Raw genomic sequence first — 57311 nt, forward strand, 5'->3', positions numbered from 1 at the left:
TATAAGAGACAGGGGCTACAGCGCCGCAACCCACTCGTCCGTCCCGTCGGTGAACCGCTGGTGCTTCCAGATCGGCACCTCGTCCTTGACCCGGTCGACGAGCGCGGAGCACGCCGCGAAGGCCTCGGCCCGATGCGGTGACGCCACGACGGCCGCGAGCGCGACGTCCCCGACGACGAGGTCCCCGACCCGGTGCAGGACCCCGATCCGGACACCGGGGTGCTCCCCTGCGATCGCCCCGGCAACCCCCGCGATGACGGCCGCGGCCGTGGGGTGCGCCTCGTACCCGAGCGCGTGCACGCCCTTGCCGCCGTCGTGGTCGCGCACGACCCCGGCGAAGGTCACGACCGCACCGTCGGCGTCGGTGGGGACCACGGCCTCCAGCTCGGCGACGCTGATCGCGCGGTCGACGACGTCGGCGCGCACGACGGCGTCGGCGCGCACGACGGCGTCGGGGAGGCCCGGCTCGCCCCCGCCACCGGACCCGGCTCGGTCAGCACCATCGACGGGGAGGCCCGGGGCCGCGTGCGCCCCGCCGCGCTCGTCGCTCACGACGCACCTCCGGCACCGCGGGGCGCGTGTCCCTCGCCGGCGACCTGGTCGAGCAGGTGGTCGAGCACGCCGTCGATGACGTCGAAGCCGTCGCGGACACCCCCGCGCGACCCGGGCAGCGTGACGACGAAGGTCCCGCCCGCGGCGAGGCCGGCCACACCGCGGGTGAGCAGGGCGCGGGTCGATGCCTGGGCCCCGCGCCGACGGAGCTCCTCGATGATCCCGGGGATCTCGAGGTCGATGAACGGCGCGACGGCCTCGGGCGTGCGGTCGGTCGGGGTGACACCGGTGCCACCCGTGAGCACGACGATCCTGGCGCCGCCGGCGAGTTCGGCCGCGACGATGTCGGCGATCGGGCCGCCGTCGGCCACGATGACAGCGCTCTCGACACTGAACCCGCGCTGCCGCATCCAGTCGCAGATCACGGGGCCGGTGGTGTCGAGGGACTCGTCCGCGGCGGCCTGGGTGGACACGACGACGACGGCACCGCGGCCGCGACCGGCGGACGATGCCCCGGCCCCGGACCCGGCTCCGGCCGCAGCCCCGGTCCCGAACTCGGCCCCGGCGGCGTTCGCCGGCGTCGGTGCCCCGGTCGCCGACACGTCCCCGCTCACGACGCGCTCCAGTCGCCCGAGCGGCCGCCGTGCTTCTCGAGCACCCGGACGTCCGTGACGACGGCGCTGCGGTCGACGGCCTTGACCATGTCGTAGACGGTCAGGGCCCCGACGCTCGCGCCGGTGAGGGCCTCCATCTCGACGCCGGTGCGGGCGGTGGTCCGGACGGCGACGGTGACGACGACCCGGTCGTCCTGCCCCGTGACCTCGACCTCGACGCCGCTGATCGGCAGCGGGTGGCAGAGCGGGATGAGGTCGCTCGTGCGCTTGACGGCCATGATCGCCGCGATGCGGGCGGTGCCGACGACCTCGCCCTTCGGGAGCGTGCCGTCGAGGATGCGGGCGACGACGTCCGGTCGGGTGACGAGCGTCGCCGTGGCCGTGGCGGACCGGGTCGTGACGTCCTTCCCCGAGACATCGACCATGTGCGCCGAGCCGTCGGGGCGGACGTGGGAGAGCGCGTCGGTCATCGGATCCTCCAGGTGGTCAGGACGTCGCCCGGCGACACGGTGTCCGTGTCGACGGGGACGTGCACGAGGTGCGTCGCCTCGGCGAGGTGCGCGAGCAGGTGGGAGCTCGGTCCGCCGACGAAGCGGATCGTGCCGTCCTCCACCCTGCCCCGTCGGATCTGGTGTTTCCCGGACGGTGACGCGGCGGCCTCCCCGGCGGGGAACGACTCGGCCGGACGGTCGGGCAGGCCGGCGTGGCGGGCGAACACGGGGCGCAGGAACACCTCGAACGACACGAGGGCCGACACGGGGTTGCCGGGGAACGCGACGACGGGGACCGCCCGGTCGCCGAAGGGCACGGTGCCGAACGCCTGCGGCCCGCCGGGCTGCATGGCGACCCCGGTCACGGTGAGACCGGCGGGCTCCAGGGCCTCGCGCACGACCTCGAACGCACCCATGCTGATCCCGCCCGTGGTGACGACGAGGTCGGCCCAGTCGCCGACGGCCGCGGTCACCGCGACCCGGAACCGGTCGACGTCGTCGGGCACCCGGACCGCGCGGGTCTCCGCGCCCACCTCGGCGAGCGCGGCGCGGAGCGCGGCACCGTTCGCGTCGCCGATGGTCGCGCCCGCCACGCCGCCGCGGTCGGCACCGGCACCGCCGGCACCATCGGGCGGTGCGACCTCCGAGCCCGTCGACACGACGAGGACGCGTGGTCGCCGGACGAGCGTCACCCGCTCGACCCCTGCGGCGCCGAGCAGACCGAGCAGGGCGGGCGAGCACGCCGCCCCGGCGGTCGCGAGCACCCCGCCGACCGGGAGGTCCGACCCCCGTCGCCGCACGAACGTCCCGACCGCGGGTGGCTCGGCGATGGTCACGGTCGGCAGGTCGAGCGCGGCGGGGAACCGGCCGGGCGGGACCGCCTCGACCGGCACGACGACGTCGGCACCCGCGGGGACGGCCGCCCCGGTCATGATCGGCGCGGCCGTGCCGGGCGCGAGCGGCGGCGGGGCGGCGCCGGCGGCGATCGGGGCCACCACGCGGAGGGGGACGCCGGCGTCGGTGGCGCGGAGCGCGAACCCGTCCATCTGACTGTTGTCGAACGGCGGCAGGTCGATCGGCGCGGTGATGCCGACGGCGAGGACGCGGGCGGCGTGCCCGGCGAGGGGCTCCGCGGCGAGGTCGTCGACGAGCCGGTCCTCCCGGCCGCCCGGCGCCACGGCGAGTGCCGCGAGCACGGGGGCGACGAGGTCCGCGATCGCGAGCCGGTGGTCCTCGATGGTGCGCATCGTGCTCCTCGTCGTCCGGATCGTCCGGGCTGCTGGAGACATGCCTAACGTCAGCCGAACGTCTGCCGATAGCGTAACCGGGACCTCGCTCTGCCCCCGGAAGGACGCCACCACGTGGACAGCTCCACCCCGCTCGACGATCCCCACGCCGACTCTGCAAGCACACCGACCGACGCCGTGCCCATCGGCGTGATCGGCGGGTCCGGCCTGTACTCGCTGTTCGCCGAGGGCACGGCGACCGAGATCGAGGTCGACACCCCCTACGGGCGCCCCTCGAGTCCGATCACCGTCGGCACCATGGCGGGGCGCCGGGTCGCGTTCCTCACCCGGCACGGGCGGGAGCACTCGGTGCCGCCGCACCGGATCGAGTACCGGGCGAACGTCTGGGCGCTGCGGTCCCTCGGCGTGCGCGCGATCGTGTCGAGCTCGGCCGTGGGCGGTCTGCACCCCGAGTACCCGCCGGGGACCTTCGTCGTGACGGACCAGGTCATCGACCGGACGTGGGGGCGGCAGGACACGTTCTTCGACGAGGGCGGTGTCCAGCACCTGTCGTTCGCCGACCCGTTCGACCCCGTGCTGCGGCGCATCGCGGTGCGGGCGCTGACCGATCTCGGCGTGCCGCTGCAGCCGACCGGCACCTGTGTCGTCATCCAGGGCCCGCGGTTCTCGACCCGCGCCGAGTCCGTCTGGATGCGCGAGGCGGGCGGTCACACCATCAACATGACGATGTCACCCGAGGTGCAGCTCGCCGCCGAGCTCGGCATCGGGACCGTGAACCTGTCGTTCGTGACGGACGCCGACGCCGGGCTCGCGCCGGCCGAGGACGCACCGGCCGCCGACGCACCGGCCGCCGACGCAGGGGCCGACGCGGCGCCGGCCGACGACACCGGCGCCGTGACGCACCACCTCGTCATGGAGCGCCTCGCCGCGGCGAACGCGGTCATCGTCCACGCGATCGAGGCGATCGTCGGCGCGGTGCCCGACGACCACACCCCGCGCGAACTCGTGCCGGCCGAGGCGTCCGCGTCGGTCATGGCGCGGGCGGTCCGGGCATGACGGACGGCACCACGGCCTCCCGGCCGCACGGCGAGCACCTGCTCGTGACCGGCGGCGCGGGCTTCATCGGCTCGGAGATCGTGCGGCGCGCCGTCGCCGCGGGGTACACGGTGCGCGTGCTCGACTCGTTCCGCCCGGACGTCCACGGCGATCCGACGGGCCTGGTCGAGGAACTCGACGCGCTCGGGGTCGAGGTCGTCCGCGGGGACGTGCGCGACGCCGACGCGGTGGACGCCGCACTCGTGGGCATCGACGTCGTGTGCCACCAGGCCGCCAAGGTGGGGCTCGGCGTGGACTTCCAGGACGCCCCGGACTACGTGTCGAGCAACGACGTCGGGACGGCGTCCGTCCTCGCCGCGATGGACCGCGCGGGCGTCGACCGGTTCGTCGTCGCGAGCTCGATGGTCGTCTACGGCGAGGGCGCCTACCGGACCTCCTCGGGGGACCCGGCGCGCCCGCCCGCACGCCGCCGCGAGGACCTCGACGCCGGCCGCTTCGAGCCCATCGGGCCGGACGGACACCCGCTCGTGCCGGAGCTCATCGACGAGTCGGCCGCCCTCGACCCCCGGAACGTGTACGCGCAGACGAAGGCGGCGCAGGAGCACCTGGCGTCGTCGTGGGCACGGGCCACCGGTGGCCGGGCGATCGCCCTGCGGTACCACAACGTCTACGGTCCGGGCATGCCCGCGAACACGCCGTACGCCGGCGTCGCATCGCTCTTCCGGTCCGCGATCGCCCGGGGCGAGGCACCCCGTGTGTTCGAGGACGGCGGCCAGCGCCGCGACTTCGTGCACGTCGCCGACGTCGCGGACGCGAACATCGCCGCCATCGCCGCCACGCGCACCGCGTCGCCGGACAGCTTCGCGGCCTACAACGTCGGCTCCGGCCACGTCCACACGATCGGTGACATGGCCGCCGCGATCGCCGGTCCGGACGGGCCCCAGCCGGTCGTCACCGGGGAGTACCGGCTCGGCGACGTCCGGCACGTCACGGCGTCGTCGGCCCGCATCGCGCGGGAACTCGGCTGGTCGGCGCAGGTCGAGTTCGTCGCCGGGATGCGCGAGTTCGCCTCGGCGCCACTCCGGGCCGCGGTTCCGAGGGACACCACCCCGAGCACGACGGACGCCGCCACGGTGTCGACGGAGGCCTCCGCGGTTCCGACGGACGCCACCGCGGGCACGAGCGAGGACGATCAGGGCGGCTCGGAGGAGCCTCCCATCGATCTCCCGGCCCGCACCGAATGACCGGCATGACCGTCGACGTCGTCCTCCCCTGCCTCGACGAGGCCGAGGCGCTGCCCAGCGTCCTCACCCGCCTGCCCGATGGATACCGCGCGATCGTGGTGGACAACGGCTCGACCGACGGGTCCGCCGAGGTCGCCCGCGCGCACGGGGCGCTCGTCGTCACGGAGCCCCGACGCGGGTTCGGGTCGGCCTGCGCCGCCGGGGTCGCCGCCGCCACCGCCGACGTCATCGCGTTCTGCGACGCCGACGCCTCGATGGACCCGATGGACCTCGTCCCGCTCGTCGCACGGGTCACCGAGGGCCGCACGGACCTGGCTCTCGGCCGGCGACGTCCGACCGGGTCCGGCGCCTGGGCCCCGCACGCCCGGTTCGCGAACGTCGTCCTCGCCCGGCTCATGCGCGGTGCCACCGGGTACCGCCTGCACGACCTCGGCCCGATGCGGGCGATGTACCGCGAGGGTCTCGTCGCCCTCGACCTCCAGGACCGGCGGAGCGGCTACCCGCTCGAGATGGTCCTCGCCGCGCACCGCGCCGGATGGCGCGTCGACGAGTCGGACATCGGGTACGCGCAGCGCATCGGCGACAGCAAGGTCACGGGCACCCTGCGCGGCACCGTCAACGCCATCCGCGACATGTCACGGCTCCTCCGCCGGTACCGACGGGAGGACCGGCTCGACCCCGCCCGACCGACCCACCTCGACGACGGGACCGCTGCGCGGACCGCTGCCGCGCCTCCCGACCGGTCAACGGGCGTCCAGTCGGCGGGAGCGGACGCGACGGAGGTGCGCGCGTGACGACCGTGGTGCTCATCTGCAAGGAGTGCGTGCCCGGCCGTGTGAAGACGCGGCTCTCGCCTGCGCTCTCGCCGGTCGAGGCGGCCCGGGTCGCCGCGGCGAGCCTCGACGACACGATCGCCGCCGTGCTCGCCATGCCCGCCGAGCGACGGGTGCTCCTGTTCGACGGCGAGCACGTCCCCGCCGCCACGGCGTCCTTCGACGTCCTGCACCAGGTGCGGGGCGACCTCGACGAGCGACTCGCGGCCATGTTCGACACCGTGGAGGGTCCCACCCTGCTCGTCGGCATGGACACGCCGCAGCTCACTCCGACGCACGTCGCCCCCGTGTTCGTCCGCGGCACCGACGGCCAGGAGGGCGCTGACCACGACGCGTGGTTCGGACCGGCCGCGGACGGCGGGTTCTGGGGCCTGTGGCTCCGCGAGCCGCGCGGCGACCTGGTCCGCGGCGTCCCGATGTCCCGCGACGACACCGGCGCGGTGCAGCTCGACCGGCTCCGCGCCGCCGGGCTGCGCGTCGGTCTGCTCGACGAGCTCCTCGACGTCGACACGATCGCCGACGCCGAGACCGTTGCCACGCTCGCGCCCGAGTCCCGGTTCGCGGCGGCGCTCGCCGCGGTGCGCGAGGACGACCCGGACGCCGGACGCGACCTCGAGGAGGCACGGCGATGACCACCGACACGATGCTCACCACCGGCGGCAGCCACGGAGGCGACGACCGCGACGCCGCGTTCGGCGCCGGCGGCGACGAGCCGTACGCGCAGGCCCTCGCGACCGACGGCCACATCCGGCTCCGCGACCCCGACCGCCCGGGACACGACGTGACGTTCGACGTCGGCCGCTGGAACGCTCCCGCCGACGAGGTGGACCTGTCCCTGCTCGAGGTCGTCGACGGTCCGCTCATCGACATCGGTTGCGGCCCCGGGCGGATGCTCGTCGCGGCGGGCCGGTTCGGGATCCCCGCACTCGGGGTCGACGTCTCCCCGGCTGCGGTCTCGATCGCCCAGCACGCCGGCGGCCGCGCGATCCAGGGTTCCGTGTTCGACCCCGTGCCCGGCGAGGGCCACTGGGACACCGCGCTCGTGATCGACGGCAACATCGGGATCGGCGGGGACCCCGCGGCGTTGCTCGAGCGGTGCCGGGCGATCGTGCGCCCCGGCGGTCGGATCATCGTCGAGACGAACGCCGACCCGGACGCCGACCGCACCTACGACGCCCGCGTGGTGGACGCCGACGGCCGGACGAGCGCGGAGTTCCCCTGGGCCGAGGTCGGGCAGCGTGCGCTCCGCCGCGACGCCCGCGTCGCCGGGCTCACGGAGTCGCAGCGCTGGACGGTCGCCGGTCGGTCGTTCTGCGAACTCCGCCGCCCCTGATCGACTGCACCGCCCCCTTCCGTCCCCTTCCGTCCCCTTCCGCGAGATCGCAGTCGTTGCCGTTCTGGAGGTGCCCAGAGCAGCAACGACTGCGATCTCGCGGTCAGGGGAGGCCGGGGCCGGCCGGGCCCGAAGGGCCGGAGGCACCGGCAGGGCCGACGCGGCGGCGCCGGGCGCCGCGGAGGCCCACCGCGACCGCGCCGACCGCCACGACCCCGAGCACGACCTCGGCGAGCACGAGCCGGAGGGTGTAGTCGAACGGCACCACGGTCGGGTTCTTCTCGTGGTGCGTCGCCTGGATCTCGGGCAGCACCACGAGGGCGAGCACCGCACCGATGACGACCGCGACCTGCACGACGACGAGCGTCCACCCGGGCAGACGTCGCCCTGCCTTCCGCAGCAGCACCCCGACCAGCACGACGAACGGCGAGAGCACCCCGTCATGGAGCACCACGGCGCCGATGAGCCACCACAGGAGCCCGACCGCCTTGTGCGGCCGCTCGACGGACCCGAGGGTCCAGGCGCCGAACGCGAGGACCGCCACCCCGACGAGCACGAGCACGAGCCGGGCGATCCAGACGCCCCGAGCGGTGGTGGGTGCGGTGCTCACGAGGTCACCTCGATGCTCGAGAGCCACTTCGTCTGGAGCACCCCGGGCCGACCGGGCGCGATGATCCGTGCCGGGTAGCCGTGGTCGAGCGGGAGGTCCGCGCCGTTGACCTCGAGCGCGACGAGCGTCGTCGGATCGGCCGTGTACTCCGCGCCCATCTCCATCACGCGGTACCCGCCGTGTCGCTCGAGGCTCGTGACCCGCAACGTGCTCGCCGCGGGGGCACCGACGGCGTGGACGAGGTCCCGGATGCGGACGCCGCGCCAGGTCGCCATCTGGCTCCATCCCTCGACGCAGGCGATCGGCAGCTCGACCGTGACGAGGTCCATGGCCCGCAGGTCCGCCCGCGAGAAGCGCTTGCGGACGCCGTTCGCGGACACCGTGAGCCCCCAGTCCCCCGCGCGGGCGGTCTCGGTCACCCCGGCGGCGTGGGCGGTGCGGTTCACGGGCAGGTCGGCCGGGCCGAGCCCACGCTGCCGCGGCGCGAAGAGGGTGAACGGCTCGCCCAGGCGGGAGGACTGCCCGACCGTGAGGACGACGACCGCGGCCACCGCGCCACCGACGGCGGTGAAGAACCCGCGGCGCGCCAGGCGCTGCCGGCGTCCGTCCTGCGATGCGGCCGGAGGCTGGTCGCCGTCACCCGCGCGGCCTCGCGGACCTCCGGGGTCCGCGTCGATCCACCGGAGGAGTCGGCCCGTGACCCCGCGGGTCGGCGCGGCGGACGACTGCCGGGCCTCCCGGCCTGAGCCCGCGCGAGCCGGGGCGACACCGTCGCCCGCGCGAGCCGGCGCGGCACCGTCGCCCGCGGGCACCGGGTCCGGCACGAGCTCGCTGCGCACGGCGGGGTCGACGACGAACCGGCCCTCGGCGTCGTAGGAGTCCCGCGCACGCCAGTACCGGACGATGAGCGGGAGCTTCGCGCCGATGTGGATCGCGAGCGAGCCGATGAGCACGTACGACAGCGCGTAGTGCGTCTGCCGGAACGAGAACGGCCACGGGTACCACTGGTACGTGTTGACGAGTCCGGTGAGCACCTGGACGACCGCCGCCGACACGAAGACCGTGATGGAGGCCCGTTCCAGCAGGTGCAGCGGCCCACGGAGCGGGGGGTCCTGGACGAGCGCTGGCATGACCGTGTTCAGCTTGGCGAACAGGAGCGGGATGATCGCGATGCCGGTCGTGATGTGGAGGCCCTGCGTGAACTGGTAGAGCCGGGCCGGCTCCGTGGGGAACGTCATCCAGGGCAGCGGGTCCTGCAGGAAGTGGCTCCACAGTCCGGTCGCGAAGCACACGAGGAACGCGATGCCGAGCAGGCGCCCGAGCACGACCGCGGACCGGGCGTTGCGGTTCGGCGACGCCAGGCCACGGCGGAGGTCACGGAGCAGCCGACGCACGGCGTTCATCCTGGCAGCCCGACGACGCCGCTCGCCGTGGAACCGCCGGATGTGCGGCGTTCGGGTCCCACTACGCTCGACGGACCATGCCCCGAGCCCCGCGCCGCACGAGCAGTCAGCGTCCCACCCGCCTCGGCGCCGCGCTCGCCACCCTCCCGGCCGCGGTCACCGTGCTGGTGCTCGCGGGCGTCATCGCCTGGGGCATCACGCATCTGGGGTTCCTCGTTCCCGGTCATCGCACTCCATTCGTCACGTGGACCTGCATCGCTTGGGCGGTCTTCGTGCTCGGTGTCCTGCTGCTCCGCGCGGTGCCGCGGCGCGCGGTGGCCGCGGTCGTCCTGGGCGGCGCCGTGGTCGTCGGGGTCGCGGCGTTGGCCGGGCCGCCGGACACGAGCTCGGACAGCGCGCGGTACGCGTGGGACGGCATCGTGCAGCTGCACGGTCTGTCGCCCTACGCGCACACGCCGTCGTCCCACGTGCTCGCGGGCATCCGGCCGGACTGGCTCTTCGGGCACCCGACCCCGCACGTGGTGCAGAGCCCGACCGGCCCCACGTACTGCCCGGGGGACCGCATCCAGACCGCCCACGACACCGCCACGGACGCGCGCCTCTGCACGCCGATCAACCGGCCCTCGGTACCGACGATCTACCCGCCCATGGCCGAGCTCTGGTTCGCCCTGGTCCGCAGCCTGGTGCCCGTGACGGCGACGTACTGGCCGATGCAGGTCGCGGGCCTCGCCGTGTCGCTCGGGGTCACGGTCGGCCTGCTCCTCGTGCTGCGGCGCGCCCGCGCCGACCTCCGCTGGGCGGCCCTGTGGGCGTGGTGCCCGCTGGTCGCGTCCGAGGCGGTGACGAACTCGCACGTCGACGTCCTCGGCGCCGCGCTCGTCACGGTCGGCGCGGTGCTCGTCGCGTTCGGCCGTCCGGTGTGGGGCGGGATCGCGCTCGGTGCGGCGACGAGCACGAAGCTCATCCCCGCGATCGCGTACCCGGCCCTCCTCGGACGCCGCCGCTCGTGGTGGGCGCTGCTCGTCGGGGTCGCGGTGTTCGCGGTGCTGTACGTGCCGTACGTGGCGACCACGGGCCTCCGCGTGCTCGGCTACCTGCCCGGGTACCTGTCCGAGGAGGGCTACGACGACGGCTCCCGGTTCGCCCTCGTGTCGCTGGTCGCCCACGGGAACGCGGCGATCGTCGTCGTCGGCGTGGTCGTGCTCCTGACAGCGGTCGTCGCCTGGCGCGTCGCCGATCCCGCCCGGCCGTGGAGCGGCGAGGTGCTCGTGATCGGGGTGACCCTGCTCGCCGTGAGCCCCCGCTACCCCTGGTACGCGCTGCTCCTCGTGCCGTTCGTCGTGCTGTCCGGGCGGTGGGAGTGGCTCGCGGTCGGACTCGCGATCACGGTCCGGCAACTGCACCCGTCGGTCGACACGTTCCGGTGGACCCTCGCGGCGGCGGCGGCGCTCGTGCTCGTCGGAACGCTGGTGCGGACACCGCGTTCGGACTGGGTACGCTGGCGCGCCCGTTTGTCCCCCGAACGCCACGCCCCCGTTCCGGGGGGTTCGGATCCGGACCGGCTCGTTTAGGCTCATCCGGACCGTTGGGGCGGCAGAGGGAACCGCCCATGATCAGGGAGTTCCGACTTGCGACCCAGCAAATTCTCAGGGGTGGTCGCTGCCGCGGCAGCCTGCACGGCCGTCGTCCTCGGCGGCCCGCTGCTGACCGTCACCAGTGCAGCGGCAGCCACCAGCACGGCCACCACGAGCACCAGCGCCACCACCACGACCAACACCGCGGGCACGGCGGCGACGGCGTCCGCCTCGGCGACGGCCGCCGTGCCGGCGACGCCGTCCGCGAGCGCGTCGGCGTCGCCGAGCGCCGCCGCGACCGCCGGCGCCACCGCCTCCGCCAGCGCCACGGCGCCCGCGAGCGCCGACGGGTCGGCCACGGGTGAGGGTGACCCGTCGCTCGCCGAGATGAACGCCGCGGGCAACCACACGATGGGCTCGACGATCGCGGCGAACACCGGCGCGAACGTGTCCGGCGGCCTCATGCACGCGAACGCGGCGAACTCGTCAGCGGTCCCGGGCACCGACGGGTTCGACATCAGCGCGTGGCAGACGAACAGCAGCATCAACTGGTCGTCCGCCTACAACAAGGGTGCGCGGTTCGTGTACATCAAGGCGTCCGAGTCGACCTCGTACACGAGCAGCCAGTTCGCGTCGCAGTGGACCAGCGCCACGAACGCCGGACTCATCCGCGGGGCGTACCACTTCGCGGTTCCGAACAAGTCGAGCGGCGCGACGCAGGCCACCTACTTCGCGGCGCACGGCGGCGGCTGGAGCGCGGACGGCCGGACGCTGCCCCCGCTGCTCGACATCGAGTACGACCCGTACACCGGCACCGACGGCACGAACACCTGCTACGGCCTGAGCGCCTCGGCGATGGTGTCGTGGATCCGGGACTTCTCGAACACGATCAAGGCGAAGACCGGCGTCCTGCCGGCGATCTACTCGACCACCGACTGGTGGAAGACGTGCACGGGCAACAGCGCGGCGTTCAGCGGCAGCCCGCTGTTCATCGCCCGCTACCCGAGCAGCCTGTCGTCCGGGGCGGGGACGCTCCCCGCGAGCTGGACGAAGTACGCCATGTGGCAGTACGCCGACGCCGGGGTGTTCGCCGGCGACCAGGACGTCTACAACGGCACGCTCGCCCAGCTGCGGCAGTTCGCGACCGGTGGCGGCGGTTCCGCGCCGGCGATCCCGGCCGTGACCACGGTCGGCAGCTCCCTCAGCGCGGGCGCGCAGTTGAACAGTGGGCAGGGCATCACGTCGGCGAACAAGCAGTACACGCTGAACATGCAGGCCGACGGCAACCTGGTCGTCTACGGCATGAACCGCGCGCTGTGGTCGAGCGGCACGAGCGGCAAGCCCGGGGCCTACCTGAAGATGCAGGCGGACGGCAACCTCGTCGTGTACCTGGGCAGCAAGGCGATCTGGGAGAGCCACACCTCGAACAAGCCGGCGAACAAGCTCACCATGGAGGACAACGGGGACCTGCGGCTCGAGAACGGCAGCACGCTGTACTGGCACACGGGCCGCAACGGCCGCGACACGATGACGCCGACCTCGACGCTCACCGCCGGCCAGTACCTGCTGTCCCAGAACGGCAAGAAGCAGTTCATCGTGCAGGCGGACGGTAACGTCGTGGTCTACAGCAGCGGCAAGGCGACCTGGGCGTCCCAGACGTCGAAGAAGGGCGGCACCACGCTGACCCTGCAGGCCGACCAGAACACGGTGCTCTACAACAGCGCCGGGTCCGCGCTGTGGTCGACGAAGTCGAGCAAGTCCGGCGCGACGCGACTGGTGATGCAGGACGACGGCAACCTCGTGCTCTACAAGGGCACGAAGGCGGTCTGGGAGTCCCACACGTCCGGACGCTGACACGCTGACCCGCTCCGGCCCACCTGGTCGGGCGGTCGCCCAGGAGGCCCGGCCCCGCGCACGCAGCGCAGGGCCGGGCCTCCTGGCCGTCGCGGCTGGGACAGCGCCGCCGGGACCGCGACGTAGGCTGACGTCATGGTCATGCTGGGGATGCCGCACACCGGTCTCGTCGACCGCTTCGGTCGGCGTGCGATCGACCTCCGGGTGTCGCTGACCGAGCGGTGCAACCTGCGGTGCACGTACTGCATGCCGGCCGCGGGCCTCCCGGTCTCGCCGAGCGACGCGATCATGACGGCGGCGGAGATCGCCCGGCTCGTCGGCCTCGGGGCCACACGACTCGGCGTGCGCAAGGTGCGGTTCACGGGCGGCGAGCCCCTGCTCCGGGCGGACCTCGTCGACGTGGTCGCTCGATGCGCGGCGCTGCCCGATCGTCCCGAGCTGTCGCTGACGACGAACGCGATCGGCTTGGCCTCGCGCGCCCAGGCCCTCGCCGACGCCGGCCTCGACCGCATCAACGTCTCGCTCGACACGATCGACTCCGAGACCTTCACGACGGTGACCCGGCGGCCGTTCCTCGCGCGGGTGCTCGAGGGCATCGCCGCCGCGGACGCCGCCGGGCTGCGGATGAAGGTGAACGCGGTGCTCCTCCGCGGGGTGAACGACACCCACGCCGCCGACCTGCTCGCCTGGTGTCTGGAGCGCGGGTACGAACTCCGGTTCATCGAGCAGATGCCCCTCGACGCTGGGCACACGTGGGACCGCACCGAGATGGTCACGGCCGCCGAGGTCCGGACGCTCATCGCCGACCACGTCGTCCTGACGCCGCACGCCGCACCGCGTGACGGTGCCCCGGCCGAGCGCTACGACGTCGCGGAGCGGACCGCGTCGGGCAGCACCGGACGCCACCTCGGCACGGTGGGGATCATCGCCAGCGTGACGGAGTCGTTCTGCGCCGACTGCACCCGGACGCGGTTGACGGCCGACGGCAAGGTCCGGAGCTGCCTGTTCTCGGACGAGGAGACCGACGTCCTCACCGCGATGCGTGCGGGCGCCGACGACGACGAGGTCGTCGCCATCTGGCAGCGGGCGATGTGGGCCAAGCCGCGGGACCACGGCGTCGACCGCGCGGACTTCGTGCAGCCGGCCCGCTCGATGAGCGCGATCGGCGGATGAGCGTGACGCGCATCCGGTTCTTCGCGGCGGCACGCGCGGCGGTCGGGCGCGACGCGTTCGACGTCGACGCCCGCACCCTCGGTGCCGCGCTCGACGCAGTCCCGGTCGAGGACGCCGAGCGCTGGGCCGCCCTGCGGGGTCGCTGCTCCTACCTCGTCGACGGCATCTCGACGAAGCACGCCGCGACGCCCCTGGTCGGCGTCGAGCTCGTCGACGTCATGCCGCCGTTCGCCGGGGGCTGACGCTCTCGGACTCCTCGGACTCCTCGGACCGCTCACGGAGCGCGGGGCAGTGCTCGGGCGTCGGGTGGTACGCGATGTCGATCATCCGATCGAGCGCGTCGCGCGCCGCGCCGAGGGACGCCATGGCCTCGGTGATCCGGTTGCGCTCCGACTCGAGCAGGGCGAACGCCTCGGGCGACGACGCCCCGCTGTCGACGCACGGCAGCAGCTGCAGCACCGTCCGGCTCGACAGCCCCGCGGCGAAGAACTGCTGGATCAGCTGCACCCGCTCGACGGCGGACTCCGCGTAGACGCGCTGGCCGCTCGCCGTGCGGATCGACGCGAGCAGCCCCTGCTCCTCGTAGTAGCGGAGCGCCCTCGGGCTGACCCCTGCTCGCCGTGCGACCTCGCCGATGCGCATCGGACGCCCCTTCCTCGGACACCGCTGGTGGGCGGGTGGCGGTCGCCACTTGCCCTTGACGTCGACGTCAACTCCTAGCGTAGCTCCGGCGGTGCCGATCGAGCCCGCCACCAGATGGAGGAACCAGCATGGACATCACCGGACAGACCGCCCTCGTGACCGGAGCGAACCGCGGCATCGGCCGCCAGTTCGTCCTCGAACTGCTCGACCGCGGCGTGAGCACGGTCTACGCGACCGCACGACGCATCGAGGCGCTCGAGGTCGACGACCCGCGGGTCGTCCCCCTGCACCTCGACCTCACCGACCACGCCTCGGTCATCGCCGCCGCGGCCGCCGCCCGGGACGTGACGCTGCTCGTCAACAACGCGGGCATCTCGACCGGCGCGAGCCTGGTGACCGGCGACCTCGCCGAGATCCACCGCGAGATGGACACGCACTTCTGGGGCACCCTCGACGTCGTCCGTGCGTTCGCCCCGGTCCTGGCCGCGAACGGGGGCGGTGCGATCGTGAACGTCCTGTCCGCGCTGTCCTGGTTCGCGTTCGGCCCTGCCTCCGGTGCCTACGGCGCCGCGAAGGCCGCCGAGTGGAACATGACGAACGGCATCCGCCTCGAACTCGCCGACCAGGGCACGCTGGTGCAGGGCGTCCACCTCGGCGCCGCCGACACCGACATCATGTCCGGGTACGACGGTCCCATGATCGATCCGCGGGACGTGCCGCGGGCCTCCCTCGACGCACTCGCCGCCGGCTCGATCGAGGTCGTCGTCGACGACTGGAGCGCGATGGTGAAGGCGTCGCTCGCGGGCGACCCGGCGGCCTTCTACGCCCAGCTCGCGTCGATGGCCGGCTGACGTCAGGCGCGTGGCGGTGCCCGTGGTCGCCGGACGGGGCGACCCGTCCGACCGTCACCTCCCCGGCGACGACGGGAACACCGTGACCTCGTCGGCCGGGAGGCCCACGCTCACCTCCGCCCCGACCCGCACCGCGGACGCAGCGACGGCCGCCACGGTCGCGTCCACGACGAACTCCCCCGCGACCACGCGGACGAGCCCGTCGCGCGGCTCGATCCGATCGACGCGCCGGACGATGCCGGACGGCGGACCGGTCCGGACGCCCCCGGGCCTCCCGAGCCGCGCGGCGGTGGGATGGTAGACGGCGAGCGCCGCCGCTCCGGGTCCGGCATCGACCGCGTCGGCGTGCAGGACCTCGCCTCCCGCGAGCCGGATCCCGCCGACCACGGCATGTCCGTGGACCGGGGTCAGGCCTGAGAACGCGGCGCCGAACGCGGAGGTCGGGCGTCGGAGCACCCGCTCGACGGGACCGCCCTCGACGACGCGACCCCGCTCGAGGACGACGACGCGGTCGGCGAGCGCCATCGCCTCGAGCGGGTCGTGCGTGACGAGCAGCACGGCCGTCCCGCCCGCCGCGCTCGCGTCTCCGCTCCGGACGGCGGCGGCGAGCGCCTGGCGGACCTCGCGTTGCGCCTCCACGTCGAGCGCGGACGTCGGCTCGTCGAGCAGGAGCAGGCGGGGTGTGGTGGCGAGCGCGCGGGCCACCGCGACCCGCTGGGCCTGGCCGCCGGAGAGGGACGACGGCCAGCGGGTGGCGAGGTGCTCGGCCCCGACCGTCGTCAGTGCGGCGAGCGCGCGTCCGTGTGCGGCGCGTCGGCCGAGGCGCGTGGCTCGGGGCCCGTACGCGACGTTCTCGAGCACGGAGCGGTGCGGGAACAGCACGGGGTCCTGCCCGACGAGCCCGACGCCGCGGCGGTGCACGGGGACCAGGGAGCGACGTCCGCGGACGACGGGCTGCCCGGCGATCAGGACCTCACCGGCGTCAGGGCGGACGAGTCCCGCGGCGACCCCGACGACCGTCGACTTGCCGGCGCCGTTCGGGCCGACGAGCGCGACGACCTCGCCGGGGGCGATCGTCAGGTCGACCACGACGTCCCGTGCCGTCACGCCGAACCGGAGGACCGTGGCGGTCACGCGATCGCCCGACGACCGAGCAGGGACGACGCTCCGATGACGACGATCGCCACGGCGACGAGCACGAGCGCCAGGGCGACCGCCGTGTCGGGGTCGATCTCGCGCTGCAGGTAGATCTCGAGCGGCAACGTGCGCGTCACACCCTGCAGGCTGCCCGCGAACGTGAGCGTGGCGCCGAACTCCCCGAGTGCCCGCGCGAAGCACAGGACGAGGCCGGACAGGATGCCCGGCACCGCCCGTGGCGCGGTGATCGTGACGAGCACCCGCGCGGGTCCGGCACCGAGCGTCGCGGCGACCGCCTCGGCCCGGCCGTCACCGGCCCGGAGCGCACCCTCGATCGCGGTGACGAGGAACGGCATCGCGACGAACGTCTGCGCGATGACGACCGCGACCGTGGTGAACGCGATCCGGACGCCGTGTGCGGCGAGGAACCCGCCGACGGGGCCGATCCGGCCGTACGCCGCGAGGAGCGCGAGCCCACCGACGACGGGTGGGAGCACGAGCGGCAGCAGCACGACCGCGCGGAGGACCCCGACCCATCGCGCGTCGGACCGGGCGAACAGCACGGCGAGCGGGAACCCGAACAGGAACGCGGCGCCGGTCGCGGCGAGCGCGGTGCCGAGGCTCAGCCCGAGCGCGGTCAGCGACGCGGGCGTCGTGACGAGGTGGCCGAACGTCGACCAGTCGACCGATCCCGTCATCGCGACGACGGGGACGATCACGAACAGGCCGCCCACCACGGCGGGGACCGGGAGCCACCAGGGGACGGCGGCGCGCGGGGTCCCGGCACGCCGCGGCAGCCCGTCGGTCACGGCTTGCCGAACCCCGCGTCCCGCAGCACCCGCTCGCCCGCGGTCGAGCGGACGTAGCTGACGAACGACGCGGCGAGGGCCTTGTGCGCGGTGCCCTGGACGACGCCGATCGGGTAGGTGTTCACGGCCTTCGCGCTCGCGCTGAACGGGACGCCGTGCACCTTCGACCCCGCCGCCCGGACGTCGGTCGTGTAGACGACGCCGGCGTCGGCCTGCCCGGCCTCCACCTTGCCGAGCACGTCGGTCACGGACTGCTCCTCGCTGACGGGGTGCAGGGTGACGCCGGTCGCGGACTCGACCTTCGCCGTCGCTGCGCCGCACGGCACGGGCGTCGCACAGACGACGACCTGGAGGGACGAGCTCGCCAGGTCGGAGAACGAGGACACCTGCTTCGGGTTGCCCGGGGCGGTCGCGATCTCGAGCACGTTCGTCGCGAAGTCGTGGCTCGCCCCGGCGATCATGCCGCCGCTCTTCAAGGTCCCCATGGTCGTCTCGTCGGCGGATGCGAACACGTCAGCGGGCGCGCCCGCCTGGATCTGGCTGACGAGGTCGCTCGACCCACCGAACGAGAACGTGACGTGGGCGCCGGGGTGGGCGGCCTCGTACCGCTTGCCGAGCGTCGTGAAGGTCTGCTGCAGCGACGCGGCCGCGTACACGGTGAGCGTGCCGGTGGGGCCGGCGCTGGACGAGGCGCTGGCGGCGGGGGTGGCCGATCCGGATCCTCCGCCGGAGGAACAGGCGGCGAGGGCGAGCGTGCCGACGAGGGCGAGCGCGGCGGCCGCCACGGGACGGAGGCGGGACGACGGACGGGTCATGCGGGTTCCTCCCGGGCGGGCCCGTCCGCGTCGGACACCGGCGCGATCGGGGCTTCGACGACGACCATGGTCGCCTTGACGGACGCGACGGCGACGGACCCGACCTCGAGGCCGAGGTCGCGCACCGCCTCGGCGCTCATGAGCGAGACGACGCGGTGCGGGCCGCACTGGAGCTCGACCTGCGCCATCACGCGGTCGGCGACGACGTCGGTGACGATCCCGACGAACCGGTTGCGGGCGGAGCTCTGCACCCCCGACGCGGGGTCGGCGAGGGCCGTGCTGCGCTCCTTGGCGTACCGGGCGAGTTCGCGGCCGTCGACGACAGCACGGCCCGCGTCGTCCGTGGCGCGGGTGAACGTCCCGCCGTCGACGAGTCGTCGGACGGTGTCGTCACTCACGCCGAGGTACGTGGCAGCGTCGCGGATCCGCAGTTGCGTCATGATGCTGCGATCCTAGGCGCAGGTACCGCCCCGATGCTCAGCGCGTGTCGCCGGTAGGGAACTCGAGGCTGACCACGAGCCCGCCTCCGGGCCGCCCCTCGAACCGCAGCGTCGCGTGGTGCAGGTCGGCGACCCACCGGACGATGGAGAGCCCGGTACCGGTGCCGACGCCAGGTCCGCTGGCGACACCGGAGTCGGCGCCGTCGGCACGACCGGCGAGGCGTTCCGGAACGCCGCTGCCCGAGTCGGCGACCGCGAAGCACCGGTCGCGCACCGTCACGCGGACCGGGCCGTCCGTGTGCCGGACGGCGTTCTCGACGAGGTTCCGGACCGCGTGTTCCACGAGGTCCGCGTTCCCCCGCACCACCGTCGGCACGGCGTCCACGGACACGAGGTCACCACGGCCGAGTTCGTCGATCGTGACCTCGACGAGCTGGTCGAGTCGGAGCGGCCGCTGGTCGATCTCGCCACCGGACTCCGACCGCGCTCGAGCGAGCAGGCTCGTCACCACGCCGGTCATCCGCTCCAGCCGACCCTGGAGGTCCCGGAGCGCCTGGTCCGCGGTGTCAGGATGCCGGACGCCGGACTCCGCGATGAGGCCGAGCGTCGCGAGCGGCGTCCGCAGTTCGTGCGCGGCCTCGCGGAGGAACTGCTCCTGCCGTTCCACCTGCTGCACGGCGGGACGCATCGCGCGACCCGAGAGCACGTGCCCGGTGACGGTCGCCAGGAGGACCAGCACGGCGACCGCGAGGACCAGCCCGAGCACGAGCGACCGACGGCTGAACGGCGCCGCGGCCGGCGCGCCCACCATCGTCATGGCGACGTCCGACGGGTCGAGCGGCCGCGCCACCCATCGCATCGCGACGCCGTTGCGCCCGGACACCGTCCGGAAGACCGACGCGTGAGCGTGCCGCATGCCCGCGTACATCGCGCTGATCACCGCCGAGGACGGCAGGGACGACTGCCGCGGCGAGGCGTACTCGATGCCCCGCGCGTCCACGAACCCCGCCGGCATCGTCCCGATCGCGGCGAAGCCGGCGCCCGACGCGGGCGTCGTCCCCGTCGCGAAGCTGAAGTACCGGCCGTCGTGCGTGACACCCTCGGACACCAGGCGGGCCTGGGTGCGGAGGCCGTCGTCGACCCGATGGCGCGCGGCGGCGTCCGTCGCGGCGAAGAACACCGCGAGCGCCACCATGCAGGCCGCGGTCGTCAGCGCGAAGAACAGGGTCATGCTCCAGCGGATCCGCTCGAGCCGCCGCCGGGCCGCCGGGCTCGGTCCGGACCCGATCGCGACCTCGCGCGTCCTCATGATCGGATCCGGTAGCCGACGCCGCGGACGGTCTCGATCAGGTCCGGCTCGCCGAGCCGCCGCCGGAGTTGCGCGATCACGACGTCCACGACGTTCGACAGGGGATCGCTGCGCTCGTCCCAGCACCCCTCGAACAGCGCGCTCCGGGACAGCACGGCGCCGTCGGCGGTGAGGAGCATCTCGAGGACCCCGAACTCCTTGGGCGTCAGACTCAGGAGGACGCCGTCGTGCGTGACCTCGTGCCGGGGCACGTCCATGACGACCGGACCGGCACGGAGGACGGGGACGCGGAGCGCCGCCCCGCGCCGGGTCAGGGCCCGCAGACGGACCTCGAGCTCGGCGAAGGCGAAGGGCTTGACGAGGTAGTCGTCCGCGCCCTCGTGGAACCCGTCGACGCGGTCCTCCACGGTGTCGCGGGCCGTCAGCACGAGCACGGGGACGGTGTCGCCCGCGCGCCGCAACGCGCGGAGGAACGTGAGCGAGTCACCGTCGGGGACCGTGCGGTCGAGCACGAGGCCGTCGTACGCCGTCACCGCGACGGCTTCGTCGGCGGCGGCGAGGTCGGTCACGTGGTCGGTCGCGAACCCGGCCCGCCGGAGTCCGTCGAGGATCCGGGCGGCCAGGTCGAGATCGTCCTCCAGCAGCAGCAACCGCACGTCCACGTCCCTCCGACTCCGAGCGACACCTTCGCAGGACCGAGATGAGGAAGTCGTGAGACCGGCCGGGGACCGTCTCATCTCGGCCTCACGGTCGGCGCGGCACAGTGGAGGCATGAACCGCTCCGATCCACGGCACCGCCTCCTGGTCGTCTCGACGACGGCCGCGCTCGTCGGGCTCACCCTGACGGGCTGCGCCGCCCCGCACTCCGACGCCGCGCCGCACCCCGCCGTCACCCGCACCGCCCCGGCGACGCAGTCGACGGCGACACGGACGCCGAGCCGTCCGCCGGCCACCCCGAGCGCTGCGCCGTCCGCCGCGGGCGCCCCGTCCGCGCCCGCCGCGAACGCGGCATCGACCCCCGCACCGGGGGCGGGGGCCGCCGCGGGACCGGGAACGCGCTCCGGGATGTGCACAACAGCACAGTTGTCCGCACGACTCGGCGAACAGGGCGGGAACCCCCCGGGGAGCGGCGGCGGGATGTCCAAGGAGCAGCTCGCCATCATCCTGACGAACACGAGCCCCACGACCTGCACGCTGCAGGGCTGGCCCGGCGTGTCCTACGTGGGTGACGGCAACGGCACGCAGATCGGTCCCGCCGCGACCCTGGACCGGGACGTGCAACACCCCACGGTCACGCTCCAACACGGCCGCGCCGCTCAGGCCTACATCATCATCGAGGTCGCTGCAGCCTTCGATCCGGCGACGTGCAAGCCCGTGCACATCGACGGTATCCGCGTCTACCCGCCGGGCAGCAGGACGGCGCTCTTCATCCGCGGCGGCAGTGGCGCCGGCGACGGCACGGCGTGCTCGGCGGGCGAGCTCAGGCAGACCATCGTCGAGGCGGTCATCCCCTACCCCTGAGCAGCACGCCCGCCACTACCCTCTGCCGGGACGCTCGGCGGTCGGCCGCGCCTCGGCCAACCATGCGGTCATGCCGCCGTCGAGCACGGTCACGGTCCGACCGTCGCCGTTCGCCGTGGCCCACGCGTCCGCGCGCGGGCCACGGGCGCAGTACACGACGACCTCGGCGCCGGCGGGCACGGCGTCCGGCCGCACCGCGCCGGGGACGACGCCCGTGGCGTCGAGCTCGGCGTCCGTGCGGACGTCCACGAGCACGAAGGCGTCGCGACCCTGCGTCCGCAGGGCGAGCCGGGCCTCCAGGGCGGCGGGCGCGATCCGACGGACCGGCTCCGACGGCAGGGTCGGGAGGGCCGGCGGACGTCGCGACGCCGGGCCACGACGCAGCGGACTCTCCACGGTGCGCCACGTGCGCGCGTCGACCGTCACGACGCGGCCGAGCAGGGGGTCGCCGACGCCGGTGACGAGCGTGAACACCTGGCCCGCCATGACCGACCCGACCACGCCGCAGAGCGCGGGGACGACCCCGTCGAGCGCACACGAACCGTCGTCGTCGAACGGGTCGGGGTGCAGGTCGTGGAAGTCGACTGCGGCACCGTCGGGAGCGGCGTCCCAGAACACGGACACCTGGCCGTCCGAACCGAGGGCACTGCCCCACACGAGCGGGACGCCGGCCGCGGCGCAGGCGTCGGACGCCGCCCGTGTCACGAGGACGCTGTCGGCCGCGTCCACCACGACGTCGTGTCCCGGGACGATCTCGGGGGCGAACCCGGCGACGACGGCGACCGCCTCGGCCTCGGGGTCGACGGCGCTCGCCCGCTCCGCCGCGACACGTGCCTTCGGTCGGCCGACGTCGGCGGCCGTGAACAGCGTCTGCCGCGCGAGGTTCGACGGGTCGACGACGTCCGGGTCCACGATCGTCAGGCGCGCGAGGCCGGCCCCCGCGAGCAGGGCGACGACGGGCGACCCCAGCCCTCCGGCACCGATGACGAGCACGCGTGCGGCGGCGAGGCGACGGATGCCCTCGTTCCCGACCCCGGGCAGCGGCGAGGTCCGCGAGCCGAGACGCCGACGGGCGGCGGAGGCGGTCGGAGCCGGTTCGACGATCGGACGCATCCCGTCATTATGTGTGTCGCACCGAAGACACGAGTGTGAACTCTCAGCGGCGACCGCGCGAACACCCGGGCGCGCTGCCAGTGGGGCTGGGTAGCGTCCGGGCGGTGCGTTCTCCGCAGACCGGTGCCATCAGCATCCAGCGGCCGACCCGGGTCCCGTCCCTCCGGCGGTCCGTCCGGGGGCTGTCCGGCACGCTGTCGATCGCCTCGGCCCGCTCGCCGGAGCTCACGATCGCGGCGCTCGGCGTGCTGCTCGCCGCGGCCTTCGCCTGGGTGCCGTCCCTCTGGTACGACGAGGGCGCCACCGTCACGAGCGCGACCCGGACCTGGGGGCAGCTCTGGAGCGAACTGCACCACGTCGACGCCGTGCACGGGCTCTACTACGCCTGCATGCACGTCTGGTTCCGCCTCGTCGGCTCCACCCCGTTCACGCTGCGGTTCCCGAGCGCGCTCGCCGTCGGGCTCGCCGCCGGGCTCGTCGTCGCGCTCGGCCGTCGGATCGCCGGTCGCCGGGTCGGCGTCGTCGCGGGCGTCGTGTTCCTGCTCCTCCCCCGCGTCGCCTGGGCGGGCGTCGAGGGCCGCCCCTACGCGACCATCACCGCGCTGTCGGTGGGCCTGACACTCGTCGGCCTCACCGCGGTGCGACGCACGCGGCACGGCACCGGGCGGCGGTGGTGGGTCGCGTACGGGGTCCTCGCCGCGGTCGCGGTGGTGTTCAACGTCTACCTGTCGCTCGTCGTCGTCGCCCACGCCGTGGCGCTCGCGTGGACGCGCCTCGCCGACCTCCGAGCCGCCCGCGCCGCACCCATGACGCATCGCGGTTCCGCCCCGGTGCCGATCGTGCCGCGGCACGTCCTCGGCGCGTGGGCGATCGCCGCGGGCTGCGCAGCCGTCACCGTCGTGCCGTTCGTGGCCGTCGCCACGGGCCAGTCGGAGCAGGTGAGCTGGATCGCCGGGATCGGGCCGGGCACCGTGCGCCAGGTGTCGACGACGGCGTGGTTCCCCGGGTCGGTCCCGTTCGCGACCGCCGCCTGGGTCGCGATGGCGGCCGGCGTCGTCCTCGGCCTGCGTGGCGCGCGACGTCGCGCCACCGTCCGGACCGCCCGGGAGGCCCTGCGCGCCCAGGCGGTCCGGGTCACCCTGCCCGTCGTCGTCGTCCCGACGGCACTCCTCGTCGGCGCGACGGCCCTCGGGGAGCACCTGTACTCGCCGAAGTACGCCACGCTGAGCCTGCCGTTCGTCGCGGTGCTCATCGCCCTCGGCCTGACGTCGATCCGCCCGCGGGTCCCCGCCCTCGTCGCGGTCGGTCTGCTCGTCGCGCTGGCCGTGCCCGCCGCGGTGGCCGTGAAGACCCCGTACGCCAAGCAGGACTCGCACTGGGCGCAGGCCGCCGCGATCGTGAGCCGGCAGCGCTCGTTCGCTCCCGATGCGGACGAGGGTGTCGTCTACGGCAGCGTGTGGCACCACCCGACGACGACGACGCAGATCATCCGCGACGCCTACCCGCGGGCCTTCGCCGGGATGACCGACCTGGCCGCGGTCACGAGCGGCCCCGCCACCGGTCGGCTCTGGGACACGAACGGGGACGTCGCCACGACGGTGCCCCGCCGTCTCGGCGACATCGACACGGTGTGGTTCCTCGGGGCGCCGTCCCGCGACGTCCGCCCGGCGCTCACCGCGACACTCGAACGTCGTGGGTTCCACGTCGCCGGCACGTGGCGCACCGGCACCGTCATCGTGTCCGAGTACAAGCGCACCGGGCACTGATCCGGTGGCAAACCGCCTGGTCGGTATCGTTCGGGGTACAACCGCGTCCCCCGCATTGGGGGCCTCAGAGTTCTCGAGAACCGCTCAGACTGATGGGGCCGCACGGTGTCGTCGTCCGGGCGTCGTTCCGCAGCCCGATCCTGCGTCCGACGATCCATCCTGACGGGGTACACCGCGCGCGACCCGATCCGACCCGAGGAGCCCGCCGTTGTCCCACGTCCTGCCCACCAGCCCGAAACGCGTCCGGTTCACGTGGTTCGCGATCGGCACCGGGGTGCTCGCCGCCGTGCTGCTCGCGTTCTCGATGTCCGGGACCCTGTCGGGGTTCGTCGCGTCGATCACGAACAGCGGTGACACGGCCGTCACCGGCACCCTCGTGATGCAGGAGTCCACGACCGGCGCGAACGCGGCGACGTGCACCTCGACCGACGGCGGCTCCGTCTCGACGAACACCGCGACCTGCACGTCGATCGACCAGTTCGGCGGGGCCGCCATGGTGCCCGGCGACACCGTCACCACGGCGATGACGATCACGAACACCGGATCGGCCGCCGCCCGGACGTTCACCCTCACCCCGGGCTCCTGCGGGCAGCTCGCGAACGGCTCCGTCAACGGCACGGCGAACGACCTGTGCTCGCAGATGACGGTGGTCGTCAAGAACACGACCGCGAACACCACGGTGTTCTCGGGCACCCTCGCCGCCCTCGGCAGCACGACCACGCCGTTCTCGCTCCCCGCCGTCCCGGGCGGTTCGTCCACGGCCTTCAGCTTCGCCGTCTCGCTGCCGAGCACCCTCGGGAACAGCTACCAGGGCCTCCAGGCCACGGTCCCGCTGACCTGGTCGTACGCCAGCTAGTCCCCACCCCGTCCGACGCGGCGGGTCACGCTGCCGGACCCGCCCCTCCCGATCCGTGGAGGCGACCGCCATGACCGCGACGCACGTCCGCGCCGTCCGGCCGGCCGACGGCGTCCGGGCGGTGCGCGGCAGCAGGGCCGTCCACGGCCTCCGGGCCGTCACTCGCCGTCGTCGTCGGACCGGACGGCGAGCGCTCACCGGCGTCCTGCTCGCGATCATCGCTGTCGTGGTCGTCGCCGCGACGGCGTTCCACGCCACCGGCGGTCGGTGGTTCGTCGTCGAGACGCCGTCCATGGGCACGGCCGCGCCCGTCGGCACGCTCGTCCTCACCGTCCCCGCCGCCGCGACCGACCTGCGCGTCGGCGACGTCGTCACGTTCCACCCGCCGACCGCCGCCGCCGAGACGTACACGCACCGGATCGCCGCGATCGACGACGGACGGATCACGACCCGCGGTGACGCGAACGGCGCCGTCGACCCCTGGCGTCTCCGCGCCGCCGACGTGGTCGGGGTGGTCCGGACGATCCTGCCCGGAGTCGGATGGCTCGTCCGTGCACTGCCCCTGCTGATCGTCGGTCTCGTGGCGCTCTGGCTCGTGACGAGCCGCGTCCGTCGGCCGACGTACCGATCGGCTGCCCGCGTCCTCGGGGTGTCCGTCCTGCTCTCCGGCGTCGCGTTCGCCCTCCGCCCCTTCGTCGGGACCACGGTGCTCCAGACCGCGACCGTGTCGGGCGGCACGGAGGCGACCGTCGTGTCCACCGGGATGCTGCCCGTCCGGGTCGCCGCCCCCACCGGCGCGCACGTCGACCTCGTCGCCGGGCAGGTCGGGCACCTCACCCTGCCGACGCACGTCCTCGCCACTCGGCACGCGGTCTACCACCTGACGACCGCGCTGCACCTGCCGCCCTGGGGATGGGCGGTCGCGGTGGGCCTGTGTGCGGTGCCGCTGCTCTGGACACTCGCGGTGGGCCTCCCGGGCGACGAAGCGGGCCCGCGCCGCCACCGCCGGACCCGAGGACTCCACGCATGACCCCCCGGCACCGCGAGCGACCCCGACGGCGGTGGCCCCTCGTCGCGGCGGCGCTCGCCGCCGCGGCCGCCGTCGGTGTCGCGGCGCCCGGGACGACCTCGGGGTGGACCGCGGCGATCACGGACCCCGCGGACACCGCGAGGACGGCGCCGTACTTCCACTGTCCGGACGCGCTCACCGTCGACGCCGGCTCGGCGCTGTTCCAGTACCCGCTGACCGAGGACGCCGGCTCGACCACCGCCCGGGACGTGTCCGGACACGGGAACGACGGTACGTACCAGGGCAGCATGACCACGAGCACCGAGACACCCATCGCCTGCCCGAGGGACGGTGGCAGCGCGTACGTGCTCGACGGGTCCACGAGCTACGTGTCGATGCCGACGAAGACGGCGCCACCGGCCACCTACAGCGAGGAGGTGTGGTTCCGCACGGACACGGCAGCCGGCCGGTTGATCGGGTTCGGCACCGCCCGGACCGGCACGTCCGGGCTGGAGGACCGGGCCGTCTACGTGAACACCGACGGCGGGGTCACCTTCGCCACCTACAGCAGCAGGAACCAGATCGTGACCAGTGCAGCGGGGGTCGACTACGCGGACGGGGCCTGGCACCAGGTGGTCGCGACGCAGAGTCCGAGCACCGGCATGGCGCTCTACCTCGACGGGACGCTCGTCGCCAGCAACAGTGCGTACACCGGAGCCGAGGACGACGGAGGCGGGTACTGGCGGATCGGGTACGACAGCCTGTCCGGGAGCTGGGTGAGTTCCGGCTCCGCCTGGTACGTGAACGGTGCCATGCGGTACGCGGCGGTGTACACCACGGTGCTCACCGCGCAGCAGGTCGCGACCCACTACGCCGCGGGCAAGTTGGTGACCGGGAACTGAGGCGCGGCGGGCTCGCGCTCGCGCTCGTGCTCGTGCGCGGGCTCGGGCTCGGGCTCGGGCTCGGGCTCGGGCTCGGGCTCGGGCTCGGGCTCGGGCTACCGCGGTACGACGCGCGCGCCGTGCACCGGACCCGTGGCCCGCACCACGGTCAGCCCGGCGGCACTCAACTCGACCTGCAGGTCGAGCGCGGCGTCGGAGTCCGCGGCCAGGAACGCGACGGTCGGGCCGCTCCCGGACACGATGCCCGCGAGAGCGCCGGCGCGCTCACCGAGTTCGAGCGTGCGCGCGAGCGTGGGTTGCAGCCGCATCGCCGGAGCCTGCAGGTCGTTGTGGAGGCAGTCGGCCAGCAGCTCGGCGTCGCCCGCCCGGAGCGCCTGCAGCACGTTCGCCTCGACGACGGGGGCGTCCCGGACGGGCGTGATGTCCGCGCGGTAGCGGTCGCGATGCTCGTCGAGGGCGGTGTACACCGCGGGCGTCGAGAGTCCCTCGTCCGAGAGCACGAGCACCCAGTGGAACTGCCCCGACGCCAGGGCCGGGCTGAGCTCGTCGCCCCGCCCCGTGCCGATCGCGGTGCCGCCGGAGAACGCGAACGGCACGTCCGCGCCGAGCCCGGCCGCGAGCCGCAGGAGTTCGTCGCGACCGAGCGACGTGCCCCACAGGGTGTCGACCGCCAGGAGCGTCGCCGCCGCGTCCGCGGAACCGCCGCCCATGCCCCCGGCGACGGGCACCTGCTTCTCGATCGTCAGGTGCACCCCGCCGCGGTAGCCCGCGCGCTCCGCCACGAGCCGGGCGGCCCGCAGTGCCAGGTTCGACTCGTCCACCGGGACCGCCGACGTGTCGATGGGACCGGTGAACCGCACGGTGAAGTCGTCGGCCGCCTCGGCGACGACGTCCTCGTACAACGACACGGCCTGGTACGCCGTCGCGACGTCGTGGTACCCGTCCGGCAGCAGCGTGCCGACAGCCAGGTAGACGTTGATCTTGCCCGGCGCGCGCGTCCGCACCCGGGTCGGTGCGGCGAGCGACGTCATGGACCCAACCTATATCGGTCGCGATGGCCACCGCGCGACCCCGAGGGGCACCGCGGTGGCACGGCGCGGCCGTGCCCCTCAGCCCGCGGTGGTGCCGGCCACGAGCGGGATGACCTGCTCGCCGAACCGCTCCATCTCCTCGAGCTGTGGCGAGAACTGCAGCAGGAGCGTGTCGACGCCGGCGTCCTGGAACGCCCGGATCCGCTCCGCGACCTGCTCGGGCGTCCCGACGAACCCCGGCCGCAGGCCGCGGTTCGACACGGAGTAGTCCTCCAGGCTCGGCACACGCTCGAGCTGCGACTTCGAGATGAAGTCCTGGTACGACTCGTACGCGGCCCCGTGCTGCACGTCGGTGATGCGGGCGAGCTCGGCCTGCGCCTCCGCCTCGGTGTCACGGACGATCGCGTAGGCGGCCATGCCGAACGCCTCGAACGGCGGCAGTCCGGCGTCGACGCGACGCTGCTTCATCTCGTCGATCTTCGTGCGCAGCTCGTCGACCGTGCCGCCGTGCGTGACGTACGCGTCGGCGTAGCGTGTGATGCTCGCCTTCCCGGCCTCGGACTCACCGCCGGCGTAGATGCGCGGCTGCACGCGGGGCTTCGGCTCGAGGTGCGCGTTCTCGATGTCGTAGTACTCCCCGTGGAACGAGTACGGCGTCTCGGTCCACAGGCCCTTCATGATCTCGACGAACTCCGCGGTGCGGCGGTACCGGTCGTCGTGCTCCGAGAAGATCCCGCCGTACTGCTTGGCCTCCTCGGCCCACCAGGCGCTCACGACGTTGAACGTGAACCGACCGTTCGAGATGTCGTCGATCGTCGCGGCCTGCTTCGCCGTGACGGCGGGCAGGTGGTAGCCGGGGCGCATGGCCGCCATGATCTCGAGGCGGTCGGTCGTCGCCGCGATCGCCGCCGCGAGCGCCCACGCCTCGAGGCTCGGCGCGGCCGTGCCCTTGATGTCGTTGAGGTTGAGCTCGGGGACGAGCGTCAGGTCGAAGCCGATCTGCTCAGCCCGCTGGGCGAGGCGCTTGACGTAGTCGAACGTGACGGGCATCTGCTCGTCCTCGACGTTGCGGAGCCAGCCGCCGAACAGCGGGGTCCAGTATCCGAATCGCACGTGGTTCTTCCGGTTCGTTGGGGTGGGACGGTCGGGAGGCGCGGTGCCGGTCGGGCCGGCGCCGTGCCTCCCGGGGTGGTCGCGGTGGTCGCGGTGGTCGCGGGTCGGAGCGGCCGAACCGGTGCCTTCCGTTCGAACACCGCGATGCGGCGGTGCGAACGGAAGGAGCCGGTGCGATGCTCAGACGGCGAGCAGGGCCTGCTCGCTCGCGAGGAGCGCGCCGAGGTAGCGCGCGATGCTGCGGGGCCCCGACACGGGGCTCGTCTCCTCGACCGCGGGGTTGTAGTTCGTGTTCGTGTTGATGTCGTAGACGACGGTCCGACCGTCGACGGTCTCCATGAACTCGATGCCGGCGACGCCGATGCGCTGGTCGGCCAGGAACGCCTCGAGCCGCTGGACGATCTCGGACCCGGCCGTGATCTCGGAGCGGATCGAGAACGCGCTCGGCTGGCCGGCCGTCGGCACGTCGCACGCCGCTCCCGCGAACGTCTGCTCGGTGCCGGTCTGCGCCGTGTCCGTCTGCGCCGTGCCCGTCTGGGCGGGGCCGCTCTGCGGCTGCGCCGCCTGGCCGGGCAGCGGGACCTCGCACGCATCGGCCGGGCAGAGCTCGAACGACCCGGCGCTCGTGTCGACGCGGACGGCGTAGACGAACCGACCGCCGACGAACTCGACGCGGGTGATGAACGGCGCACGCGCGACCAGGTACTCCTGGATGAGGGTGATGCCGTCGACCGGCTCCTCGAACTCCGGACTCTCGACGTACGACGCGAACTCCGCCACCGTGTCGAACCGCCGGACGCCCAGGCCCTTGCCGCCCTGGTTGTGCTTCGTGATGAACGGCGCACCGGGAGTCGACGCCTCGGCGACGAAGCGCTCGGCGGCGGCGACGAGGTCGCGGTGACCGAACACCGCCGTCGTGCGCGGCACGTCGAACCCGGCGTTCCGGAGCAGGCCGTGCTGCGCGACCTTGCTGACCTCGAGCTCGAGCACGTGGCTGCCGTTGACGACCGAGCGGCCAGCACGCTCGAGCCAGCCGAGGACGGCGCGCGTGTACTCCTTGCTGTGCTCGTGCCCGCGGGTGTGGCTCGACGCGGACATGCGCGACCAGTAGACGCCCGGCGCAGGATCAGCGGCGAGGTCGATGGAGCCGTCCGTCAGCAGGAGCTCCTCGACCGGGACACCCTCGGCCTCGAACGCAGCGGCGAGCGGTGGGAACCACTCGGGGTTCTCGTGGATGACGTACACACGGGGAGTGCTCACCGCAACAGCCTAGGCACGGTCCCCTGCGCGCGCCACGCCGGTCGTCACAGAAGGCAACCGCGGAGGGGCTGACTGCCCCGTTGCCGTCCGGGCAGGGGTCTCGGTTCCCTCGGACGGGGTCGGGCCGAACCGCTGCTCGCCGAGCACGCCGAGCAGCGCCAGCCGGTCTGCCGCCTCGGTACCGGGCTCCGAGGTGAACACCAGGAGCGCCTGCGCCCGGTTCTCGGTGAGCAGCACCTGACAGTCGACCTCGAGTCGCCCGAGTTCCGGGTGCAGGAAGGTCTTGTGGTCCGTGAACCGCTCGGCGACCTCGTGTCGCTCCCACACCGCCACGAACTCCGGGCTCCGGGCGGTCAGCCCCGCGACGAGTTCTCGCGCACGGCGGTCACCCGGGCCGGCCGCACCCACCGCGGCCCGGAGCGAGGCGACCTGGATGCGTGCCTGCCGCTCGTGCTCCTCCGGGGCGTAGCGCTCGCGCTCCCGACCGAGGAACCACCGCCACACCTGGTACCGCTCGGGCCCCGGCAGCCCCACCGTCGCCCCGAGCAGCGCGACGGCCCGGCGGTTCTCGGCGAGCGTCTCCCCGAGGTCGCTCACGACGATCGCCGGATCCGCGTCGAGGCGGTCGAGCACCCGGAGCAACGGCGGCGCCACGTGATCGGCACGCCGCACGCGCACCGGGGCGTTGTGCCCGGCGAGGTGGAACAGGTGGTCCCGCTCCGCCACCGTCAGCCGCAAGGCCCGGGCGAGCGCCTGGAGCATCTGCTCGGACGGCTGCGGACCGCGCTGCTGCTCGAGCCGGGTGTAGTAGTCCGTCGACATCCCGGCGAGCGCGGCAACGTCGTCACGCCGGAGGCCGGGCGTCCGGCGGCGCGGACCGGCACCGAGGCCGACGTCCTCGGGCTGGATGCGCTCCCGCCGGCGCCGGAGGAAGTCCGCGAGCCCGTCCCTGTCCACGCCGTCCCGTTCCACCCCGTGATCCTCGCACCCGCACGCGCCCGCGACCAGGGATCGCCGATCCCCCGATCGACGCGCTCTGCCCCGCCGGCCCGGACTCCGCGATCGTCAGGGCATGGACATCACCACCAGCACCGTCTTCATCCCCGGCGCGACCTCGGGCATCGGCCTCGGGCTCGCACGACGCCTCGCCGACGCGGGCAGCACCGTGGTCGTCGGCGGTCGTCGCCGGGCCCTCCTCGAGGAGATCGCGGCGGACGATCCGCGCCTGGACACCGTCGTGCTCGACGTCGACGACCCCGCCTCCATCATCGCGGCCGTGCGGACCGTCGTCGAGCGGCACCCCTCGCTCGACGCCGTCGTCACGATGTCGGGGATCATGCGCCCCGAGGACCTCCGTGATCCTGCGCACATCGCCGCTGCCGAGGCGACGATCACCACCAACCTGCTCGGCACGATCCGCCTGGTCGACGCCGTCCTGCCGCACCTGCTCACGCGGCCGGCCGCGACGCTCATGACCGTGTCGTCCGGGCTCGCGTTCACCCCGCTCGCCGCGACACCGACCTACAGCGCGACCAAGGCGGCCGTGCACTCGTACACGCTGTCGCTCCGGGCACAGCTCGCCGACTCCGGCGTCGAGGTGCTCGAGCTCGTGCCGCCGGCCGTCGCCACGGACCTGCTCGGCGGCGCCGACTTCGGCGGCATGCCCCTCGACGCGTTCCTCGACGAGGTCGTCGCCCTCCTCGCGGCCGGGGCCGGGGCGGAGGTCCTGGTCGAGAACGTCCTGCCCTTGCGCTGGGCGGAGCGGAACGGGAACCAGGCGGACCTCATCCGGGCCCTGGTCGCGGGCCACTGACCCCTGCCGGCGCCTCTGCCCAGCGGAACCGCCTCGTTTCGACGATCCCGCTGTCGTTCCCCGACGGGTTCGTCGCCACATGCACGCACATCAGATGCGGGTGCATGCGGCGACGATCCCGATGTCGTTCGACACGCGCTCCGTCGTCACATGCGCGCATCGACAGCGGTCGGGTCAGCGGCGCTTCTTCGCCGCCTTCGCCTTCTTGGCCGGCGTGACCTTGGTGTTCGGCGGGTACACCGCACCGCTCGACGAGCTCCAGTCGGTGAGGTTGTAGACGACCACCAGCGCGATGCCGCTGAGGAACCAGAAGCGACGCGCTCGACGGTCCTTGAGCACGCCGGTGATCAGCGGCAGCAGGACGTAGAGCAGCCCACTGTTCTTCTCGATCGCACCGTGCACCGCGAACGGGACGGCGGGGATCGCGGCGGACGGCTGATCGGTCACCGCGTTGAGGCCGCCCTGCACCAGCCCGAACAACCGGAACAGGCGACGAGCGCCCGGACGGAGGCCCAGCGCGCCCGGCAGGAACAGGTTCGCGGCCGCGAACCCGTAGTCGATGCGGCCGTGGAGTTCAGGGCTGATGGGCTTGGCGGACACCTGCTGCTTCGTCTTCGGCATGGTTCCAGAGAACTCCTCGGCGGCTGGTGGTGCACCACATCGCCGTCGAGATCGGACCCGGTTCGTGGGTGGTGCCACGGAGGGATCGGCTGAGCCCTACGCGGCGGCGAGCACCGTGCGACCGAGGCGCGTGAAGTCGTCGACCGTGAGCTGCTCGCCGCGCAGCGTCGGCTCGATGTCCGCAGCGGTGAGGGCGTCGGATGCTCCGGCACTCCCACCGAGGAGTGCGGACAAGCTCTGTCGGAGCATCTTCCGCCGCTGCTGGAACGCTGCGTCGACGAGGGCGAAGACCTGGGCCCGGAGCGTCTCGTCGCCCGGTTCCTCATGGCGCTCGAAGCCGACGAGCACACTGTCGACGTTCGGTACCGGCCAGAACACCTGCCGACTGACCTGCCCGGCGATGCGCCACGAGCCGTACCACGCCGCCTTGACGCTCGGCGACCCGTAGACCTTCGACCCCGGGTCCGCGGCGAGCCGGTACCCGACCTCGGCCTGCACCATGACGAGCGCCCGACCGATGGTCGGGAACGTCGGCAGCAGGTGCAGGAGCACGGGAACGGAGACGTTGTACGGGAGGTTCGCCACGAGGTGCGTGGGCCGCGCGCCGTCCGGCAGGTCCCCGGCCCGGAGCGTCAGGGCGTCCTGGTGCACCACGCGGAGCCGGGCCTCGGGTTGGAGCATCCGGACCGTGTCGGGCAGCTGCGTCGCCAGGCGCCGATCGATCTCGACCGCGAGGACGTCGGCTCCGGTCTCGGTGAGGCCGAGCGTCAGCGACCCGAGCCCGGGACCGACCTCGAGGACGATCGCGTCGGCGTGCACACCACCGGCGGCCACGATCCGGCGGACGGTGTTGGCGTCGTGGACGAAGTTCTGGCCCAGCTTCTTGGTCGGTGTGACGTCGAGGCGGCCCGCGAGGTCGCGGATCTCGGCGGGGCCGAGCAACGCACCGGGACGGGACGGGCCGGGAGCCTCGCTCACTCGTTCACCGTGACGGGCTCGTGGTCCCACCGCCCGTACACGATCTCGGTGTTCGACGAGATCTGCGCCGCGAGCATCGAGGGGTCGGTCCCGATGGTCTCGGCCATCGAGCGGAGCGTCAGCGGCACGAGGTACGGCGCGTTCGGGCGACCGCGGTAGGGCACCGGGGTCAGGAACGGCGCGTCGGTCTCGATCAGGATCCGGTCGCGCGGGGCGACGCGGAGCGCCTCGCGCAGGGCCTCGGCGTTCTTGAACGTCACGGTGCCCGCGAAGGACATGTACCAACCCCGCTCGGCACAGAGCCGCGCGAGGTCCGGGCCACCGGAGAAGCAGTGGAAGACGGTGCGCTCGGGCGAACCGACGCGGTCGAGCGTGGCGACGACGTCGTCGTGAGCGTCACGGTCGTGGATCTGGAGGGCCAGCCCGTGCCGCTTGGCGATCGCGATGTGTTCCTCGAACGAGCGCACCTGGGCGTCGCGCCCCTCGGGACCCGTGCGGAAGAAGTCGAGCCCGGTCTCGCCGACGGCACGGACGCGGGGCAGGGCAGCGAGCGCGTCGATGCCCGCGAGGTGTTCGTCGAGGAGGCCCCGCTGCTCGAGTTCGGGCGCTTCGTTCGGGTGGAGCGCCACCGCCGCGAGGACCCGCGGTTCTCGGGCGGCGATCTCGGCGGACCAGCGGGAGGTCTCGAGGTCCGTGCCGACCTGCACGACCCCCCGGATCCCGACGCTCGAGGCGCGGTCGAGGTGCTCGCGGTACTCGATCGGCCCGTCCCCGCCGTCACCGACCCCGTCCGCGATCTCCATGTGCGTGTGGTTGTCGTACACGGGCACGACGAGCGCCGGGGGCAGCGGCGGATAACTGAGGTCACGCTTCTGCCCGGCACCGTCGCTCCCCCGCGCGCGGACGTGGGCGTCGGACGAGCTCACGCTGCGCCCTGCTCCGAGGTCTCGATGCGCGGGAACAGCCCGGCCTCGAGCGGGACGACGCGTTCGGCGCCCGCCCACTCCCACGCGCGGTCGATGCGCTGATCGCTGATCGAACCGCCCGCTCCGATCGCAGCCCAGAGTCGATCGGCCGCCTTCGGAACCACGGGCGCGAGGAGGACTCCGACCGTCCCGAGGCCGCGCAGTGCCGTCGTGAGGACCGTGCCCAGACGCTCACGCTGGTCGGGCTGCTTCGCCAACGCCCAGGGCTCCTGCTCGGTGATGTAGCCGTTCAGCGCGTCGACGAGCTCCCAGACGGTGGCGATCGCCTCGTGCGGGGCGAACCCGGCGATCGCGGCGTCGGCTCGCTCGGTCACCGAGACCGCGAGCTCGTCGATCGCACGGTCGGCGTCCGTGAGCGCTGCCCGCTCGGGCACGACGCCGTCGTGGTACCGGCCCAGCATCGCGACGATGCGCGACGCCAGGTTCCCGAAGCCGTTCGCGAGCTCGGCCTGGTAGCGCGCCGCGATGTCCTCCCAGCTGAAGTTGCCGTCCTGCCCGAAGGTGATCGCGCGCAGGAAGTAGTACCGGAAGGCGTCCGACCCGAACGTGTCCGTGATCTCGGACGGGGCGATGCCGGTCAACTTGCTCTTCGACATCTTCTCGCCGCCGACGAGCAGCCACCCGTGGCCGAACACGCGCTTCGGGACCTCGAGCCCGGCGGCCATGAGCATCGCGGGCCAGATCACGGCGTGGAACCGGGCGATGTCCTTGCCCACCAGGTGCACGCTCGGCCACAGGCGACGGAAGGCCTCGTCGTCGTCGCTGCCGTAGCCGAGCGCGGTGATGTAGTTGAGCAGGGCGTCGAACCAGACGTAGAGCACGTGGTCCGAGTCCCATGGGATCGTGATGCCCCAGTCGAAGCTCGACCGCGAGATCGAGAGGTCACGAAGGCCCTGCTTGACGAACTGCACGATCTCGTTGCGGACGCTCTCGGGCTGGATGAACTCGGGGTTCGACGCGTAGAGGTCGAGCAGCGGCTGCTCGAAGTCCGACATGCGGAAGAAGTAGTTCCGCTCCGCGAGCACCTCGACCGGGATCGAGTGGATCGCGCAGACCTGCTGGCCCTCGTAGGCTCCGGTGCCGGGGACGAGGTCGCTCGGCTGCTTGTACTCCTCGCACCCCACGCAGTAGAAGCCCTCGAACTCGCCGGCGTAGATGTAGCCGTCGTCGTACAACTTCTGCAGGAACGTGGTGACCCCGCGCACGTGCCGGTCGTCCGTGGTGCGGATGAAGTCGTCGTTCCGGATGTCGACGGTGTCGAGCAGGGGCTTCCAGGCCTCGGCCACGAGACGGTCCGCCCACGCCTGCGGGGTGACGTCGTGCGAGGACGCCGTCCGCAGGATCTTCTGTCCGTGCTCGTCCGTGCCGGTCAGCAGCCAGGTGTCGTCGCCACGCTGCCGGTGCCACCGCGCCAGCACGTCCGCCGCGACCTCGGTGTACGCGTGCCCGATGTGCGGCACGTCGTTGACGTAGAAGATGGGCGTCGTGATGGAGAACGCGGTGCCGTCGGACATGCGGACCATCCTATGGGCGCGTCCCATCAGGTGACGGTGGCCCGGGACCCCTGTGGAGACCGGCGTGACCGGGCGCGGACGTGGAGGACGGGCCTCCCGTCAGCGGGCCGCGAGCGCGCCCTCGTAGAGGTCGCGGCGCGACAGTCCGGTGGCCTGCGCGACCGCCACCGATGCCTCTTTCATGCGGACGCCGGCGGCGACGCGCTCGAGGACCAACCGCACCCCCGCCTCCAGGTCGACCGGACCCTCCGCGGACGGAGCGCCGGCCACGACGACGCAGATCTCGCCACGGACACCGTCCGCCGCCCAGGCGGCGAGCTCGCCGAGCGGCCCGCGCCGGACCTCCTCGTGCAGCTTGGTGAGTTCGCGGCAGACGGCAGCGGGGCGGTCGGCACCGAACGCGTCGGCCATGTCGGCGAGGGTGTCCGCGACGCGGTGGGGTGACTCGAAGAAGACGAGCGTGCGCGGTTCCCCGGCGAGCGCGGCGAACACGCGACGCCGTTCACCCTGCTTGCGGGTCGGGAAGCCCTCGAAGGCGAACCGATCGGTGGGCAGCCCGGACACGGCGAGCGCGGTGAGCACGGCGCTCGGCCCGGGGATCGCGGTGACGGTCACGCCGGCGGCCGCCGCCGCGGCGACGAGGGGGAACCCGGGATCGCTGATCGCCGGCATGCCGGCGTCGGTCAGGACGACCACGTCGTCGTCGCGGGCGAGGTCCACGACCTCCGCGGCACGGTCCCGCTCGTTGTGCTCGTGCAGGGCGATGAGGCGCGGCCGGTTCTCGACACCGAGGGCGCGCATCAGGTGGACGGCGGTCCTCGTGTCCTCGGCTGCCACGACCGAGGCGTTGGCGAGGGCCTCGATCAAGCGCCGGGAGGCGTCGCCGAGGTTGCCGATGGGAGTCGCCGCGAGCACGATCACCGGTCCATCATCCCGCGCGGGCGGCCGACCGCTCGCCACCCGCCTCGTCCTCCACAGGCCGCTCCTGTCCACCGTCACAGGATCCGGACCCGGGAGGCCCGATGCCGCTTCCCTAGGATGCTGGGGTGACGACGGACCTGGCCGAACGCGGCTCCCCGCGCGACCTCGACCGTCCCCGGGGATCACGACTCGACGACTGGTGGGCACGCGTGCTCACCACGTCGACGCGGGTCGCGATCTGGCGATGGACGGGTCCGCTCGCTGTGACGCTGCTCGCCGCGGTCCTGCGCCTCTGGGACATCGGCCGACCGGACAGCCTGGTCTTCGACGAGACCTACTACGTCAAGGACGCCTGGTCCATCGTCCACCTCGGGTACGAGGGCTCGTGGCCGGCGGACGTGGGCAACGACGGCCCCACGACGGACCAGCGGTTCGCGGGCGGCGCCACCGGCATCTACACCGACGTCGCGGAGTTCATCGCACACCCGCCGCTCGGCAAGTACCTCATCGGGCTCGGCGAGCTCCTGTTCGGCGGGGCGAACGCGGTCGGATGGCGCATCACGGTCGCGGCCGTGGGGATCGCGACGGTGTTCCTCGTCGCCGTCATCGCCCGGTCCCTGTTCCGGTCGACCCTCGTCGGCACCCTCGCCGGGTTCCTCATGGCGATCGACGGCCAGGCGATCGTGATGTCCCGCGTCTCCCTGCTCGACGGCATCGTCGGCTTCTTCGCCCTGCTCGGGTTCGGGGCGCTCCTGCTCGACCGCCGGTGGACGGAACAGCGGCTCGATCGATGGCTGACGCGCCGCGAGGACGCTCGGCGGAGCACCCTCTGGGGGCCGTCACTGTGGTTCCGGCCCTGGTTGTTCGCCATGGGACTCGCCTGTGGCCTGGCGACCGCGACGAAGTGGTCGGGCATGTACTTCCTGGCGTTCTTCGCCGTGTACAGCGTGCTGACCGACATGATGATGCGGCGTCGCGCGGGAATCGAGTTCTGGAGCAGCAGCGCGGTCCTCCGGCAGGGACCGGTCACGTTCCTGCTGACCGTCCCGGTCGCGGCCGTCGTCTACCTGGCGTCGTGGAGCGGTTGGTTCCTCACGAGGGGCGGGTACGACCGGACCTGGATCCAGAACGGCGGGCACCGCTGGACCGGTCTGCTCGCGTGGGTCCCCACCAGCGTGCAGAACTGGTGGCACTACCAGACCGAGATCTACGGCTTCAACATCACCCTGCACACGCCGCACGCCTACGCGGCGAACCCGTTCACGTGGCTGCTCATGGTGCGCCCGACGAGCATGTACTACCAGGGCACGGACCTCGGGCAGGACGGCTGCGCGTCCGAGCGGTGCGGAGCCGCGATCACCGACATCGCGAACCCGTTCATCTGGTACGCGGCGGTCATCGCGGCCGTGGTGCTGCTCGTGCTGTTCGTGCGTCGGCGGGACTGGCGGGCCGGGTACGTGCTGCTCGGGGTGGCCGCCGGGTACCTGCCGTGGCTCCTGTACGCCGGGCGCACGGTGTTCCAGTTCTACACGATCGCCTTCGAGCCCTACCTCGTCATCGGACTGGCCGCCGTGCTGGCGATGCTCCTCGGGTCACGGGACGATCCCCGGCCGAGGCGGACCCGGGCGATCGTCTGGGTGATCGTGTACCTCGCCGTGGCGAGCGCGGCCACCGCGTACTGGTACCCGATGTGGACGGCGATGCAGACCTCGTGGGACTTCGTCCGGTCGCACTACTGGTTCTCGTCCTGGCTCTGAGCGGTCGGGGGCCCTGAGCGGTCGGGGGACCCTGAGCGGTCAGGTGGCACTGAGCGGTCAGGGGGCACTGAGCGGTCAGGCCGGAGCCGCGTTCAGCGCGAGCTCGAGCTCCTGACGCTCGAGGGGGCGCCCGCGCAGCGGCGACTCGACGGCGGGCGGACAGACCCCGTCGATGAGCATCTGCCCGTACCGGCGCCAGAGGTCCGGGTCGCAGCCGCGGGTCCGGTCGGCCACGGCACCCACCATGACGACGAGCATCGGCACGTCACGCGCCTGGAAGCCCTCTCGCAGCGCGCCCTCGCGGTGGGCGCGATCCACGAGCGCGGTCATCTCCGCGTCGATCCGGTCCCGGTCCCGTCGCAGCGCGGGCGACGCGGGGTGGGCCCGGACGATCACGTCGGCCAGTGCCCGGTCGCTCGCGCGTAACTCGAGCGCGCCGAGCAGGTAGGCGCGCATGGCCTCGCGTCCGGTGGGGCAGGCGGCGGCGCGCTCCACCAGCGCGGACAGGGTCTCGAACTTCGCCGACAGCAGGGCGTCCACGAGGGCGTGCTTGTCGGGGAACCGTCGGTAGACCGTGCCGACGCCCACGCCCGCCTCGTGCGCGACCTCGTTGAGCGTCACGCTGAGCCCTCGTTCGGCGAAGAGCCGTCGCGCGGTGGCCAGGATGCGCTCTCGGTTCCGCAGGGCATCCGCGCGGAGTGGTCGCGCCTCCCGGTCCGGATGGGACGTGGTGGGCATGTCGGGAACGTTAATCCCGATTTCTGGGAATAAGCGGATGCGGCGCATCCGTTTCGCTCTACACTGAGCGAGGCGTCCGACGGTGCGCGCCTCCACATCCACTGCATCCGAGTGACGGAGGACGCCATCATGACGTCAGAACAGACGGCGACGACGCCGACCGGGGCGGTGCCCACGAGCACCGCGGGTGCGGCGCGCCGCACCGAGGGCGGGGTCCGCAACCCCTCGCCCATCGACAAGAAGGACCACCGCTGGATCGTCCTGACGGTGATCGGCATCGCGCAGATCATGGTCGTGCTCGACGCGACCATCGTGAACATCGCCCTGCCGTCCGCGCAGCAGGACCTCGGCTTCGGCACCGACCAGCGCCAGTGGGTCGTCACGGCCTACTCGCTCGCGTTCGGCTCCCTGCTCCTGCTCGGCGGGCGACTCGCGGACCTCTTCGGCCGGAAGAACACGTTCATCATCGGGCTCATCGGGTTCGCCCTCGCCTCGATGCTCGGCGGCCTCGCGGGCACGTTCGGGCTGCTCGTGGCCGCCCGCGCGCTCCAGGGCGTCTTCGGCGCACTGCTCGCACCCGCGGCCCTGTCGCTGCTCACCACGACGTTCACCGACATGAAGGAACGTGCGCGCGCCTTCGGCATCTTCGGCGCGATCGCCGGATCGGGTGCCGCGATCGGTCTGCTCCTGGGCGGCGTCCTCACCGAGTACGCCTCGTGGCGCTGGTGCCTCTACGTCAACCTCGTGATCGCGGCGTTCGCGTTCGTCGGCGCGTTGCTGTTCATCCCGCGTCCGGTCGCCGCACCGCGGCCCCGCATCGACTACCTCGGGGTCGTCACGATCACGGCCGGCCTGGTCGGCATCGTCTACGGGTTCTCGAACGCCGAGACCAACGGCTGGAACGACGGCCTGACCTACGTCTGCCTCGCCGCCGGCGTGGTCCTCATCGCGCTCTTCGTCCTCATCGAGACCCGTGTCGCACACCCGCTCATGCCGCTCCGCGTCGTGCTCGACCGTGATCGCGGCGGTTCGCTGCTCGCCATGGGCCTCGTCGCCATCGGCATGTTCGGCATCTTCCTGTTCCTGACGTACTACCTCGAGCAGACGCTCGGGTTCTCGTCGCTCAAGACCGGCCTGGCGTTCCTGCCGATGCCGCTGTCGATCATGTTCAGCTCGACGATCCTCGGGACCCGCCTGCTCCCGCGCGTCGGGCCGAAGGTGCTCATCTTCATCGGTGGTCTGGTCGCGGCGGTCGGTCTGCTGCTCCTCACCCGGACGCAGCTCGACAGCGCGTACGCGCCCGTCGTGCTCCCGGGCCTCATCGTCATCGGTCTCGGCATGGGCCTGATCTTCTCGTCGGCGTTCTCCACCGCCACCTCGGGAGTCGCCCGACAGGACGCCGGCGTCGCCTCGGCGATGGTGAACACGATGCAGCAGATCGGCGGGTCGATCGGAACCGCGCTGCTGTCGACGATCTTCGCCGACGTCGTGCGCGACCAGCTCACCGGGACGAAGGGCAGCCAGCTCGACCAGGCCCGCGCGGCCCTCGACGGCTACCACACGGCGTTCTTCATCTCGTCGGGCGTGCTCGTCCTCGTGGCACTGGCGGGCGGTCTGATCATCAACCGGCAGCGGGTGCGCCTGGCCAAGCTGCAGGCGGCTTCGTCGGACATCACGGGTTCGATCCCGACCGCCGCGCACTGATCACACTCCCGGCGCTCGTCGCCGCTGACGACGCGGGGTCGTCCGAGCGTCCACGACGCCGGATGACCCCGCGTTTCGGCGTGTTGCCGGAGCTTGTGGAGCGTCAGTGGGTGCGGGTTATGTTGTCGGCATGTCCCCGCTCCTGACGTCGCCCCTGGTGTCGACCCAGTGGCTCGCCGACCACCTGGGGTCGGACGACCTCGTGGTGATCGACGCGACCGTGCGCACGTCGGGCATCGGCCGCGGCACCCGCTGGGAGTCCGCGCACGACGCGTACGTCGAGGACGGCCACGTGCCGGGTGCGGTGTTCGCCGATCTCGTCGACGACCTCAGCGCTCCCGGAGCGGCCGTCCCGTTCACCCGTCCGGACGTTGCGCGGTTCGAGCGCGCCGTCTCGGCGCTCGGCGTCTCGAACGGATCGACCGTCGTGGTCTACGACGCCGCCCAGGGCGAGTGGGCCTCGCGGCTCTGGTGGCTGTTCCGCTCGTTCGGCTTCGACACCGTGGCCGTGCTCGACGGCGGGTTCGGCAAGTGGTCGCGTGAGGGGCGCCCGATCCGCCTCGGGGCGCTCGCTCCGCGGTCGTCGACGTTCCTCGCGACCGAGGAGCGACCGATGTGGGCGGACCGCGACCGCGTCGAGCGCGCGGTGGACGGGTCGGAGCCAGCCGCCCTGGTGTGCGCCGCCGACGAGCGCGCGTTGGGTCCCGCCGTACCCGAGCTCATCCCCGGGACGACCGCGATCCCCATCGACCGGGTCATCGACGAGGACACGAACGCCTTCCTCCGCCCGCGGACCCTGTCGACGGTCTTCGCCCCCGTGCTCGACGCCCCCGAGGTCGTGACCTACTGCGGTGTCGGTACCGCCGCCTGCGTCGACGCGTTGGCCCTGACGGTCCTCGGTCACGACCACGTGCAGGTCTACGACGGCTCCCTGGCGGACTGGTCGCGGGCGCCCGAGCCGGTCGCCTCCTGATCCTGCCCGTGGCTCGCTCCCCCTCCCGACGGCCGGGAGGCCCGGTCCGGTCCACAGGGACCGGGCAGCGGTCCGACCGTGGGGACGGCACGGGATACCGTGACGCCATGCACAGCACGACGACCACGACCTGGTCCGTTCGCCCGGTCGAGCCCCAGGACGAGGCACCGTGGCGGGCGCTCTACCGCGGGTACCGCACGTTCTACCGCCTCGACCACGACGACGCGGTGGTGGACCGGACCTGGCAGTGGATCGTCCGGGGCGACCACGGACTCTTCGGCCTCGTGGCGTCCAGGCCGGACGGGACCCTCGGCGCGTTGGCCGACCTGCGCTGGTTCGCGCGGCCCTCCAGCGCGACACTCGGGCTCTATCTGGACGACCTCTTCACCGCCGCGGAGCACCGCGGACTCGGGCTCGGCCGCATGCTCCTCGACCGGGCTCGGTCGGTCGCGGCCGACGGGGGTGCGTCCGTGGTCCGATGGATCACCGCTGCCGACAACGCGACGGCGCGGTCCTTGTACGACGCCCACGCCACGGCCACACCGTGGATCACCTACGACATGGCACCGGGAGCGGCACGATGAGCGCGCGCCGCGCAGTGGTGCTCGGCGGCACCGGGGGCATCGGATCGGCGATCGTCCGGCAGCTGCTCGACGCGACCGACGACTGGCAGGTCGACGTGGTGGCGCGACGGGGCGGTGCGGCGGCCGACGCGCTCGTCGCCCGTGGCGCACGCTTCGTCCCGGGTGACCGCCGAGACGGGGTGCTGCTCCGTGACCTCCTCCGTGCCGGGGCCGATCTGCTCGTCGACGGCGTCGGCGCGACCGCGGCCGACGCGCGACAGCTCACCCCGTACCTCCCGGACGTCGCCTCGACCGTGCTGCTCTCGACGAAGGCCGTGTACGTCGACGAGCGTGGTCGCCACGCGAACTCACTCGAACGTCCGGTGTTCCCGGTGCCGATCACCGAGGCCCAGCCGACCGTCCCCGCGGGCGAGGGCGACCCGACCTCCCGAGACGGGTACGCGGCGAACAAGGTGGCCGCGGAACAGGTCCTGCTCGACCACGGCGCCCCGGTGACGGTCCTGCGTCCGTCGAAGGTGTACGGGGTCGGGATCGGCCGGCCGCGCGAATGGTGGGTGGTGCGGCGGGTGCTCGACGGTCGCCCGCACATCGCCCTCGCCGACGGCGGGATGAGCATCGACCACACCACCGCCGCGGCCGGTGTCGCCAGCCTGGTGCACCTCGTCGCCGACGCGCCGGATCGCCGGATCCTCAACGTCGCGGACGAGCCGGCTCCGACAGTCCTCGACGTCGTCCGGACGATCGCCGGACACCTCGGACACCGGTGGGAGGAGGTCCTGCTCGACCAGGAAGCCTCCGCGTTCACGGGCCGCAGTCCGTGGTGGACGCCCTCGCCGGTCGTGCTCGACACCTCGGCCGCCCGCACCCTCGGCTGGCAACCGCCCCGGTTCGAGGACGCCGTCCTGCCCGAGGTCGACTGGCTCGTCGAGGTGGCGCAGTCGACACCCGCCGACGGGGACGTCCCCTGGGCCACCGATCCCTTCTTCGAGCGCCTGTTCGACTACGGCCCCGAGGACGCGGCACTCACGCTCTTGTCGTTACGCGAGTGACGCCGGGTTCCACGCCCGTCGCTCGTCGCCGTCCGGGTCGTCGACCTCGGTGATCGTCTCCGCGAGCAGGGCGGTGGTCCTCCGATCGAGGTCGTAGGGACGCCACGGCGCGCGCCCGGTACACACGAACGTCACCCAGGCGTCGTGCACGGTGCGCGCGGCCCGCTGTGACGGATGCGCTCCGATCCGAGGGGCGAGTTCCGGAAGCGTCACCGTCTCGAACACGAAGGGCGTGTCCGCGGCGTGGCACGAGCCGAGGCCGTCGTTGTCGCGGGCGTCCACGGCGTCGAACCGGTACATCCAGGTCCCGGACGACCCATGCGCTGCTGCCGTGGCGCTCTGCTCCACGCCACGTGACGCGAGCGCCTCCGCGAGGGCGACCGTCGGCATCCGGAACCGCTGGTCGCCGCCGACCGCCACGAGCAGCTCGCCCGACGTCGCCCCGGATCGCGTCCGCCGGTACACGTCGAGACCCTCCGCTCGCAGCCCCCACCGCTCGGCAGCGGCACGGAGCCCCGCGTCGTCGGTCGCGTCGACGAGTCCCGCGGGCCGCGCGAACAGTTCGTACTCGTCCCGGGTCGTCCCGAGCAGGACGGGGACGTCCGCGGCGATCCCGGCACGGACCGCGTCGACAGGCCGGAGTGGCACCAGGTCGCCGTCGATGACGGGCGCGAACGGGACACCACCACGTGGGATCGATCCCCATCCGCCGGCGCTGGCGCGGGCGACGACGCCGCTCACGGCCTCCACCAGCGCGTCGGACGGGACTGCGGCGAGCGCCGCGGTGGTCGGTGGGATCCCGAGGTCCGCCGCGAGCGCGTCGGTCAGTGCCCGTCCCTCCTCGACCGGGAGCAGCCGGCTGCCGGCACCGCTCTGGATCACGGCCGCGGCGAAGAGGCCGCGTGCGGACGGCATCGTGAGCAGGGTGGCGACGGATGCTGCACCGGCGGACTCCCCGGCGATCGTGACCCGGTCGGGATCACCGCCGAACCGCGCGATCTCGTCCCGAACCCATCGGAGCGCGGCGACCTGGTCCTGCATGCCGAGGTTCGGCGAGCCGTCCTCCGTGACGAGGGATCCCTCGGCACCGAGCCGGTAGTTGATGGTGACGCAGACGATGCCGTCGCGGGCGAATGCGGTGCCGTCGTACTCCGGCAGCGAGCCGGAGCCCTGGAGGAACGACCCGCCGTGGATCCACACGAACACGGGGAGGCGGTCCGCGCCGACCGGCGTCCAGACGTTGCAGTTGAGCCACTCGTCGCCGGGGATCGTCACCTCGGGCAGGATCGGCACGACAGGCGCCGGGTAGCTCCCCTTCGGCGCCGTCGGGCCGTACACGGTGGCGTCGCGGACGCCCTGCCACGGGACGACCGGCTGCGGCGGTCGGAGTCGGTTCCGGCCGACCGGAGCGGCGGCGTACGGCACGCCGAGGAACCGTCGGATGCCGTGTTCGGCGGTCCCCCGGATGCTGCCGCCCGACACGTGGACGACGTGTTCCGCCTGCTCGTTCTGTTCCATCGCTGCTCCTCCACGGTACTGTGAGTGGTCACTTACAACTTACGTGTGAGCGACCACTCACACAAGTGACAGCACGGACTCCAGGAGGACGCCATGGCCGGTCGCGGAACCGCCGACGAACGACGCGATCAGATCCGCCGAGCAGCGACCGTGGCGTTCGCCCGTTCGGGACTGCACGGGGTGTCGATCGACACCATCGCGCGCGAGGTCGGCATCAGCGAGGCGTACGTCTTCCGGCTCTTCGGCAACAAGCGCGCCCTGTTCATCGACGTCGTCGTCGCCGCGTGCGACCGACTCACCGAAGGCATGGTCGCAGCGGCAGCGGGACGCACCGGTGCCGAGGCCCTGACGGCGATGGGCGACGCGTACGTCGAACTCCTCGGCGACCGGGACCGGCTGTTGTTGCAGATGCAGGGCTTCGCGGCGTGCGCCGACCCGACCGTCCGGGCGGCGATGCAGGACGCGTTCGGCCGCCTCTGGAACACCGTGGCCGAACGGTCGGAGTTGGGCGACGTGCCCGTCAAGACCTTCATCGGCCTCGGGATGCTCATGAACACCCTCGCCGCGCTCGACGTCGGGACGCTCGACACCGAGTGGGCACGTGCTGCTCGGTCTTTCGTCCCGTTCGGTCCCGCTGGCGTCATCTGATCGCGGCGCGCGCCGCTCCGCGACGACCGGACGGGGTTACCGGAGGCTGCCCTCCTCGGTTCCCCGCACGACGTCCACAGCGTCGGTCGGACCGGTTGCGGTCCACAGCGCGCGTTGGCCTGGGACCCCGGGCGCGGCCTCGGTGCAAGGCTGGGCCCATGAGCGACAACCGTCTCGGCACCGCCGTCAGTCCCTACCTGCGAGCCCATGCCGACAACCCCGTGGACTGGCGGGAGTGGGGCACGGAGGCGTTCGCCGAGGCCGCGGAGCGCGACGTCCCCGTGTTCGTGTCGATCGGCTACGCCACCTGTCACTGGTGCCACGTCATGGCCCGTGAGTCGTTCTCCGACCCGGCGATCGCCGACGAACTCCGTCGGGACTTCGTGTCGGTCAAGGTCGACCGCGAAGAGCGCCCGGACGTCGACTCCAGCGCCATGATCGGCGCGAGCGCGTTCACCCAGAACCTCGGCTGGCCGCTCAGCGTCTTCATGACACCGGGGGGCCGGGTGTTCTACGCGGGCACCTACTTCCCGCCCGAACCCGTGCAGGGGCACCCCTCGTTCCGGCAGGTGCTCGGCGCGGTGCGCGAGGCCTGGACGGACCGGCGGGACGAGGTCGACCAGAACGCCGACGGCATCGCCGCCGCCATCACTGCACAGTCACAGGCGGGTGGCGGCGCGGACGACGCCGGCTCGGAGGCTCGGGGCGGCCCCGCCACGGCCCTCCCGGATCCGTCGGCGGTGCACGCGGTCGTGGACCGACTGGCGGAGGCAGAGGACCGGGAGTTCGGTGGCTTCGGGTCGGCCCCGAAGTTCCCGAACGCGCCGTTGCTCGAGTTCCTCGTCGATGCCGGTGCCGACGGCGACGCGCAGGCGCTCGACCTGGCGGAACGAACCCTGACCGCGATCGCCGGGTCCGACCTCCTCGACCCCCTCGACGGCGGCGTCTTCCGCTACGCCACCCGGCGTGACTGGAGCGTGCCGCACTACGAGCGGATGCTGTACGACAACGCGGGGCTGCTCGCGACCGCTGGTGCCCTCGCCCGACATCGCCCCGACGGCATCGCCCCGCAGCTCGCGCGCGGCATCGCCCGGTTCCTGCACGCCGTGCTGCGGACGGCGGACGGTGTGTTCGTCGCGGCGCAGGACAGCGAGAGCACCATCGACGGCCGACGCGTCGAGGGTGCGTGGTACCGCGAGGACGCCGCGGGTCGCGCTCGGCTCGACCCGCCGCCGCTCGACGACCACGTGCTCACCGGCTGGAACGGACTCGCCATCCGTGCCCTCGCGATCGCCGGGGCGGCGCTCGCGGATCCCACCATGATCGAGGACGCTCGCAGCGCCGCTGACCATCTCCTCGCGACACACGTCCGCGACGGTGCGGTCGTCATCCGGTCCTCGACGCCCCGGGGTCCCTCCGCCGCGGGGCCCGCACTCGAGGACATCGGGCTGTTCGCCGAGGGGCTGGCCGAGCTCGCGCTCGCCAGCGGAGAAGCCCGGTACGCGATGGCGGCGCGGACCATCGTCGACGATGCCGTCACGCTCGACGACGCGGGCCGGGCTCGGGTGGTGGTGGGTGCGGATCCGGTCCTCGCGGCCGCAGGCACCGATGCCGGCGAGCAACCCCAGACGGCGCTGCGGAGCGGCTCGATGGGACTCGCGGGTGCAGCTGCCCGCCTCGCGGAGTTGACCGGCGACTCCCGGTACGGCTCGATCGCCGCTCAGCTGGTCGCTGGCCGGGCGAACGACGGACTGCGGCAACCTCTCGGCCACGCCGATGCACTCGGGCTCGCGCTCGAACTGGGCCGACCGAGTCGCGAGGTCGTCGTGGTGGTCGAGCACCCCGACGACCCGATGGCCCGGCGCGGCGTGGCCGAGCGACGTCCCGGCACGCTCGTCGCGGTGGTGACACCCGAGCAGGCCCGTGCCTTCGCCGCTGCGGGATTCGAGCTGTTCGTCGACCGCGATGCGCTCGCCCCCGCGGCCTACGTGTGTCACGACATGGTCTGCGCGTTACCGGCGCGGACGATCGACGCACTCGCAGCGAGCCTGTCCGCCTGACCCGACCGCTCCCCGGCCACGGCAGGTCGGCACGACCCTGCGGGCCCCGGATGGAGCCACGCGACGTAGACTGGAGGGCTCATGCCGACCACCCCGATCGCGATCTCGTACCCGCCGGACCTGCCCGTGTCGCAGCGGCGCGACGACATCGCTGCCGCGATCCGCGACCACCAGGTCGTCATCGTCGCCGGCGCGACCGGGTCCGGCAAGACGACGCAGCTGCCGAAGATCTGCCTCGAACTCGGACGCGAGCACATCGGACACACCCAGCCACGGCGGATCGCGGCGCGGACCATCGCGGAGCGCGTGGCCGAGGAGCTCGGGAGCGACCTCGGCGACCTCGTCGGGTACCAGGTGCGGTTCACCGACAAGGTCTCGGCGAACACCCGGGTCAAGCTCATGACCGACGGGATCCTGCTCAACGAGATCCACCACGACCGCGACCTCCAGCGCTACGACACGATCATCATCGACGAGGCGCACGAGCGGTCGTTGACGATCGACTTCCTGCTCGGGTACCTGAAGCGGCTGTTGCCGCGGCGCCCCGACCTCAAGGTGATCATCACGAGCGCGACGATCGACCCCGCGTCGTTCTCCCGGCACTTCGACGGGGCTCCGATCATCGAGGTCTCGGGCCGGACGTTCCCGGTCGAGATCCGCTACCGGCCCCTCGTCGCCGAGGACGGCACCGACGCCGACGCCGACGTGGACGCCGAGCTCGACGAGGACGACGCACGCACCGGTGACGCCGGGCGGAGTACCCGCGTCGGCTCCCCCGACGACCGCGACTTCCTGCAGGGCATCACGGACGCGCTCGAGGAACTGGCGCGCGAGGAACCCGGTGACGTGCTCGTGTTCCTGTCCGGCGAGAACGAGATCCGCGACGCCCAGGACGCCATCGAGGGCAAGCGGTACCCGGGCACCGAGGTCCTGCCGCTGTACGGGCGGCTGTCCGCGGCGGACCAACATCGCGTGTTCCAGCGGAGCAGCACGCCGGGCGTCCGCAGGCGCGTGGTGCTCGCGACGAACGTCGCCGAGACGAGCTTGACCGTGCCCGGGATCCGATACGTCGTGGACACCGGCACCGCGCGCATCTCGCGGTACTCCCCACGTGCGAAGGTGCAGCGGCTGCCGATCGAGGCGATCTCGCAGGCGAGCGCGAACCAGCGGTCGGGCCGGTCCGGCCGCACGAGCCCGGGCATCGCGATCCGCCTCTACTCCGAGGACGACTTCGCCCGCCGCCCCGAGTACACGGACCCCGAGATCCTCCGCACGAACCTGGCCGCGGTGATCCTGCAGATGATCTCGCTCGGCTTCGGCGACATCGGCGCGTTCCCGTTCCTGCAACCCCCGGACTCGCGGGGCGTCAAGGACGGCCTCGACCTGCTCCGCGAGCTCCAGGCCGTGGACAAGCAGGGCGCGATCACCCGCACGGGCCAGCAGCTGACCCGATTGCCGATCGACCCCCGCCTCGGACGCATGGTGCTCGAGGCGGGCCGGCAGGGCGTCGGCCGCGAGGTCATCGCGATCGTCGCCTCCCTGAGCATCCAGGACCCGAGGGAACGCCCGCTCGAGCAGCGGGCCCGTGCCGACCAGCTGCATGCACGGTTCTCCGATCCGACGAGTGACTTCCTGACCCTCCTGACGCTCTGGAACCACATCGAGGACCGGCAGACGGAGCTCAGCTCGAGTGCGTTCCGCCGCGAGGTCCGCTCCGAGTTCCTCAACTACCTGCGGATCCGCGAGTGGCAGGACCTGTACCGGCAGTTGTCACGGGCCGCCAAGCAGGTCGGGGTGCACGTCGGGACGGAACGCAAGGACGACCCGGACGCCGTCCACCGCGCGCTGCTGTCGGGCCTGCTCAGTCAGATCGGGTTGCGGGACCGAGAGAAGCGCGACTACCTCGGTTCGCGCAACACCCGCTTCGTCCTGTTCCCCGGGAGCGTGCTGGCGAAGAAGCAGCCGGATGCGGTGATGGCCGCCGAACTCGTCGAGACGAGTCGCCTCTTCGCGCGCACGGTCGGGAGGATCGACCCGGCCTGGGCGGAACCGCTCGCCGGGGACCTCCTCAAGCGCACCTACGGGGAACCCCACTGGGAGAAGAAACAGGGCGCCGTCGTGGCCTACGAGCGCGTGACGCTGTTCGGCGTGCCGATCGTCGCGCGACGGCGCGTGCAGTACGCCCGCATCGACCCGGTGCACGCACGCGAGCTGTTCATCCGGCATGCCCTGGTCGAGGGCGAGTGGGACTCCCCGCAGGCGTTCGACCGGGCGAACCGCAGGCTCCGGAAGGAACTCGAGCAACTCGAGGAGCGCACCCGCCGCCGCGACATCCTGCTCGACGACGAGCGCGTGTTCGACTTCTACGACGCCCGGGTACCCGCCGACGTCGCGACCACCCGGGGGTTCGAGGGCTGGTGGCGCCGAGAGCGCCGGGACCGCCCGGACCTGCTGACGATGCGCCGAGAGGACCTGCTCGACGAGTCCGCCGCCGAGGCTGCGCAGGACGAGTCCGAGTACCCGACGCAGTGGCGACAGGGCGACCAGCGTCTGGCGCTCCGCTACCGGTTCGAGCCGGGCGCCGAGGACGACGGCGTGTCCGTGCAGGTGCCCCTGCCGCTGCTCCCCCGCATGCGCGAGGACGGCTTCGACTGGCAGGTGCCGGGGCTGCGGAAGGAGCTCGTGACGGCGCTCATCCGGGCGCTCCCGAAGCAGATCCGCAAGAACGTGGTGCCCGCGGCCGACTGGGCGGAGAAGCTCGTGGCGGTGCTGCCGGACGACGCGCCGGCCGAGCCGACCGAGTCGTTCCGCTCGACGCTCGCCGCGGCGATCCAGCGCATGGTGCACGTGCCGGTGACCGAGGCCGACTTCGACATGGAGCGCGTGCCACCGCACCTCCTGCCCACGTACACGGTCGTCGACGAGCGCGGCCGCCGCGTCGGGTCCGGCAAGGCGCTCGGGACGCTGCAGGAGCAGCTCAAGGAGCGGACGCAGGCGAGCGTCGCGCGGGCGGCGAGCCGTCCCTCCCGATCGGGAGGCGCGGCTCCGGTCCCCGGGACCGCCGAGCGCTCCGGACTCACCACCTGGCCCGAGGCCGACCTGCCCCAGGTGCTGGACACTCGCCAGGCCGACGGCACGATCCGCGCGTACCCGGCACTGGTCGACGAGGGGAAGTCGGTGGCGGTCCGGCTGCTCGCGACGGCAGCAGACCGGGCGGTGCAGATGCCAGCGGGGGTCCGTCGGCTCGTCATGCTCGCCGTGCCGAGTCCGGTGAGCTACATCCAGTCGCACCTGACCGCGCAGGAGAAGCTCGCCCTCGCGACGAGTCCGTACCCGTCGACGACGGCGCTCTTCGACGACGTCCTCGCGGCGGTGGTGGACGCCGGCGTGCGGCGACGGCACCCGGACGGGCTGGTGTTCACGCGTGCGGAGTTCGAGGCGACCCGGGACGCCGTGTCGGCGACCGTGGTGGACACCATGTTCGGAGCGGTGTCCGAGGTCGCGGCCGTCCTCACGGCGTGGCGTGGTGCCGAGCGCGCGTTGAAGGCCGCCACGTCGATGGCCCTGCTCCCGGCACTGACGGACATGCGGCAGCAGATGGAACGGCTCGTGTTCCCGGGCTTCGTCGCGGCGACGGGCATCGACCGGCTGCGTCGACTCCGCGTGTACCTGCAGGGTGTCGAGGCCCGGGTGGCGAAGCTCCAGCAGAACCCTGGCCGGGACCGCGCCTGGTTGCGGGACGTCGAGACCGCCACGACCCGGTACCTCGAGGCCGGGGGGACCTTCCCGCCGCAGCCCGGTGCGCCCGCCGAGCTCGTGCACGCACGGTGGATGCTCGAGGAGTTCCGGATCTCCCTGTTCGCCCAAGAGCTCCGGCCCGCCGAGACGGTGAGCCTGCAGCGGATCGCGAAGGTGCTCGCGTCGGTCTGAACCCCGATCGGCGTGCCGGGCGACCTGCAGTGTCGGCCGTTCTGGGGACCCGTGCCCCCCGTCGGAGCGCCGCCACGACCCCCGCTTTTTCCGGCATGTGTCCGCGTCTTTCGGGGGTGTTACGTCGGGCCGTGCGGTCACCGAGTCTTCGCCGCCGAGCGACTGTCCGGCCGTCCAGTCGGTCTAGCGTGATGAGCACGCCCGGTGGTCGGGCGGCGTCCGTGCGCGGACGTTGTCGAGCTCCGCTACGGGGAACGGAACCGAGATGGCCTTCGCACTGCACCGCTGGAACCGCGCCACACTGCTCGCGCGCCTCGAGGCGAACGAGGCGATCGACGACGCGTCCAGCATGGATCCCGCGCAGGCGGCGCGGGAGCGGCTCCGGCTGCTGGCCGTCGGCGACCGGTTCGAGGCAGCCGTCATCTCCGACGACGAGGCGATCGCCGAGTTCCGTCGGCTGCGTGACGACGCTCGGCGCATCGCGGTGGGCCAACCGGTCCTCGACTGAGCGCGGCCGCGTCCGCCACGAAGCGTGCGAGCACGACCGGGGCGACCGAGCGGGCGGTGGTTCAGGGCGTCCGACCGGCCGCTCCGGTCGCGTGACCACGTGCGAGGCTGTCGGCATGCAGCACGACGAGCACCATGACCGGAACGCCTTGTCCTTCGGCGCCGTCGCCGACGTGTACGAACGGGGGCGTCCCGGCTACCCCGCCGAAGCGATCGCCTGGGTGCTGCCGCCTGGCGCGTCGCGCGTGGTCGACCTCGGTGCCGGGACCGGCAAGGCGACGAGGGTGCTGACGACGCTCGCCGCCGAGGTCCTCGCGGTCGAGCCCGATCCCGGTATGCGTACTGCACTCGCGCGGGTGCTCCCGGACGTACCGGTGCTCGAGGGCACGGGCGAGGCGATCCCGCTGGAGGACGACTGGGCCGACGCCGTGGTCGTGGCCCAGGCGTGGCACTGGATGGACCCGGTCGCGGCGTCGCGGGAGATCGGCCGGGTGCTCCGGCCGGACGGCACGCTCGGGCTCGTCTGGAACCTCCGGGACGAGACCGTGCCGTGGGTCGCGCGCATGAGCGCCCTCATGCACCAGCCGGGTGAGCGCGTGATGGGCGTCGAGCACCCGGCGTTCGCGCCGCCGTTCGCCAGGCACGAGCGGCACGAGGTCCGCTGGGTGCACGAGCAGAGCCGGGAGGAGTTCCTGGCGATGGTGGCGTCCCGGAGCTACGTGAGCACGCTCGAGGCGGCGGAGCGCCAGGCCGTGCTCGGTCGGATCGAGGACCTCCTGGACGGTGACCCCGCGCTCTCCGGTGACGTGATCGCGGTGCCCTACGTGACCTACGCGCACCGCGCCTCCCGGTAGCGACGCCCGAGAACGAAGACGCGGGAACGCGCGCGCACGGACGACGAGTGCGCGGTCGTCCGACCACACACTCGTCGTCGGCACGCGCCCCGGCGACGGGGAGACCCGACCGCCGGGGACGCAGGGTCAGACCGTACCGCTCCGCATTGGGCCCGGCCGCCGCTCCCGGAGCCGGTTCGCGGTGACGAGCAGGGCGCCGGCGAGCACGAGGAGCAGCGCGCCGAGGCCGACCATGCCGACCGCGATGTCCGACCCGGTGAACGCGAGCTGCCCGACGGACACGACCGCGGCGACCGCTGTCCGGGCGACCGCGTCGTGGATGCCGAGCACGACGCCGTCGGGGTTCAGCGCCTCGACCCGGTACGAGTACGTCGTGTCGGGGTCGAGGCCGGTGAACACGGCAGTCGTGGCACCGGCACCGAGGGTGCGCGACGCGACCGCGTGGGCGAGGTCGCTGCTCGCGGAGACGACGATCCGGTAGGCCGTGGCACCGGGGATCGGCTTCCAGGTGGCCGTGAAGGACCCACTCGCCTTCGACGGGACCACGATCGGCTCGACCGTGTGGATCGCCGTCACGACGATCGCCGTCGTCGCCGACGAGGGTCCGTACGAGTCGTCGCCCGTGTACGCTGCCGCGACCGTGTCCGAGCCGGGCACGATGCCCGCGGTCGAGCACGTGCTGTGCGGGAGCGTCAGCGTGCAGAGCACCCGGTGGTCGACGCGCAGGGTGACCGTACCGGTGGCGTGCGCGGGCAGGCCACCGATCGTCAGGGTGACCGTGTCGCCCCACGTGGTGCTCGACGCTGCAGCGTGCACCGTGACCGCGGTCGCGGCCCGCGCCACGTGCATGGTGATGGGCGTGCCGGTCGAGCCGTCGTGATCGGCGTCACCCGAGTAGACGGGCGTCACCTGGTGTGTGCCGGTCGGCAGGTCGGTGACCGTGGTGCAGCTCGTCGCGCGCCCGAGTTGCACGGTGCAGAGGGTCGTGCCGGCGTCGTCGGTGAACGTGACCGTGCCCGTGGCGCCGGCGGGCAGCCCGGTCGGGGTCAACACCACGCCGGTGCCGTAGGTGGTGTCGATCGTGCCGAGGCCAGCGCCGCTGCCGCCGCCCGCGCCGCCGCCACCCGAGCCGCTCCCGCTGCCGCTCCCGGTCCCGGTCCCGCTGCCGCTCCCGCCCCCGGCGCCCGTGCCACCACTGCCCGGCACGACGGCGACGGCCGTGGGCGCCTTGGCGACCGTGATCGTCAGGGTCTGCGTCGCCGTGGCGGGCGCGTGGTCGTCGTCGCCCGGGACGAACGTCGTCGTCACCGTGTGGGTCCCGGCGCCCAGCGCGGCCGAGGTCGTGCACGAGAGCGCGGGGAGCTGCACGGAGCAGAGGACCTGGTGGTCGTCGTCGGTGAACGTCACGGTCCCGGTGGCGCCCGGAGCGATGCCGGCGACGGTCAGGGTGACCGGCGTGCCGTGGACGGGATGGTCGTCGCTGACGCTCGCGGTGATGCTGCTCGACCTCGCGGCGACGACGAGCTGGACCGCCGGGCTCGTGCTGCCGACGTGGTCGGTGTCGCCCGTGTACGTCGCGGTGATCGCGTAGCTGCCCTTGTGCAGGGTCGACGGTGTGACCGTGGTGGCAGCTGCGCCGTCGCGCACGTCCGCCGAGCCGAGCGCCAGCCCGTCGCTCGTCGCCCACGTGACGGTGCCCGACGCACCGGCGGGCAGGTCCGTCACGGCGAGCGCGGCCGTGTCGCCGTAGTCCATGGAACTCGTGCTGCCGCCGTCGATGGTCGCCCCGATCGCCGTCGTGGCGCGCTGGACGACGAGCGTCACGACCGGGCTGTCGACGGCCTCGTGGTCGTCGTCGCCGACCCAGTGCGCGATGACCTGGTACCTGCCGGCGGTGAGGGCGGCGTCGGTGTCGATGCTGGGCCTCCCGGCCGTGGCCGTGCCGAGCACGGTGCCACCGGTCGTCGCGAACCGGATGACGCTGTCGCTGGCGGCGCCGCTCGGGAGGCCCGTGGCGGTCAGGCGCGCGGTCGTCCCGTAGGTCACGGTGTCGGCGTCGCTCGTGTGGCCGTCGGCCGTCACGCCGATGGCGGCGGTGGCCTTCGCCACGTGCACGGCGACCGGGTCGCTCGAACCGCCCACGTGGTCGGTGTCGCCGTCCCAGCTCGCGCTGACCGTGTGGTCCCCGGCGGCCAGCGCGGTCGTGGTGCACGAGGTCGCGGGCAGGTGCACGGTGCACAGCGGGGCGCCGCTCTCGTCGGTGAACGCGATGGTGCCGCTGGCTGCAGCGGGTGTGCCCGTCGCCGACAGGGTGAGCTCGTCGCCGAAGGTCGGGGTCGGGTCGCTCACGGTGGTGGTCATCGGGACGGCCTGTACCCGGTCGACCGTGAGCGTCGCGACGGAGGACGTGCCGCCGGCGTAGTCACCGTCGGTCGTGCCGGCGTAGGTCGCGACGATGCGGTGCGCACCGGCGTCGAGCGTGCTCGTCGGCGTGCAGGACGTGTCGGGCAGCGTCACCTGGCACAGCGCGGGCGCGTCGGCGGACCCGGGGTCCGCGGACGCGTCGCGGAACGACACGGTGCCCGCGGCGTCGGACGGGAGGCCCGTCACGGCGAACGTGGGGACGTCACCGTACGTCGTGGTCGCGGTGGTGTGACCGTCGACGGTCGTGGCCGAGCTCGTGGCTGCCTGGCCGACGTGCACGGTCGCGGTGTTCGTGGCCGTGGAGGCGGCGGTCGCGCCGTCGCCGGAGTACCGCGCGGTCACGACGTGGTCGCCGAGCGCCAGCGTGGTGGGCTGCGTGCACGAGGGCGTCGTGGTACTCGCGTCGGCGGTGCAGGCGGCGGTGCCGTCGACGAGGAACGTCACGGTCCCGGTCGCACCCGAGGGCAGCCCGGTCGCGCTGTAGGTCGGCTCGACGCCGACGCGCGTGGTCTGAGCCGGTGAGGCGCCGACGGTGAACGCCGAGGAGCGGAGCGCGACGTCGACGGACGCCGTGCCCTTGGACCCGGATCGTGTGGTGTCGCCCGAGTAGGTCGCGGTCACGACGTGCGGACCGGCGGCGCCCTCGACGACGGAGCACGACGCGGTGCCGTTCGCGACGGGGACCGCCCTGCACACGGTCGTGCCGCCCTGCGTGAACGTCACGGTGCCGGTCGCGGCCGTGATCGTGCTGCTCGGGCTGCCGGTCGTGGTGACGGCGGCCGTCACCGTCGTGGCGCCCCCGGCCGTGATGGAGGCCGGCGAGGCCGAGACCTGGAGGGCCGTCGGGACGTGCGCGACCGTCGCGGTCGCGTGGGCGGACGCGGTGGTGAGGGCGTCGGTCGACGCGACGGTCGAGGTGATCGTGGCGGTCGTGCCGACGGCGCCGCTGACGGTGTACGGGATGTGGATCGCGGGGAGGGCGGTGCCGGGCTGCGTGCCGGCGGCCGAGGAGTCCGTGCACGCGACGGTCTGACCGCTGGAGTCGGACGGGTCCGTCGCGCAGCTCCAGGTGCCGTCCGAACCACCCGCAGCGTTCGGCGTCGCACCCGCGTCGAACCGGGTGGTGACCTTGACGAGGCCCTGCTCGGCACCGCCGCTCGCGGCGACGGCCGGC

53 protein-coding genes (1 of these 53 running past the window's edge) are annotated in these 57311 nt (G+C 73.1%); 26 read left to right on the forward strand and 27 right to left on the reverse strand.

What is annotated here, in order from left to right; genetic code table 11:
- Positions 1–15 precede the first annotated feature (15 nt).
- Genes DEI86_RS16725 through glp form a run of 4 tightly spaced genes read right to left on the reverse strand, consistent with a single transcriptional unit; the run spans position 16 to position 2904 of the window.
- On the reverse strand, positions 16–552 hold the full coding sequence (locus DEI86_RS16725) for a molybdenum cofactor biosynthesis protein MoaE (protein ID WP_309146560.1): 537 nt from the start codon (positions 550–552) through the stop codon (positions 16–18).
- Positions 549–1166 (reverse strand): molybdenum cofactor biosynthesis protein B, encoded by a 618-nt coding sequence (locus tag DEI86_RS16730; RefSeq protein WP_258376534.1) that lies wholly within the window; start codon positions 1164–1166, stop codon positions 549–551. Before DEI86_RS16730 ends, DEI86_RS16725 begins: the two co-directional genes overlap by 4 nt.
- Positions 1163–1636, reverse strand: a complete 474-nt coding sequence (gene moaC / locus DEI86_RS11895) for a cyclic pyranopterin monophosphate synthase MoaC (RefSeq protein WP_111010923.1) — start codon at positions 1634–1636, stop codon at positions 1163–1165. Before moaC ends, DEI86_RS16730 begins: the two co-directional genes overlap by 4 nt.
- On the reverse strand, positions 1633–2904 hold the full coding sequence (glp, locus tag DEI86_RS11900) for a gephyrin-like molybdotransferase Glp (RefSeq protein ID WP_111049637.1): 1272 nt from the start codon (positions 2902–2904) through the stop codon (positions 1633–1635). The genes moaC and glp overlap by 4 nt, the downstream gene beginning before the upstream one ends.
- A gap of 114 nt (positions 2905–3018) precedes the next feature.
- Between glp and DEI86_RS11905 the strand changes: the two genes are divergently transcribed.
- From DEI86_RS11905 to DEI86_RS11925, 5 genes are read left to right on the forward strand one after another with little or no spacing between them, the layout of a single operon-like run.
- Positions 3019–3960, forward strand: a complete 942-nt coding sequence (locus DEI86_RS11905; RefSeq protein ID WP_111049638.1) for an MTAP family purine nucleoside phosphorylase — start codon at positions 3019–3021, stop codon at positions 3958–3960.
- Positions 3957–5204, forward strand: coding sequence for an NAD(P)-dependent oxidoreductase (locus tag DEI86_RS11910; RefSeq protein ID WP_111013982.1), 1248 nt, complete (start codon positions 3957–3959; stop codon positions 5202–5204). Before DEI86_RS11905 ends, DEI86_RS11910 begins: the two co-directional genes overlap by 4 nt.
- A 5-nt stretch (positions 5205–5209) precedes the next feature.
- Positions 5210–5998, forward strand: coding sequence for a glycosyltransferase family 2 protein (locus DEI86_RS11915; protein WP_309146561.1), 789 nt, complete (start codon positions 5210–5212; stop codon positions 5996–5998).
- Positions 5995–6669, forward strand: a complete 675-nt coding sequence (locus tag DEI86_RS11920; protein WP_111049639.1) for a DUF2064 domain-containing protein — start codon at positions 5995–5997, stop codon at positions 6667–6669. The genes DEI86_RS11915 and DEI86_RS11920 overlap by 4 nt, the downstream gene beginning before the upstream one ends.
- Complete coding sequence (locus tag DEI86_RS11925) at positions 6666–7370, forward strand: bifunctional 2-polyprenyl-6-hydroxyphenol methylase/3-demethylubiquinol 3-O-methyltransferase UbiG (RefSeq protein ID WP_258376535.1); 705 nt, start codon at positions 6666–6668, stop codon at positions 7368–7370. Before DEI86_RS11920 ends, DEI86_RS11925 begins: the two co-directional genes overlap by 4 nt.
- A 103-nt stretch (positions 7371–7473) precedes the next feature.
- Here the strand turns inward: DEI86_RS11925 and DEI86_RS11930 are convergent, their stop codons facing one another.
- Together DEI86_RS11930 and DEI86_RS11935 are read right to left on the reverse strand one after the other, a co-directional pair.
- Entirely contained in the window at positions 7474–7980 is a 507-nt protein-coding gene (locus DEI86_RS11930; RefSeq protein WP_111049640.1) for a hypothetical protein, read from the reverse strand.
- Positions 7977–9374 carry a molybdopterin-dependent oxidoreductase gene (locus DEI86_RS11935; RefSeq protein WP_111049673.1) on the reverse strand — a complete coding sequence of 466 codons (1398 nt, stop codon included), beginning with the start codon at positions 9372–9374 and terminating at the stop codon, positions 7977–7979. The genes DEI86_RS11930 and DEI86_RS11935 overlap by 4 nt, the downstream gene beginning before the upstream one ends.
- A gap of 86 nt (positions 9375–9460) precedes the next feature.
- On the opposite strand from DEI86_RS11935, the gene DEI86_RS11940 reads away from it, so the two are divergent.
- Positions 9461–10954, forward strand: a complete 1494-nt coding sequence (locus DEI86_RS11940; RefSeq protein WP_111049641.1) for a glycosyltransferase family 87 protein — start codon at positions 9461–9463, stop codon at positions 10952–10954.
- A 2-nt stretch (positions 10955–10956) separates the two neighbouring features.
- On the opposite strand, the gene DEI86_RS16315 is transcribed toward DEI86_RS11940, so the two are convergent.
- Entirely contained in the window at positions 10957–11394 is a 438-nt protein-coding gene (locus tag DEI86_RS16315) for a hypothetical protein (RefSeq protein WP_146244914.1), read from the reverse strand.
- On the opposite strand from DEI86_RS16315, the gene DEI86_RS11945 reads away from it, so the two are divergent.
- The 3 genes from DEI86_RS11945 to DEI86_RS11955 all read left to right on the forward strand — a co-directional run bounded on the left by DEI86_RS11945 (position 11369) and on the right by DEI86_RS11955 (position 14226).
- The gene (locus DEI86_RS11945; RefSeq protein ID WP_220038173.1) at positions 11369–12811 is read left to right on the forward strand and encodes a GH25 family lysozyme; all 1443 of its coding nucleotides are present in this window, start codon (positions 11369–11371) and stop codon (positions 12809–12811) included. The genes DEI86_RS16315 and DEI86_RS11945 overlap by 26 nt on opposite strands.
- 135 nt (positions 12812–12946) lie before the next feature.
- Complete coding sequence (gene moaA / locus DEI86_RS11950) at positions 12947–13984, forward strand: GTP 3',8-cyclase MoaA (protein WP_111013976.1); 1038 nt, start codon at positions 12947–12949, stop codon at positions 13982–13984.
- Positions 13981–14226 (forward strand): MoaD/ThiS family protein, encoded by a 246-nt coding sequence (locus DEI86_RS11955; protein WP_111049643.1) that lies wholly within the window; start codon positions 13981–13983, stop codon positions 14224–14226. The genes moaA and DEI86_RS11955 overlap by 4 nt, the downstream gene beginning before the upstream one ends.
- On the opposite strand, the gene DEI86_RS11960 is transcribed toward DEI86_RS11955, so the two are convergent.
- Complete coding sequence (locus tag DEI86_RS11960) at positions 14201–14626, reverse strand: MerR family transcriptional regulator (protein ID WP_111011193.1); 426 nt, start codon at positions 14624–14626, stop codon at positions 14201–14203. The two genes, DEI86_RS11955 and DEI86_RS11960, sit on opposite strands and share 26 nt — an antisense overlap.
- Before the next feature lie 128 nt (positions 14627–14754).
- On the opposite strand from DEI86_RS11960, the gene DEI86_RS11965 reads away from it, so the two are divergent.
- Positions 14755–15477 (forward strand): SDR family oxidoreductase, encoded by a 723-nt coding sequence (locus tag DEI86_RS11965; RefSeq protein WP_111049644.1) that lies wholly within the window; start codon positions 14755–14757, stop codon positions 15475–15477.
- A gap of 54 nt (positions 15478–15531) precedes the next feature.
- Here DEI86_RS11965 and DEI86_RS11970 read toward each other — a convergent pair whose 3' ends face one another.
- Genes DEI86_RS11970 through DEI86_RS11995 form a run of 6 tightly spaced genes read right to left on the reverse strand, consistent with a single transcriptional unit; the run spans position 15532 to position 20643 of the window.
- Positions 15532–16611 (reverse strand): ABC transporter ATP-binding protein, encoded by a 1080-nt coding sequence (locus tag DEI86_RS11970; RefSeq protein WP_111049645.1) that lies wholly within the window; start codon positions 16609–16611, stop codon positions 15532–15534.
- Positions 16608–17423, reverse strand: a complete 816-nt coding sequence (locus tag DEI86_RS11975) for an ABC transporter permease (protein WP_258375143.1) — start codon at positions 17421–17423, stop codon at positions 16608–16610. Before DEI86_RS11975 ends, DEI86_RS11970 begins: the two co-directional genes overlap by 4 nt.
- A complete protein-coding gene (modA, locus tag DEI86_RS11980) occupies positions 17420–18238 on the reverse strand; it encodes a molybdate ABC transporter substrate-binding protein (RefSeq protein WP_111011190.1) in 819 nt (272 codons plus the stop codon). The genes DEI86_RS11975 and modA overlap by 4 nt, the downstream gene beginning before the upstream one ends.
- Positions 18235–18678: a molybdopterin-binding protein gene (locus tag DEI86_RS11985; RefSeq protein ID WP_111011189.1), complete on the reverse strand. Its 444-nt coding sequence runs from the start codon at positions 18676–18678 to the stop codon at positions 18235–18237. The genes modA and DEI86_RS11985 overlap by 4 nt, the downstream gene beginning before the upstream one ends.
- A gap of 37 nt (positions 18679–18715) precedes the next feature.
- On the reverse strand, positions 18716–19987 hold the full coding sequence (locus DEI86_RS11990) for a HAMP domain-containing sensor histidine kinase (protein WP_111049646.1): 1272 nt from the start codon (positions 19985–19987) through the stop codon (positions 18716–18718).
- A complete protein-coding gene (locus tag DEI86_RS11995) occupies positions 19984–20643 on the reverse strand; it encodes a response regulator transcription factor (protein ID WP_111011205.1) in 660 nt (219 codons plus the stop codon). Before DEI86_RS11995 ends, DEI86_RS11990 begins: the two co-directional genes overlap by 4 nt.
- Before the next feature lie 115 nt (positions 20644–20758).
- Here DEI86_RS11995 and DEI86_RS12000 point away from each other — a divergent pair, with 115 nt between their 5' ends.
- Positions 20759–21508: a DUF4232 domain-containing protein gene (locus DEI86_RS12000; RefSeq protein ID WP_111049647.1), complete on the forward strand. Its 750-nt coding sequence runs from the start codon at positions 20759–20761 to the stop codon at positions 21506–21508.
- A gap of 15 nt (positions 21509–21523) precedes the next feature.
- Here the strand turns inward: DEI86_RS12000 and DEI86_RS12005 are convergent, their stop codons facing one another.
- Complete coding sequence (locus DEI86_RS12005; protein ID WP_111049648.1) at positions 21524–22621, reverse strand: HesA/MoeB/ThiF family protein; 1098 nt, start codon at positions 22619–22621, stop codon at positions 21524–21526.
- A 104-nt stretch (positions 22622–22725) separates the two neighbouring features.
- Here DEI86_RS12005 and DEI86_RS12010 point away from each other — a divergent pair, with 104 nt between their 5' ends.
- From DEI86_RS12010 to DEI86_RS12025, 4 genes are all read left to right on the forward strand, one after another.
- Positions 22726–24387, forward strand: coding sequence for a glycosyltransferase family 39 protein (locus tag DEI86_RS12010; RefSeq protein ID WP_111049649.1), 1662 nt, complete (start codon positions 22726–22728; stop codon positions 24385–24387).
- 208 nt (positions 24388–24595) lie between these two features.
- Complete coding sequence (locus DEI86_RS12015; protein WP_111049650.1) at positions 24596–25243, forward strand: hypothetical protein; 648 nt, start codon at positions 24596–24598, stop codon at positions 25241–25243.
- A 70-nt stretch (positions 25244–25313) separates the two neighbouring features.
- Positions 25314–26273, forward strand: a complete 960-nt coding sequence (locus DEI86_RS12020; protein ID WP_146244916.1) for a S26 family signal peptidase — start codon at positions 25314–25316, stop codon at positions 26271–26273.
- Positions 26270–27154, forward strand: coding sequence for a LamG domain-containing protein (locus tag DEI86_RS12025; protein ID WP_111049652.1), 885 nt, complete (start codon positions 26270–26272; stop codon positions 27152–27154). Before DEI86_RS12020 ends, DEI86_RS12025 begins: the two co-directional genes overlap by 4 nt.
- A gap of 95 nt (positions 27155–27249) precedes the next feature.
- Here the strand turns inward: DEI86_RS12025 and DEI86_RS12030 are convergent, their stop codons facing one another.
- From DEI86_RS12030 to DEI86_RS12045, 4 genes are all read right to left on the reverse strand, one after another.
- Positions 27250–28185, reverse strand: a complete 936-nt coding sequence (locus DEI86_RS12030; RefSeq protein WP_111049653.1) for a 4-(cytidine 5'-diphospho)-2-C-methyl-D-erythritol kinase — start codon at positions 28183–28185, stop codon at positions 27250–27252.
- Between the two features lie 78 nt (positions 28186–28263).
- Positions 28264–29298 (reverse strand): LLM class flavin-dependent oxidoreductase, encoded by a 1035-nt coding sequence (locus DEI86_RS12035; protein ID WP_111037006.1) that lies wholly within the window; start codon positions 29296–29298, stop codon positions 28264–28266.
- Between the two features lie 180 nt (positions 29299–29478).
- Entirely contained in the window at positions 29479–30558 is a 1080-nt protein-coding gene (locus DEI86_RS12040) for a RimK family alpha-L-glutamate ligase (protein ID WP_111049654.1), read from the reverse strand.
- 9 nt (positions 30559–30567) lie between these two features.
- Positions 30568–31515: a helix-turn-helix transcriptional regulator gene (locus DEI86_RS12045; protein WP_111013992.1), complete on the reverse strand. Its 948-nt coding sequence runs from the start codon at positions 31513–31515 to the stop codon at positions 30568–30570.
- Between the two features lie 115 nt (positions 31516–31630).
- Here DEI86_RS12045 and DEI86_RS12050 point away from each other — a divergent pair, with 115 nt between their 5' ends.
- Positions 31631–32371: an SDR family oxidoreductase gene (locus DEI86_RS12050; protein WP_111049655.1), complete on the forward strand. Its 741-nt coding sequence runs from the start codon at positions 31631–31633 to the stop codon at positions 32369–32371.
- A 174-nt stretch (positions 32372–32545) separates the two neighbouring features.
- Here DEI86_RS12050 and DEI86_RS12055 read toward each other — a convergent pair whose 3' ends face one another.
- The 5 genes from DEI86_RS12055 to rsmI form a co-directional block, all read right to left on the reverse strand.
- Entirely contained in the window at positions 32546–32992 is a 447-nt protein-coding gene (locus DEI86_RS12055) for a hypothetical protein (RefSeq protein ID WP_111049656.1), read from the reverse strand.
- Positions 32993–33088: 96 nt separating this feature from the next.
- Entirely contained in the window at positions 33089–33970 is an 882-nt protein-coding gene (gene rsmA, locus DEI86_RS12060) for a 16S rRNA (adenine(1518)-N(6)/adenine(1519)-N(6))-dimethyltransferase RsmA (protein ID WP_181434940.1), read from the reverse strand.
- Positions 33967–34896 carry a TatD family hydrolase gene (locus DEI86_RS12065; RefSeq protein WP_111049657.1) on the reverse strand — a complete coding sequence of 310 codons (930 nt, stop codon included), beginning with the start codon at positions 34894–34896 and terminating at the stop codon, positions 33967–33969. The genes rsmA and DEI86_RS12065 overlap by 4 nt, the downstream gene beginning before the upstream one ends.
- Positions 34893–36470, reverse strand: a complete 1578-nt coding sequence (metG, locus tag DEI86_RS12070; RefSeq protein ID WP_111011175.1) for a methionine--tRNA ligase — start codon at positions 36468–36470, stop codon at positions 34893–34895. Before metG ends, DEI86_RS12065 begins: the two co-directional genes overlap by 4 nt.
- A gap of 99 nt (positions 36471–36569) precedes the next feature.
- Positions 36570–37391, reverse strand: a complete 822-nt coding sequence (gene rsmI / locus DEI86_RS12075; protein ID WP_111026338.1) for a 16S rRNA (cytidine(1402)-2'-O)-methyltransferase — start codon at positions 37389–37391, stop codon at positions 36570–36572.
- A 125-nt stretch (positions 37392–37516) separates the two neighbouring features.
- Between rsmI and DEI86_RS12080 the strand changes: the two genes are divergently transcribed.
- On the forward strand, positions 37517–39148 hold the full coding sequence (locus DEI86_RS12080; RefSeq protein ID WP_111049658.1) for a dolichyl-phosphate-mannose--protein mannosyltransferase: 1632 nt from the start codon (positions 37517–37519) through the stop codon (positions 39146–39148).
- Between the two features lie 75 nt (positions 39149–39223).
- Here DEI86_RS12080 and DEI86_RS12085 read toward each other — a convergent pair whose 3' ends face one another.
- On the reverse strand, positions 39224–39886 hold the full coding sequence (locus DEI86_RS12085) for a TetR/AcrR family transcriptional regulator (RefSeq protein ID WP_181439770.1): 663 nt from the start codon (positions 39884–39886) through the stop codon (positions 39224–39226).
- A gap of 129 nt (positions 39887–40015) precedes the next feature.
- On the opposite strand from DEI86_RS12085, the gene DEI86_RS12090 reads away from it, so the two are divergent.
- The 4 genes from DEI86_RS12090 (at position 40016) to DEI86_RS12105 (ending at position 44196) form a co-directional block, all read left to right on the forward strand.
- Complete coding sequence (locus DEI86_RS12090; RefSeq protein WP_111011172.1) at positions 40016–41590, forward strand: MFS transporter; 1575 nt, start codon at positions 40016–40018, stop codon at positions 41588–41590.
- Positions 41591–41720: 130 nt separating this feature from the next.
- Positions 41721–42563 (forward strand): sulfurtransferase, encoded by an 843-nt coding sequence (locus DEI86_RS12095; RefSeq protein WP_111049660.1) that lies wholly within the window; start codon positions 41721–41723, stop codon positions 42561–42563.
- Positions 42564–42670: 107 nt separating this feature from the next.
- Entirely contained in the window at positions 42671–43147 is a 477-nt protein-coding gene (locus tag DEI86_RS12100) for a GNAT family N-acetyltransferase (protein ID WP_111011170.1), read from the forward strand.
- Positions 43144–44196, forward strand: a complete 1053-nt coding sequence (locus DEI86_RS12105) for an NAD(P)-dependent oxidoreductase (RefSeq protein WP_111049661.1) — start codon at positions 43144–43146, stop codon at positions 44194–44196. Before DEI86_RS12100 ends, DEI86_RS12105 begins: the two co-directional genes overlap by 4 nt.
- On the opposite strand, the gene DEI86_RS12110 is transcribed toward DEI86_RS12105, so the two are convergent.
- On the reverse strand, positions 44185–45714 hold the full coding sequence (locus DEI86_RS12110) for a carboxylesterase/lipase family protein (RefSeq protein ID WP_111049662.1): 1530 nt from the start codon (positions 45712–45714) through the stop codon (positions 44185–44187). The genes DEI86_RS12105 and DEI86_RS12110 overlap by 12 nt on opposite strands.
- A 93-nt stretch (positions 45715–45807) precedes the next feature.
- On the opposite strand from DEI86_RS12110, the gene DEI86_RS12115 reads away from it, so the two are divergent.
- The 5 genes from DEI86_RS12115 (at position 45808) to DEI86_RS12135 (ending at position 53713) form a co-directional block, all read left to right on the forward strand.
- Positions 45808–46362: a TetR/AcrR family transcriptional regulator gene (locus DEI86_RS12115; RefSeq protein ID WP_111049663.1), complete on the forward strand. Its 555-nt coding sequence runs from the start codon at positions 45808–45810 to the stop codon at positions 46360–46362.
- A gap of 158 nt (positions 46363–46520) precedes the next feature.
- Positions 46521–48422: a thioredoxin domain-containing protein gene (locus tag DEI86_RS12120; RefSeq protein WP_111049664.1), complete on the forward strand. Its 1902-nt coding sequence runs from the start codon at positions 46521–46523 to the stop codon at positions 48420–48422.
- An 81-nt stretch (positions 48423–48503) separates the two neighbouring features.
- On the forward strand, positions 48504–52352 hold the full coding sequence (gene hrpA / locus DEI86_RS12125; RefSeq protein ID WP_111049665.1) for an ATP-dependent RNA helicase HrpA: 3849 nt from the start codon (positions 48504–48506) through the stop codon (positions 52350–52352).
- Between the two features lie 265 nt (positions 52353–52617).
- Positions 52618–52860, forward strand: coding sequence for a hypothetical protein (locus DEI86_RS12130; RefSeq protein WP_111011163.1), 243 nt, complete (start codon positions 52618–52620; stop codon positions 52858–52860).
- A gap of 115 nt (positions 52861–52975) precedes the next feature.
- Complete coding sequence (locus DEI86_RS12135) at positions 52976–53713, forward strand: class I SAM-dependent methyltransferase (RefSeq protein WP_111049666.1); 738 nt, start codon at positions 52976–52978, stop codon at positions 53711–53713.
- Between the two features lie 126 nt (positions 53714–53839).
- On the opposite strand, the gene DEI86_RS12140 is transcribed toward DEI86_RS12135, so the two are convergent.
- A protein-coding gene (locus DEI86_RS12140) for an Ig-like domain repeat protein (RefSeq protein WP_111049667.1) crosses the window boundary here: on the reverse strand, positions 53840–57311 show its 3' portion. The gene runs 1205 nt beyond the window's last position; the window shows 3472 of its 4677 coding nt (coding positions 1206–4677); the start codon falls outside the window, past its right edge — the gene reads right to left on this strand; its stop codon occupies positions 53840–53842.

The organism is Curtobacterium sp. MCBD17_028 (genome assembly GCF_003234875.1).
GTDB lineage: Bacteria > Actinomycetota > Actinomycetes > Actinomycetales > Microbacteriaceae > Curtobacterium.

Bases quoted from the DNA above. Each gene is read 5' to 3' on its own strand.
- moaC (WP_111010923.1), bottom strand. From the start codon at position 1,636: ATGACCGACGCGCTCTCCCACGTCCGCCCCGACGGCTCGGCGCACATG.
- glp (WP_111049637.1), bottom strand. From the start codon at position 2,904: ATGCGCACCATCGAGGACCACCGGCTCGCGATCGCGGACCTCGTCGCC.
- DEI86_RS11910 (WP_111013982.1), top strand. From the start codon at position 3,957: ATGACGGACGGCACCACGGCCTCCCGGCCGCACGGCGAGCACCTGCTC.
- DEI86_RS11915 (WP_309146561.1), top strand. From the start codon at position 5,210: ATGACCGTCGACGTCGTCCTCCCCTGCCTCGACGAGGCCGAGGCGCTG.
- DEI86_RS11925 (WP_258376535.1), top strand. From the start codon at position 6,666: ATGACCACCGACACGATGCTCACCACCGGCGGCAGCCACGGAGGCGAC.
- DEI86_RS11940 (WP_111049641.1), top strand. From the start codon at position 9,461: ATGCCCCGAGCCCCGCGCCGCACGAGCAGTCAGCGTCCCACCCGCCTC.
- DEI86_RS11945 (WP_220038173.1), top strand. From the start codon at position 11,369: ATGGGCTCGACGATCGCGGCGAACACCGGCGCGAACGTGTCCGGCGGC.
- moaA (WP_111013976.1), top strand. From the start codon at position 12,947: ATGGTCATGCTGGGGATGCCGCACACCGGTCTCGTCGACCGCTTCGGT.
- DEI86_RS11955 (WP_111049643.1), top strand. From the start codon at position 13,981: ATGAGCGTGACGCGCATCCGGTTCTTCGCGGCGGCACGCGCGGCGGTC.
- DEI86_RS11960 (WP_111011193.1), bottom strand. From the start codon at position 14,626: ATGCGCATCGGCGAGGTCGCACGGCGAGCAGGGGTCAGCCCGAGGGCG.
- DEI86_RS11965 (WP_111049644.1), top strand. From the start codon at position 14,755: ATGGACATCACCGGACAGACCGCCCTCGTGACCGGAGCGAACCGCGGC.
- modA (WP_111011190.1), bottom strand. From the start codon at position 18,238: ATGACCCGTCCGTCGTCCCGCCTCCGTCCCGTGGCGGCCGCCGCGCTC.
- DEI86_RS11985 (WP_111011189.1), bottom strand. From the start codon at position 18,678: ATGACGCAACTGCGGATCCGCGACGCTGCCACGTACCTCGGCGTGAGT.
- DEI86_RS11990 (WP_111049646.1), bottom strand. From the start codon at position 19,987: ATGAGGACGCGCGAGGTCGCGATCGGGTCCGGACCGAGCCCGGCGGCC.
- DEI86_RS12000 (WP_111049647.1), top strand. From the start codon at position 20,759: ATGAACCGCTCCGATCCACGGCACCGCCTCCTGGTCGTCTCGACGACG.
- DEI86_RS12005 (WP_111049648.1), bottom strand. From the start codon at position 22,621: ATGCGTCCGATCGTCGAACCGGCTCCGACCGCCTCCGCCGCCCGTCGG.
- DEI86_RS12020 (WP_146244916.1), top strand. From the start codon at position 25,314: ATGACCGCGACGCACGTCCGCGCCGTCCGGCCGGCCGACGGCGTCCGG.
- DEI86_RS12025 (WP_111049652.1), top strand. From the start codon at position 26,270: ATGACCCCCCGGCACCGCGAGCGACCCCGACGGCGGTGGCCCCTCGTC.
- DEI86_RS12030 (WP_111049653.1), bottom strand. From the start codon at position 28,185: ATGACGTCGCTCGCCGCACCGACCCGGGTGCGGACGCGCGCGCCGGGC.
- DEI86_RS12050 (WP_111049655.1), top strand. From the start codon at position 31,631: ATGGACATCACCACCAGCACCGTCTTCATCCCCGGCGCGACCTCGGGC.
- DEI86_RS12055 (WP_111049656.1), bottom strand. From the start codon at position 32,992: ATGCCGAAGACGAAGCAGCAGGTGTCCGCCAAGCCCATCAGCCCTGAA.
- metG (WP_111011175.1), bottom strand. From the start codon at position 36,470: ATGTCCGACGGCACCGCGTTCTCCATCACGACGCCCATCTTCTACGTC.
- DEI86_RS12085 (WP_181439770.1), bottom strand. From the start codon at position 39,886: ATGCCCACCACGTCCCATCCGGACCGGGAGGCGCGACCACTCCGCGCG.
- DEI86_RS12090 (WP_111011172.1), top strand. From the start codon at position 40,016: ATGACGTCAGAACAGACGGCGACGACGCCGACCGGGGCGGTGCCCACG.
- DEI86_RS12095 (WP_111049660.1), top strand. From the start codon at position 41,721: ATGTCCCCGCTCCTGACGTCGCCCCTGGTGTCGACCCAGTGGCTCGCC.
- DEI86_RS12100 (WP_111011170.1), top strand. From the start codon at position 42,671: ATGCACAGCACGACGACCACGACCTGGTCCGTTCGCCCGGTCGAGCCC.
- DEI86_RS12105 (WP_111049661.1), top strand. From the start codon at position 43,144: ATGAGCGCGCGCCGCGCAGTGGTGCTCGGCGGCACCGGGGGCATCGGA.
- DEI86_RS12110 (WP_111049662.1), bottom strand. From the start codon at position 45,714: ATGGAACAGAACGAGCAGGCGGAACACGTCGTCCACGTGTCGGGCGGC.
- DEI86_RS12115 (WP_111049663.1), top strand. From the start codon at position 45,808: ATGGCCGGTCGCGGAACCGCCGACGAACGACGCGATCAGATCCGCCGA.
- DEI86_RS12120 (WP_111049664.1), top strand. From the start codon at position 46,521: ATGAGCGACAACCGTCTCGGCACCGCCGTCAGTCCCTACCTGCGAGCC.
- hrpA (WP_111049665.1), top strand. From the start codon at position 48,504: ATGCCGACCACCCCGATCGCGATCTCGTACCCGCCGGACCTGCCCGTG.
- DEI86_RS12130 (WP_111011163.1), top strand. From the start codon at position 52,618: ATGGCCTTCGCACTGCACCGCTGGAACCGCGCCACACTGCTCGCGCGC.
- DEI86_RS12135 (WP_111049666.1), top strand. From the start codon at position 52,976: ATGCAGCACGACGAGCACCATGACCGGAACGCCTTGTCCTTCGGCGCC.